At 66.1% G+C, this 57,671-nt stretch carries 53 protein-coding genes and 1 pseudogene (2 of these 54 only partly in view); 23 read left to right on the top strand and 31 right to left on the bottom strand.

Features of this window, described 5'->3' with window-relative positions:
- From OK015_RS03005 to OK015_RS02975, 7 genes are all read right to left on the bottom strand, one after another.
- Nucleotides 1–483: the 5' end (the start) of an aldehyde dehydrogenase family protein gene (locus OK015_RS03005; protein WP_268129140.1), read on the bottom strand. The gene continues 948 nt to the left of window position 1, outside the view; 483 of the gene's 1,431 nt are visible here — the first part of the coding sequence; the start codon lies at nt 481–483; the stop codon falls past the left edge of the window.
- 28 nt (nt 484–511) lie between these two features.
- Nucleotides 512–2,224: a thiamine pyrophosphate-binding protein gene (locus tag OK015_RS03000; RefSeq protein ID WP_268129138.1), complete on the bottom strand. Its 1,713-nt coding sequence runs from the start codon at nt 2,222–2,224 to the stop codon at nt 512–514.
- 65 nt (nt 2,225–2,289) lie between these two features.
- The gene (locus OK015_RS02995) at nt 2,290–3,423 is read right to left on the bottom strand and encodes a CaiB/BaiF CoA transferase family protein (protein ID WP_268132396.1); all 1,134 of its coding nucleotides are present in this window, start codon (nt 3,421–3,423) and stop codon (nt 2,290–2,292) included.
- Nucleotides 3,424–3,436: 13 nt separating this feature from the next.
- Complete coding sequence (locus tag OK015_RS02990) at nt 3,437–4,375, bottom strand: SDR family NAD(P)-dependent oxidoreductase (RefSeq protein ID WP_268129137.1); 939 nt, start codon at nt 4,373–4,375, stop codon at nt 3,437–3,439.
- Nucleotides 4,372–6,231 (bottom strand): flavin-containing monooxygenase, encoded by a 1,860-nt coding sequence (locus OK015_RS02985; protein WP_268129135.1) that lies wholly within the window; start codon nt 6,229–6,231, stop codon nt 4,372–4,374. Before OK015_RS02985 ends, OK015_RS02990 begins: the two co-directional genes overlap by 4 nt.
- Nucleotides 6,228–7,649 carry an aromatic ring-hydroxylating oxygenase subunit alpha gene (locus OK015_RS02980; protein WP_268129134.1) on the bottom strand — a complete coding sequence of 474 codons (1,422 nt, stop codon included), beginning with the start codon at nt 7,647–7,649 and terminating at the stop codon, nt 6,228–6,230. The genes OK015_RS02985 and OK015_RS02980 overlap by 4 nt, the downstream gene beginning before the upstream one ends.
- Nucleotides 7,649–8,494 carry an SDR family NAD(P)-dependent oxidoreductase gene (locus tag OK015_RS02975; RefSeq protein ID WP_268129133.1) on the bottom strand — a complete coding sequence of 282 codons (846 nt, stop codon included), beginning with the start codon at nt 8,492–8,494 and terminating at the stop codon, nt 7,649–7,651. Before OK015_RS02975 ends, OK015_RS02980 begins: the two co-directional genes overlap by 1 nt.
- Before the next feature lie 229 nt (nt 8,495–8,723).
- Here OK015_RS02975 and OK015_RS02970 point away from each other — a divergent pair, with 229 nt between their 5' ends.
- The 4 genes from OK015_RS02970 to OK015_RS02955 are packed head-to-tail and all read left to right on the top strand — an operon-like array spanning nt 8,724 to nt 13,476.
- Nucleotides 8,724–10,358, top strand: coding sequence for a Vgb family protein (locus OK015_RS02970; protein WP_268129132.1), 1,635 nt, complete (start codon nt 8,724–8,726; stop codon nt 10,356–10,358).
- The gene (locus tag OK015_RS02965) at nt 10,358–11,098 is read left to right on the top strand and encodes a GntR family transcriptional regulator (RefSeq protein ID WP_268132394.1); all 741 of its coding nucleotides are present in this window, start codon (nt 10,358–10,360) and stop codon (nt 11,096–11,098) included. The genes OK015_RS02970 and OK015_RS02965 overlap by 1 nt, the downstream gene beginning before the upstream one ends.
- Before the next feature lie 4 nt (nt 11,099–11,102).
- The gene (locus tag OK015_RS02960) at nt 11,103–12,701 is read left to right on the top strand and encodes an AMP-binding protein (protein WP_268129130.1); all 1,599 of its coding nucleotides are present in this window, start codon (nt 11,103–11,105) and stop codon (nt 12,699–12,701) included.
- The gene (locus OK015_RS02955) at nt 12,694–13,476 is read left to right on the top strand and encodes an SDR family NAD(P)-dependent oxidoreductase (protein ID WP_268129128.1); all 783 of its coding nucleotides are present in this window, start codon (nt 12,694–12,696) and stop codon (nt 13,474–13,476) included. The genes OK015_RS02960 and OK015_RS02955 overlap by 8 nt, the downstream gene beginning before the upstream one ends.
- 303 nt (nt 13,477–13,779) lie before the next feature.
- Here OK015_RS02955 and OK015_RS02950 read toward each other — a convergent pair whose 3' ends face one another.
- Nucleotides 13,780–14,250 (bottom strand): SRPBCC family protein, encoded by a 471-nt coding sequence (locus OK015_RS02950; protein WP_268129126.1) that lies wholly within the window; start codon nt 14,248–14,250, stop codon nt 13,780–13,782.
- 73 nt (nt 14,251–14,323) lie between these two features.
- On the opposite strand from OK015_RS02950, the gene OK015_RS02945 reads away from it, so the two are divergent.
- Together OK015_RS02945 and OK015_RS02940 are read left to right on the top strand one after the other, a co-directional pair.
- A complete protein-coding gene (locus OK015_RS02945) occupies nt 14,324–14,707 on the top strand; it encodes a nuclear transport factor 2 family protein (RefSeq protein ID WP_268129125.1) in 384 nt (127 codons plus the stop codon).
- Between the two features lie 53 nt (nt 14,708–14,760).
- Nucleotides 14,761–14,985 carry a hypothetical protein gene (locus OK015_RS02940; protein WP_268129124.1) on the top strand — a complete coding sequence of 75 codons (225 nt, stop codon included), beginning with the start codon at nt 14,761–14,763 and terminating at the stop codon, nt 14,983–14,985.
- A gap of 102 nt (nt 14,986–15,087) precedes the next feature.
- Here OK015_RS02940 and OK015_RS02935 read toward each other — a convergent pair.
- Nucleotides 15,088–15,290, bottom strand: a pseudogene (locus tag OK015_RS02935) (DUF899 domain-containing protein); the annotation flags it as partial.
- 93 nt (nt 15,291–15,383) lie between these two features.
- Nucleotides 15,384–15,737 (bottom strand): hypothetical protein, encoded by a 354-nt coding sequence (locus tag OK015_RS02930; RefSeq protein WP_442791192.1) that lies wholly within the window; start codon nt 15,735–15,737, stop codon nt 15,384–15,386.
- Between the two features lie 386 nt (nt 15,738–16,123).
- On the opposite strand from OK015_RS02930, the gene OK015_RS02925 reads away from it, so the two are divergent.
- On the top strand, nt 16,124–20,980 hold the full coding sequence (locus tag OK015_RS02925; protein WP_268129123.1) for a cation-translocating P-type ATPase: 4,857 nt from the start codon (nt 16,124–16,126) through the stop codon (nt 20,978–20,980).
- Here the strand turns inward: OK015_RS02925 and OK015_RS02920 are convergent.
- The 3 genes from OK015_RS02920 to mrf all read right to left on the bottom strand — a co-directional run bounded on the left by OK015_RS02920 (nt 20,977) and on the right by mrf (nt 24,771).
- Complete coding sequence (locus OK015_RS02920) at nt 20,977–22,536, bottom strand: AMP-binding protein (protein WP_268129122.1); 1,560 nt, start codon at nt 22,534–22,536, stop codon at nt 20,977–20,979. The genes OK015_RS02925 and OK015_RS02920 overlap by 4 nt on opposite strands.
- On the bottom strand, nt 22,533–23,417 hold the full coding sequence (locus tag OK015_RS02915) for an SDR family NAD(P)-dependent oxidoreductase (protein WP_268129121.1): 885 nt from the start codon (nt 23,415–23,417) through the stop codon (nt 22,533–22,535). Before OK015_RS02915 ends, OK015_RS02920 begins: the two co-directional genes overlap by 4 nt.
- Nucleotides 23,418–23,577: 160 nt before the next feature.
- Nucleotides 23,578–24,771: a ribosome hibernation factor-recruiting GTPase MRF gene (gene mrf, locus OK015_RS02910; RefSeq protein ID WP_268129120.1), complete on the bottom strand. Its 1,194-nt coding sequence runs from the start codon at nt 24,769–24,771 to the stop codon at nt 23,578–23,580.
- A gap of 112 nt (nt 24,772–24,883) precedes the next feature.
- Between mrf and rpmB the strand changes: the two genes are divergently transcribed.
- The 4 genes from rpmB to rpsR are packed head-to-tail and all read left to right on the top strand — an operon-like array spanning nt 24,884 to nt 25,842.
- Complete coding sequence (gene rpmB / locus OK015_RS02905) at nt 24,884–25,120, top strand: 50S ribosomal protein L28 (RefSeq protein ID WP_268129119.1); 237 nt, start codon at nt 24,884–24,886, stop codon at nt 25,118–25,120.
- Complete coding sequence (gene rpmG / locus OK015_RS02900) at nt 25,120–25,284, top strand: 50S ribosomal protein L33 (protein ID WP_036465848.1); 165 nt, start codon at nt 25,120–25,122, stop codon at nt 25,282–25,284. Before rpmB ends, rpmG begins: the two co-directional genes overlap by 1 nt.
- Complete coding sequence (gene rpsN / locus OK015_RS02895) at nt 25,285–25,590, top strand: 30S ribosomal protein S14 (protein WP_268129115.1); 306 nt, start codon at nt 25,285–25,287, stop codon at nt 25,588–25,590.
- Nucleotides 25,591–25,842, top strand: a complete 252-nt coding sequence (gene rpsR, locus OK015_RS02890; protein ID WP_268129113.1) for a 30S ribosomal protein S18 — start codon at nt 25,591–25,593, stop codon at nt 25,840–25,842. It abuts the gene before it with no gap.
- Here the strand turns inward: rpsR and OK015_RS02885 are convergent.
- The 4 genes from OK015_RS02885 to OK015_RS02870 form a co-directional block, all read right to left on the bottom strand.
- Nucleotides 25,839–27,203 carry an aldehyde dehydrogenase family protein gene (locus tag OK015_RS02885; protein WP_268129112.1) on the bottom strand — a complete coding sequence of 455 codons (1,365 nt, stop codon included), beginning with the start codon at nt 27,201–27,203 and terminating at the stop codon, nt 25,839–25,841. The genes rpsR and OK015_RS02885 overlap by 4 nt on opposite strands.
- 34 nt (nt 27,204–27,237) lie before the next feature.
- Complete coding sequence (locus OK015_RS02880; RefSeq protein ID WP_268129111.1) at nt 27,238–28,329, bottom strand: phenazine antibiotic biosynthesis protein; 1,092 nt, start codon at nt 28,327–28,329, stop codon at nt 27,238–27,240.
- A gap of 116 nt (nt 28,330–28,445) precedes the next feature.
- Nucleotides 28,446–29,222, bottom strand: a complete 777-nt coding sequence (locus tag OK015_RS02875) for an SDR family oxidoreductase (protein WP_268129109.1) — start codon at nt 29,220–29,222, stop codon at nt 28,446–28,448.
- Nucleotides 29,223–29,568: 346 nt separating this feature from the next.
- Complete coding sequence (locus OK015_RS02870) at nt 29,569–30,540, bottom strand: oxygenase MpaB family protein (protein ID WP_268129108.1); 972 nt, start codon at nt 30,538–30,540, stop codon at nt 29,569–29,571.
- Nucleotides 30,541–30,651: 111 nt separating this feature from the next.
- On the opposite strand from OK015_RS02870, the gene OK015_RS02865 reads away from it, so the two are divergent.
- From OK015_RS02865 to OK015_RS02855, 3 genes are all read left to right on the top strand, one after another.
- A complete protein-coding gene (locus OK015_RS02865; RefSeq protein ID WP_268129107.1) occupies nt 30,652–31,239 on the top strand; it encodes a TetR/AcrR family transcriptional regulator in 588 nt (195 codons plus the stop codon).
- 42 nt (nt 31,240–31,281) lie between these two features.
- Nucleotides 31,282–32,658, top strand: a complete 1,377-nt coding sequence (locus tag OK015_RS02860) for an adenylate/guanylate cyclase domain-containing protein (RefSeq protein WP_268129106.1) — start codon at nt 31,282–31,284, stop codon at nt 32,656–32,658.
- A 124-nt stretch (nt 32,659–32,782) separates the two neighbouring features.
- Nucleotides 32,783–33,520, top strand: a complete 738-nt coding sequence (locus OK015_RS02855; protein ID WP_268129104.1) for a class I SAM-dependent methyltransferase — start codon at nt 32,783–32,785, stop codon at nt 33,518–33,520.
- A 3-nt stretch (nt 33,521–33,523) separates the two neighbouring features.
- On the opposite strand, the gene OK015_RS02850 is transcribed toward OK015_RS02855, so the two are convergent.
- The 3 genes from OK015_RS02850 to OK015_RS02840 form a co-directional block, all read right to left on the bottom strand.
- Nucleotides 33,524–34,330: an SDR family NAD(P)-dependent oxidoreductase gene (locus OK015_RS02850; RefSeq protein ID WP_268129102.1), complete on the bottom strand. Its 807-nt coding sequence runs from the start codon at nt 34,328–34,330 to the stop codon at nt 33,524–33,526.
- A gap of 9 nt (nt 34,331–34,339) precedes the next feature.
- Complete coding sequence (locus OK015_RS02845) at nt 34,340–34,798, bottom strand: SRPBCC family protein (protein WP_268129100.1); 459 nt, start codon at nt 34,796–34,798, stop codon at nt 34,340–34,342.
- Nucleotides 34,799–34,865: 67 nt separating this feature from the next.
- Nucleotides 34,866–35,558 (bottom strand): SDR family oxidoreductase, encoded by a 693-nt coding sequence (locus tag OK015_RS02840; protein WP_268129098.1) that lies wholly within the window; start codon nt 35,556–35,558, stop codon nt 34,866–34,868.
- Nucleotides 35,559–35,644: 86 nt separating this feature from the next.
- On the opposite strand from OK015_RS02840, the gene OK015_RS02835 reads away from it, so the two are divergent.
- Nucleotides 35,645–36,286, top strand: coding sequence for a CGNR zinc finger domain-containing protein (locus OK015_RS02835; protein ID WP_268129097.1), 642 nt, complete (start codon nt 35,645–35,647; stop codon nt 36,284–36,286).
- On the opposite strand, the gene OK015_RS02830 is transcribed toward OK015_RS02835, so the two are convergent.
- The 4 genes from OK015_RS02830 to OK015_RS02815 all read right to left on the bottom strand — a co-directional run bounded on the left by OK015_RS02830 (nt 36,240) and on the right by OK015_RS02815 (nt 41,296).
- On the bottom strand, nt 36,240–37,001 hold the full coding sequence (locus tag OK015_RS02830) for a 5'-methylthioadenosine/adenosylhomocysteine nucleosidase (protein ID WP_268132392.1): 762 nt from the start codon (nt 36,999–37,001) through the stop codon (nt 36,240–36,242). The two genes, OK015_RS02835 and OK015_RS02830, sit on opposite strands and share 47 nt — an antisense overlap.
- A 1,141-nt stretch (nt 37,002–38,142) precedes the next feature.
- On the bottom strand, nt 38,143–38,907 hold the full coding sequence (locus OK015_RS02825) for a DUF2127 domain-containing protein (protein WP_268129095.1): 765 nt from the start codon (nt 38,905–38,907) through the stop codon (nt 38,143–38,145).
- A gap of 54 nt (nt 38,908–38,961) precedes the next feature.
- Nucleotides 38,962–40,350, bottom strand: a complete 1,389-nt coding sequence (locus OK015_RS02820; protein WP_268129093.1) for an MmgE/PrpD family protein — start codon at nt 40,348–40,350, stop codon at nt 38,962–38,964.
- A 52-nt stretch (nt 40,351–40,402) separates the two neighbouring features.
- A complete protein-coding gene (locus OK015_RS02815) occupies nt 40,403–41,296 on the bottom strand; it encodes an IclR family transcriptional regulator (RefSeq protein WP_268132390.1) in 894 nt (297 codons plus the stop codon).
- A 130-nt stretch (nt 41,297–41,426) separates the two neighbouring features.
- Between OK015_RS02815 and OK015_RS02810 the strand changes: the two genes are divergently transcribed.
- The 5 genes from OK015_RS02810 (at nt 41,427) to OK015_RS02790 (ending at nt 46,268) form a co-directional block, all read left to right on the top strand.
- Complete coding sequence (locus OK015_RS02810) at nt 41,427–42,470, top strand: zinc-binding dehydrogenase (RefSeq protein WP_268129091.1); 1,044 nt, start codon at nt 41,427–41,429, stop codon at nt 42,468–42,470.
- Entirely contained in the window at nt 42,467–42,877 is a 411-nt protein-coding gene (locus tag OK015_RS02805; protein WP_268129089.1) for a nuclear transport factor 2 family protein, read from the top strand. Before OK015_RS02810 ends, OK015_RS02805 begins: the two co-directional genes overlap by 4 nt.
- Nucleotides 42,878–42,895: 18 nt before the next feature.
- Nucleotides 42,896–43,714, top strand: a complete 819-nt coding sequence (locus OK015_RS02800) for an SDR family NAD(P)-dependent oxidoreductase (RefSeq protein WP_268129088.1) — start codon at nt 42,896–42,898, stop codon at nt 43,712–43,714.
- A gap of 374 nt (nt 43,715–44,088) precedes the next feature.
- Nucleotides 44,089–45,390 (top strand): sodium:proton exchanger, encoded by a 1,302-nt coding sequence (locus OK015_RS02795; RefSeq protein ID WP_268129087.1) that lies wholly within the window; start codon nt 44,089–44,091, stop codon nt 45,388–45,390.
- Nucleotides 45,391–45,431: 41 nt separating this feature from the next.
- Entirely contained in the window at nt 45,432–46,268 is an 837-nt protein-coding gene (locus OK015_RS02790; protein WP_268129086.1) for an SDR family oxidoreductase, read from the top strand.
- Here the strand turns inward: OK015_RS02790 and OK015_RS02785 are convergent.
- Nucleotides 46,265–48,049 (bottom strand): SulP family inorganic anion transporter, encoded by a 1,785-nt coding sequence (locus OK015_RS02785; RefSeq protein WP_268129085.1) that lies wholly within the window; start codon nt 48,047–48,049, stop codon nt 46,265–46,267. The genes OK015_RS02790 and OK015_RS02785 overlap by 4 nt on opposite strands.
- A 9-nt stretch (nt 48,050–48,058) precedes the next feature.
- The gene (locus tag OK015_RS02780) at nt 48,059–49,135 is read right to left on the bottom strand and encodes a sulfate ABC transporter substrate-binding protein (RefSeq protein WP_268129083.1); all 1,077 of its coding nucleotides are present in this window, start codon (nt 49,133–49,135) and stop codon (nt 48,059–48,061) included.
- 144 nt (nt 49,136–49,279) lie between these two features.
- Between OK015_RS02780 and OK015_RS02775 the strand changes: the two genes are divergently transcribed.
- The gene (locus OK015_RS02775) at nt 49,280–50,680 is read left to right on the top strand and encodes a DUF2252 domain-containing protein (protein ID WP_268129082.1); all 1,401 of its coding nucleotides are present in this window, start codon (nt 49,280–49,282) and stop codon (nt 50,678–50,680) included.
- 8 nt (nt 50,681–50,688) lie between these two features.
- Here the strand turns inward: OK015_RS02775 and OK015_RS02770 are convergent, their stop codons facing one another.
- From OK015_RS02770 to OK015_RS02755, 4 genes are all read right to left on the bottom strand, one after another.
- A complete protein-coding gene (locus OK015_RS02770; RefSeq protein WP_268129080.1) occupies nt 50,689–51,744 on the bottom strand; it encodes an FUSC family protein in 1,056 nt (351 codons plus the stop codon).
- A 70-nt stretch (nt 51,745–51,814) separates the two neighbouring features.
- Nucleotides 51,815–53,338 carry a flavin-containing monooxygenase gene (locus OK015_RS02765; RefSeq protein ID WP_268129079.1) on the bottom strand — a complete coding sequence of 508 codons (1,524 nt, stop codon included), beginning with the start codon at nt 53,336–53,338 and terminating at the stop codon, nt 51,815–51,817.
- Nucleotides 53,339–53,391: 53 nt separating this feature from the next.
- Nucleotides 53,392–55,185 (bottom strand): flavin-containing monooxygenase, encoded by a 1,794-nt coding sequence (locus tag OK015_RS02760; protein WP_268129078.1) that lies wholly within the window; start codon nt 55,183–55,185, stop codon nt 53,392–53,394.
- A 51-nt stretch (nt 55,186–55,236) separates the two neighbouring features.
- Complete coding sequence (locus tag OK015_RS02755) at nt 55,237–55,884, bottom strand: TetR/AcrR family transcriptional regulator (RefSeq protein WP_268129076.1); 648 nt, start codon at nt 55,882–55,884, stop codon at nt 55,237–55,239.
- Nucleotides 55,885–55,970: 86 nt separating this feature from the next.
- On the opposite strand from OK015_RS02755, the gene OK015_RS02750 reads away from it, so the two are divergent.
- A complete protein-coding gene (locus OK015_RS02750) occupies nt 55,971–56,675 on the top strand; it encodes a trimeric intracellular cation channel family protein (protein WP_268129075.1) in 705 nt (234 codons plus the stop codon).
- Nucleotides 56,672–57,301 (top strand): TetR/AcrR family transcriptional regulator, encoded by a 630-nt coding sequence (locus OK015_RS02745; RefSeq protein ID WP_268129073.1) that lies wholly within the window; start codon nt 56,672–56,674, stop codon nt 57,299–57,301. Before OK015_RS02750 ends, OK015_RS02745 begins: the two co-directional genes overlap by 4 nt.
- On the opposite strand, the gene OK015_RS02740 is transcribed toward OK015_RS02745, so the two are convergent.
- Nucleotides 57,242–57,671 carry the 3' portion of a DUF417 family protein gene (locus OK015_RS02740; RefSeq protein ID WP_268129071.1) on the bottom strand. It continues 47 nt past the right edge of the window, so the window shows 430 of its 477 coding nt (coding positions 48–477); its start codon lies off the right edge, out of view; the stop codon is at nt 57,242–57,244. The two genes, OK015_RS02745 and OK015_RS02740, sit on opposite strands and share 60 nt — an antisense overlap.

Genomic DNA, 57,671 nt, shown 5'->3' with positions numbered 1-57,671 from the left:
CAGCGCCGGGTAGACCTTGACCGCGACCTGGTTGATCGGCCAGTTCCAGGGCGTGATCAACCCGCAGACCCCAATGGGCTCCCTGGCGATCAAGCTCGCGCCCTTTTGCTCCTCGAACGGAAAATTCTTCAGCGCGTCGATAGCCGTGGTCAGGTGGCCGATCCCGAGGAACACCTGCGGCCCCGCGGCCAGCGAGGGCGGCGCCCCGATTTCCTCGGTGACCGCGTCGGCGAGGTCGCCAGCGCGCTTCTGGTATTCGGCGAGGATGGCCTGCAACAGGTCCAGGCGCTGTTCGCGGGTGCTTTGCGACCAGCCGGCGAAAGCTCGCCGGGCAGCCTTGACCGCCACGTCGACATCGGCCGCGGATCCCAGCGAGATCTTCCCGGAAACCTGCTCGGTTGCCGGGTTTTCCACCTCAAAGGCGTTCGGTCGCAACGGGTCGACCCACTGTCCGTCGATGTAGAACTTCAGGTATTCGCGCATCGGATCGATCCCTTCCTACGGGGTGGCCTTACTGGGTTCCTTCGGCGTACCAGGTACGGAATCGGTCGTACTTCGGCATCTCCTCGGAATTGGCCTTCGGGTCGATGCACACGTGCACTACGCCGACTTTGCCGCTGGCATAGGCACGAGCGATCGCCGGGCCGATCTCCTCTTCCTTCTCGACGTACTCGCCGTGGCAACCGAAACCCTCGCCGACCTTGTCCATCCGGACGTCTTTGCTCCAGTGCACGCCGGGCTGCGGCGACGGCTGGTCGAACGTGCGTTTGTACACGCCGACTTCCAGCCCCCACTGGTGGTCGACCCCCACAACGCACACCAGTGGCAGGTTCTGCCGCGCAGCGGTTTCCAACTCGGCTATGTGGAAGAGGAACGCCGAGTCACTGGTCAGGAGCATCACCGGGCGCCTACCGCCCTCGGCGACCGAGGCGCCAACGGCATACGGCAGACCCGTGCCGAGGTGACCGAAGTTCTGGTTCCAGATGACGTCGCGCGGCTTGGTCTGCGAGTAGGTCCAACCGAAGATCACGGTCGCGCCGCCGTCGCGCACCATGATGCCGTCCTCGAGTTCGTTGAATGCCTTGGTGGCCTCGACGACGTAGCGCGCCGGGTGGATCGGAGAGCGTCCGGACGGTGCCGATTCCGCCACGTCCGCAAGCTCTTTCGCATTCTTTTCGATCAGGACATCCAGTGCGGGTGCGGGTTTGCGCGGAGAGCCCTTGAGCGCCTCGACCAGCTGCGGCACGACGCCGCGCAGATCGCCCACCAGCGCCACGTCTACGGGGCGGTTGACGCCGATGGCGGTCGGGTCCTGCTCCACGTACACCCATTTGCGGTTGGCATCGTTGTCGGCCCAATGCTGGGTCCGGCCGTAGTGCATCGGTTCACCGAGTTCGGTACCCAGTGCGACGCACAAGTCGGAGTCTTCGACTGCCTCGTTGGCGGCCGGGGAGAACAAGTAAGGGAACGTCCGCTCCTGCAGCCCCGGGATGAACGAGGTGCCGCCCGAGGTCTGGATCACCGGGCAGGCCATCAGCTCGGCCAGCTCCTTGACCTCTTGCTGGGTACGGGAGGTGTGCACGCCGTGGCCGACCAACAGGATCGGGCTTCGCGCCGCCCGAATCAACTTCACCGCTTCTGTCACCTCACGCTCACCCGCGGTCTGGTTGACGAGCCGGTACCGGTTGGGCGGCAGCGGATCCGGCACATCGAGCGCCTCGAGGATGACGTGCGACGGGAACTCGACGTAGGACGGGCCGGGAGTGCCCGACATGGCACGGCGGATCGCCTCGCGAATGATCTCGTCGGTCTGGTCGGCGTATTCTATCGAGCTGCTGTACTTGACTGAAGGCGCGAAAAGCCCTTCCTGCTGTACGAATTGGATGCGGCCGCGACGCACCCGGCGCTCGGTGACGCGGGCTCGCTGACCGCCGAGGAAGATCACCGGCGAGTTCTCCACCAGGGCGCACATCATCGCCCCGGCGATGTTGGCCACACCCGGGCCGAGCGTGCCGATGCACAGGCCCGGTTTACCCGTCATCCGCGACGCCGCCTCGGCCATGAATCCCGCACTCAGCTCATGATGCGGCGCCACCACCGACCAGCCGCGCGCGTCGGCTTCGGTGAACATATGCACGAAGTTCGGATCCGGAATGCCGAACAGCGTGTTGACACCTTCGGCTTCGAACAGGTCGAGAATGCGCTTGTAGACGGGCACGCCCATGGTGGAGACTCCTTAGTGATCGCTACCTGTGAGCGGCACGTATGCCCCAATGTCATTGGCGTTATTCACGATTCGTCCTGCCTTCCCAGCTTGTCGAGTATCTCCGCGGTGTGGGCGCCGAGCTCTGGCGCCGGCCCCGCAACGCGACCCGGCGTCTGCGAGAACCAGGTCGGTACGCCGGGGAAGCGCACCGGTCCGTGTGGGGTGTCCACCGTCTCGAACATGCCGACGGCGTTGAGATGCGGATCGTCGAAGAGCGCGCCGGGGGTGTTCAGCGGCGCGGCCGGTATCTCGAGTCGACGCAGGAGTGTCAGCCACTCCGCGGTGGATCGTTCTTTCATCGTCTCGGCCACCAACCCGTAGACGGTGTCGATCTCGCGGGCGCGCTGTTCCAACGTCGAATACATTTCGTTGGCCCATGGTGGCTGGACGGCTTTCATGAAAGCGTTCCAGTGCTTGTCGTTGTAGATCAACGCGGCGATGTAGCCGTCGCTGGTGCGATACGGGCGGCGGTTGGGTGCCACGGTGCGGGGGTACACCGCGGGGCCCAGGGGCGGGTCGAACATCGCTCCATTGGCGTGCTCGACGAGCATGAACGAGGCCATGGTTTCGAACATGGCGACCTCGACTTCCTGGCCCTCTCCGGTGCGCTCGCGATGGAACAGCGCCATCGTCGTCGCGTACAGCGCGGTCAGGCCGGCAATCTTGTCGGCCATGATGGTGCCGACGTAATCGGCCTCGCCCGTCAACTGCTGCTGCACCGCCGGCAGGCCGCACTCGGCCTGGATCGTGTCGTCGTAGGCGGGGCGGTCGTGATCGGGCCCGCGGTGGCCGTATCCGTAGCAGTTGGTGTAGATCACCGCGGGATTGATCGCGGCGACGTCGTCGTAGCCGAAGCCGAGCTTGGCGATCGCTTTGGCCCGCATCGAGTGGATGAAGACGTCCGCGGTCTCCGCCAGCCCGCGCAGCGCGCGCGCACCGGCGTCGGTCTGCAGGTCCAGCACGATGCTGCGCTTGCCCCGGTTGACGTTGACGAAGACCCCGCTCATTCCCGGTGCCGGGCCGACCGAGATATACCGGGTGTTATCACCTTGGGGCGGTTCGACTTTGATGACGTCCGCGCCCATGTCGGCCATGATCTGCGTGCAATAGGGCCCCATCACCATCGCGGTGAGGTCGATCACCCGCACTCCGGCCATCGGGCCCGTGCCTCTAGCCATGGAGTGCGTCCCGATCGTTTGAGCGCTGGGCCAGCCCGAAGCTGTAACGGATGTGCTGGTCATGCCCGTCGGGCAGGACTGGAAAGATCAACGGTGCCTCGATGTTTCGGATTGCATCGAGATGAGTGCCGACGTCCTCGACCGTCCACGACGGCCGGCACACCCCCGGGCTTTCGGCGGTGACCGCCCGGGCCACCCGGCCCGCCAGCGCGATGAACAACTCCCCACTCACCGAACAGGATTCGTGTGCCAGCCAGCCCACGACGGGCGCAACGAGATCCGGGCCCATCGGCGGATAGGCCGCCGTGTCGATGCCGGAAGCCATCCTGGTCACCGCGGCCGGCACGATCACGTTGCAGGTCACGCCGTCCGCGGCGCCTTCGAGCGCCGCGACATGGGACAGCCCGATCACGCCGGCCTTGGCGGCCGCGTAATTGGCCACATTGTGGTTCCCATACAAGCCGCCGATCGACGACGTGAGCACGATACGCCCGTAGGCCGCCTCACACATCACCGGAAATGCTTGTCGCACAACGTTGAACGCGCCGCGCAAGTGCACGTCGAGCACGGCGTCGAAGTCTTCGTAGCTCATCTCCTTGAGGGAGCCGCGGCGCACGTTGCCGGCGTTGTGAATCAGAATGTCGATGCGGCCGTACCGGTCGAGTGCCGTCTGGATGATCGCGCCGGCACCGTCTCGGGTCGCGACCGACGCGGTAGCGGCGACGGCCTCCCCGCCGGCCGCCGTGATCGCGTCGACGACCTGCTCCGCCGGGCCCGCGTCGGCCCCGTCACCGGCCAAGGTGCCACCGTGGTCGTTGACGACGACCTTCGCGCCGCGCTCGGCGAGCAGTCGCGCGTACGCGCAACCCAACCCGCGGCCCGCGCCGGTCACGACGGCAACCCGGTCGTCAAACCTCTTTGCGACCGTCATGCGTCCAAAACCAGACCATCCAGGTCCCCTTTGTCGCGCCAGACGCGTAACAAGTCCTCGAAAGCGTAGAAGCCCGGTCCATATGGTTCACCCAGATGTGACCGGATGCCCTCCCCTTCCGCGGCTCCGCCACCGCCGCCTTCGTTGTTGTAATACCCTGGCGTGCACTGCGCGTCGAACGCCGAGTTGTCGATGGCGGTTTCCCGGATCGTGGCACACCACTCGTGCTGAGCGTTGTCGCTGGGCTCCACGGTGGTCGCGCCGCGGGCCAGCGCCTCGGCGATGATGTAGGCGATGTGCTCGCCCTGCAGCTCGTAGTTGGCGGCGATGTTGGCGGAGATGCCAACCTGGGTGAAGCCGGTGTAGAACTGGTTCGGGAACCCGCGGCTGCTCATGCCGTGCAACGTCTTGTAGCCGTCGCGCCAGTGGTCGAACAGCGACAGTCCGTCGCGTCCCTCGATCGTTTCGATCGAGTAGCGCCGGCTGATCTCGGTGGTGATCTCGAACCCGCTGGCATAGATGAGGCAGTCCAGCTGGTACTCGATGCCGTTGGCGACCAGGCCCTTCTCGGTGGCCCGTTCGACGCCCTTGCTCGACGACACGTCGACCAGCGTCACGTTCGGCCTATTGAAGCTGGCCAGATAATCGTCGTTGGAACACGGCCGCTTGCAAAGGAATCGGTAATAGGGCTTGAGCGTTTCGGCGGTCGCCCCGTCCTCGATCAGGGTGTCGATACGGCGCCGCAGCCGCTCCATGATCTTGTAATCCTCTTCTTCCCGGATCGCCGCGAACTGCTCGGGTGTGATGGATGCGGGATCGTCCAGGGCGAGCACCCGGGCCGCGGTGTTGCGCCCGAGCTCGGTCCAGAAGTCGCACACCAGATCCGGCTGGCCCAGGGCCATGCCTTCGAACGTCCACGCGTGAAAGTTGCGCTGCCGCTCACGCTGCCAGCCCGGCTGCAGCGTTTTGACCCACTCCGGATCGGTCGGGGTGTTGTTGCGCTCGTCCACGGTGGACGGGGTGCGCTGGAACACGTACAGATGCTTGGCGAAACGTGCCAGGAAGGGCACGATCTGGATGCCGGTGGCGCCGGTACCGACCACCCCGACGCGCTTGTCGGCGAGCTTGTCCAGTCCTCCGGCAGCGTCGCCGCCGGTGTAGTCGTAGTCCCATCGCGACGAATGAAAGCTGTGTCCACCGAACGCTTTGAGGTCGGGGATACCGGGCAGCTTCGGCCGGTGAAAGGGGCCCGACGCCAGCACCACGAACCGGGCGCGAATGTCGTCGTCGCGATTGGTGGTGATCCGCCAGCGTTTGATCTGCTCCTCCCAGCGCAAGTCGTGCACGTGTGTAGAGAAGACCGCCGAATCGTAGAGGCCGAAGTGTTTGCCGATGTTGCGGCAGTGCTGGTAAATCTCGGCGCCGTCGGCGAACTTCTTCGAAGGCATGAAATCGAGCTCTTCGAGAAGCGGTATGTAGCAGTAGGATTCGTTGTCGCATTGGATGCCGGGATAGCGATTCCAGTACCACACGCCGCCGAAGTCGCCGCCGAGCTCGATGATCCGCACATCCTCGACGCCCGCCTTCTTCAGGTAGGCCCCCGACAGCAGGCCCGCAAAACCACCACCGAGAACCGCGACGTCGAGGTCCTCCACGATCGGGGCGCGGGGTGTCACCGGCGTATAGGGATCGGTTTCGTAGTAGCCGGCGAAGTCGTCTTCTAGTTCGATGTACTGTCTGGAGCCTTCTTTTCGCAACCGCTTTTCGCGCTCCTGCCGATACTTCTCCCGCAGCGCGTCGATGTCGAAGTCGTCGGGCGTCTGCGTGGGTCCGCAGCTGTCTTGGTACCTCGTCATGCGGGCGGCCGCTCCCGATCTGAAAGCGCCCGGGGCTCACCGGTGCCCATGTACTTCGACAATTGGTAGTGCAGGTTGACGGTGCTGCGTTCGCGGTACGGGTTGGGCTTGGTGCCCGGAAAGCCGAGCGACTTCATGCCCTGCTGCACGGCGGCCATGTTGGAGAAGTCCTGCGGCAAAACCGATCGCCACCTGGGGTCGCCGACCGGCGTGTGCTCCCACTCCGTCTGTGGCTCTTCGCCTTTCGGGTACAGCTCGAACACCGACACCTCGAAAATGCATTTGTCGGGGTTGTAGCTGGGGTGCGGGCGGGCGCCGTAGCAGAGCGCGCTGGTCAGCCCCTGTCCGATCTGGAAGTTGGGAAAGATCTGCCACGCGGTGCCGGCCTGCCCCAGGATGTCGGCGGGAATCGTCGGCCAGATTACGCCGCGCGCTTCGTCATCGCGGCGCGCCGACGCGAGCCAATGCTCGAGGACCTTGTCGGCCGGTGTGCCCTCGGGCAATTCGTCGACCAGCCGCTTGGCGGCGTTCACCAGCGTTTGCGTGGTGGTGGCGTTGGTCTCCTCCATTGTGTACACCTGCATCTCGGCGGTCGACACCCGCGGATCGGCCCCGATGCCCAGGCGGATTTTCGACTTGGTGGCCTCCATGTCCTTTGGCGCGTCGTAGCCGATGTGGCTGTGCCTGCCTTGAGCTTTCGCCCAACCCTTGAATTCGCCGAATTGGTTGAACTCGGGATGCGTGGTGTAGACGTGATAGGTCTCGTTGAAGGCCTCGAGCGCCACCTTCCAGTTGCAATCGAAGGACAGCCACTTGCGCCATTTGAACCGCATGTTCTCCAGGCCGAACGGGTCGAGGATCTTGGCGGCGGGGAAGAGGAAATCGGCGAGCGGCTCGCAGTCGGGGTCCATGTTGATCCACAACCAGCCGCCCCACGTGTCGACCCGCACCGGGTGCAGGTGAGTGTTATCGGGTGTGAGCGTTTCCTGCCAGTCCGCTTGCTCGCGGATATGAGTGCAAGTCCCGTCCAAACCGTATGTCCAGCCGTGGAATCCGCAGACGAAGGATTTGCGCGCGCGGCCACGGGAATTCTTGGCGCCCTCGGGCGTGTCGATCAGCCGGCGGCCACGGTGCATGCAGACGTTGTGGTGGGCCCGAAATGCGTTCGATTCGCCTGCGCCGGTGCGCACCACGACGATCGAGTCGTCGAGGATGTCGTAGGTCAGGTAGCTGCCCACCTCGGGCAGTTCTTCGACGCGGCCGACCTGCTGCCAGACTTTTCGCCACAGCTTGTCGCGCTCGGCGCGGGCATAGTCCTCGGAGATGTAAGCCTCGACGCCGATCGTCATCGGTTTCGAGAGTTCCTCGGCCTCCGAGGCTGCCCCAGCGACGTTCACGTCCTTGGCCAGGTCGGTCATCACATCCTCCTAATCGCTGCGCGGAAGGATTCGTCCTTGAGAAACAACGAGGTGTTGTCCGCGTCGAGGTGGCTCCATTTCAGGTTGAGTCCACCATCGACGAGCAGCGTCTGACCGGTGATGTAGTTCGACAAGTCAGAGAGCAGGAACAGGATCGCGCCGGCCTGCTCCTCGGGCCGCCCGCGCCGGCCCATCGCGATGGCCCGCCGATCGCGGTCGGGATCCTCGTCGACATAGGTGCGCGAGGCCGCGGTCTCGGTGACACCCGGCGCTACGGCGTTCACCCGGACTCCGGCTTCCGCCAGCTCGAGCGCCATGGTGCGGGTCATCGCCGTGATCGCGGCCTTGGCGGTTCCGTAGGCGATGTGAAACGGCGCGGTGTTCATCCCGCTGATCGAGGAGATCGACACGATCGACCCGGCCTGCTGCCGCGCGATGAGCTCGGCCGCAACGGCCCGGCTCATGAAGAACGCCGTCTCCAAGTTGTCGGTGAAGATCTTGCGCCAGTCGTCACGGGTCACCCGGGTCGACGGCATCCACGTCGACGGTCCGGCGCCACCGGCGACATTGACCAGTCCGTACAGCTCGCCGTCGGCACGCCCCGCCTGCTCGATCACCGTGGCGATGCCCTCGTCGGTCGACGCGTCGGCGGCAACGGGGATCACCGCCAGCCCCTGTTGAGCGAGCGGGACGACATGCTCGTCGAGGTTTTCCTTCGAGCGGCTCACCGCGATCACGGTGGCTCCAGCCCGGGCGGTCATCGCCGTAACCGTGGTGCCGATGCCACCGCCGCCGGCGCCGGAAACCACCACGATGCGCCCGTCGAGTCTGAGCGAGTCCTCCATCGCCTGCTTCCGTCTGCCGCGGGCAACATCGGCCCGCACTGCGATGTATTACTTCCTTTGTCCGGACAAACAATCTGGTTCTGCCGGTTGGAGAACACTATTCCCATCGTGAGACACCCCTGTCAAGATCGTCAAAAATGCCCCGGAAGCTATTGTCTGGACTAGACGAGCTTTGATAACGTCCGGGCCAACCGGCACTCCCTCCGGCTGAGAAGGACCTCGGCGAGACATGTCCCTTTCAAGGACCATCGCGGCACGGCCATCCCGGTATGCGGTCGTGAACTCCGGAACTCACCCAGCCGAAGTAACGGAGGGCTGGCAACTCGCACGGGTTACCTCGCCGAGTCGGTTGTTCGGCGCCAACGGTCTGCGCACCGGCCCGGACGGGCGCATTTACATCGCGCAGGTGACCGGGAGCCAGATCAGTGCGCTGGATCCGCGGACCGGAGAGGTCGGGCCCATCAGCGCCAAGGGGGGCGAGATCATTGCGCCCGACGACGTCGCGTTCGACGCGAGTGGCAATCTTTTCGCGACCGAGGTCATGGACGGCCGGGTCAGCATGCTCGACACCGCCGGTCGAACCCGGGTGCTGCGCGACGATGTCCCGTCTGCCAACGGCATCACCTTTCATCGGGGCCGGTTATTCATCGGTGAATGCCGTGCGGGTGGGCGCTTACTGGAGTTCGACCTCGGCGGCGGTCCGCCGCGGGTGCTGCTGGAGAACGTGCCGTCCCCGAACGCCATGGAGGTCGGCCCGGACGGTCTGCTCTATTTCCCGGTGATGGGCGCCAACGAAATCTGGCGCATCGATCCCGATGGCGGCGAACCGGATTGTGTCGCACGCGATCTCGGCGTGCCCGACTCGGTCAAGTTCGACGCGCAGGGCTATATCGTGTCGACCCAGGTGGCCAGCGGGCAGGTGTTACGCATCGACCCGCGCACCGGCGAGCAGCAGCTGCTCGCCCAACTCGCTCCGGGCCTGGACAACTGTACCTTCGTCGGTGACCGGGTGTTGGTCTCCAACTTCACCGGTCAGGTCACCGAGATATCGCCGGACGGCTCAACACGAACCGTGCTACCCGGAGGGCTCAACTGGCCGCTGGATCTGGCGGTCGGTCACGACGGACAGCTGTACGTCGCCGACGGAACCTACTTCTATATCGCGCTGCCCGACGGCTCGTTGCAAACCGTGGGTATGTTGTTCAGCCCGGGCTATCCCGGCTTCCTGCGCGGCCTCGCCCCCAGCGGGCCCGGCGAGTTCGTCGTGACGACCTCGGGCGGCCAGGTCACTCGGTATCGGCCGGCCAGCAGCGAGAATGAGGTGCTGGCTGAGGGTTTCGACCAGCTCTACGGCGTGGACGTCAACGCCGGTGGCGTGGTCTTCGCCGAATTGGGCACCGGGCGGGTGCTGTCGTGGCGGGCCGGCCGCGTCGAGGTGCTGGCGACCGACCTGCGTGAACCGGTCGGTGTCGCGACCGACCCGGACGGGGCCTGCCTGGTCGCGGAGGCCGGCGCCGGCCGGGTGATCAGGGTGAATGGATCCGGGATCGACACCGTTGTCACCGACTTGCAACGGCCGCAAGGTATTTCGGTGCGCAACGGGGTGCTCTATATCGTCGACGCCGGCGCGAAGGAACTGATCGCGTACAACCTGAACACCGGAGTCCGGCAGCGCATCGCCTCCGGGCTGCCGGTGGGACCACCACCGGGTGTGGCGCCCAAGCCGTTGAAGGGGATGCCGCCGTTTTCCGGGCCGCAGGGACCCTTCGCCGGGGTCACCGCCGCCGCCGACGGGACGCTGTACGTTTCGGCCGATGGTGAGGGCAGCGTCCTGGCATTGCGTCCGCCGCGGGACACCGAATGATGCCCCAGGCTATCGCCGGCGACCACCGCTATCTGCAGATCGCCCGCACGCTACGTAAAGAGATCGTCGACGGGGTCTATCCGGTGGGCTCTCAGCTACCGACCGAACACCAACTGTGCGAGCGGTTCGCGGTCAGCCGTTACACCGTTCGCGAAGCGCTGCGCCGGCTGCGCGAGGACAACCTGGTCGCGTCACGACCCCGCGCGGGCACCCGGGTGGTTCCCCGACCGGCCTCGAGTTCCTATGCGCAGGATGCGATGTCGATAGATGGCCTGCTGGAGTTTGCGGCCGGTGCGCAGCTGACGATCGAGTCCAACTCGATGGTGACGATCGACGACGAGCTCGCCGCGCGGACCGGGCTGGAGGCAGGCACCCAATGGCTGTCCGTACGGGGTTACCGGCAGGCCGGTGGCGCGACGGTCCCGTTGTGCCGGACGGAGTACTACATAAGCCGCACTTTCGCCGCGGTCGGCAGGCTGCTGCAGCGGCACACCGGCCCGGTTTTTCCGTTGATCGAGGACCTGTTCGGCGTGAGCATCGCCGTACTACGCCAAGAGATCGCCGCGGTCCTGCTCTCCCCCGAAATCGCCGACGGCCTCGGCGTTGAGCCGGGGACGGCGGCGCTGCAGATGCAGCGAACCTACAAAACATCCGACGGCGAGGTCGCTCAGGTGACGATCAATACGCACCTGTCGTCGAGCTTCCGATACGCGATGACCATGCACCGCGTGAACGGTTAGGCCGGTGAACGGCAGGGCCCCTGACCACACCGCACGCGCGGCGGAGGCATACCGGCGCGGCCTGTGGGCGCCCACCACCCTGGCCGATTCGCTGCGCACGGCCGCGAAATCCACGCCCCAACGAACAATTTTGGTAGACAACGATATTCGGCTGGATTGCGCAACAATGTACTCCCAAGCCAGCGGACTGGCGGCCGCCCTGTGCTCGCGCATGCCGACCGGCAGTGTCGTGTCGTTCATGCTGCCCAACTGGCACGAGGCCGCCGTCATCTATCTGGCTGCGACGCTGGCCGGGATGGTGGTGAATCCGATCCTGCCATCCCTGCGTGACCACGATCTGCATTTCATCCTCGGCGACGTCGAAGCCAAGATGGTCTTCGTGCCGCAGCAATTCGGCGGTCATGACTACGCGGCAATGCTCGAAAGGGTGACCGCCGCGATGAGCCCCGCCCCCGAAGTCGTGGTGCTGCGTGGCGAAGCCGGCTCAACGAAGTCGTATTCGGCCCTGCTCGACGATCAGCCGGACGCCGCCGAGCTGCCCACCCTCGATCCGGACGCCGCTCGGATGGTCCTCTACACATCCGGCACCACAGGCCGTCCGAAAGGTGTTTTGCACAGCCATAATTCGATAAATGCGCTGATACTCCAGATTCGCGACCATTGGAACATCGATCCGGGTGACACGTTCCTGGTCCCTTCCCCCGTCGCCCACATCGGCGGCTCGATCTACGCATTCGAATGTCCGCTGCTGTTGGGCACCACCGCGGTCCTGATGGACCGATGGGATCCGGTGGGCGCCGTGGCGCTGATGAGCGGCGAGCGGTGTACCCACATGGCCGGTGCGACACCGTTTCTCCAGCAGCTACTGTCCGCCGCCGAGAGCGCCCACACCCGCCTGCCCGACTTGAAGGTGTTCATCTGCGGCGGCGCCTCCGTCTCACCTTCGCTGATCCGACGTGCCGCGGACTACTTCGACCGAGCGGTGGTCACCCGGGTGTACGGCTGCACGGAAGTGCCCGTGGCGACCGTCGGCGCGCCTTCGCATGAGGAGACCGATCGCGCCGCGGACACCGACGGCAGGCGTGGTATCGCCGAGATCAAACTCGTCGCGCACGAAACCGCCCCGGCCGGTGACGGCGAAATCTGCGTGCGCGGTCCGCAGATGTTGTTGGGTTATCGCCACCCCGAAGACAATGTCGACTCTTTCGACACCGCAGGGTTTTTCCGCACCGGTGATCTCGGTCGCTGGGTCGACGATCAGTATCTCGTGGTGACCGGGCGGGCGAAGGACGTCATCATCCGCAATGGCGAGAACATCTCAGCCAAGGAAGTCGAGGATCTGCTCGCCGAACATCCCGGCATCGCCGAAATCGCCGTCGTCGGACTGCCCGACGAGCGCACCGGAGAGCGAGCCTGTGCGGTGATCGTGCCCGCGGGAACGCCAACCCCGGACGTCGCCGGCCTGCTCGCGTTGCTGCAACGTAAGGGCATCGCGAAATTCAAGGCGCCAGAGGAGGTAGTCATCTGGGATGCACTGCCGAAGAACGACGCCGGAAAGATACTCAAACATCAAATCCGAGCGGCACTGATACAGGATGGGTGAGATGCAGGTCGCAATCGTCACGGGAGCAAGCAGCGGCATCGGCTTAGGTTGCGCGACAAGACTCGCCGAGATGGGCATGGCGGTCGTCGGTACCGGCCGCGACGCGGATCGGCTCACCGAGCTGGAAAAGGCCGTCAACGATCCCGATCGCGTCGCGACACTCGCCGTCGATCTGACCCACGACGACGCCCCGCGACGCATCGTGGACCTGGCCGTCGCGCGGTGGGGCCACATCGACTTCCTGGTCAACAACGCCGGCGTGGGCAGCCCCAAGCCATTACACGAAACCGACGACGAGACCCTGGACTACTTCTTGGATTTGATGCTGCGCGCCCCGTTTCGGCTGGCCCGTGACGTGCTGCCGCAGATGGGTCCCGGCTCGGCGATCATCAACATCACGTCGACCTTCGCGGTCGTCGGCGGGCTGCGTGGCGGCGCCTACTCCGCGGCCAAGGGCGGGCTGACGGCGTTGACCACCCACATCGCCTGCCAATACGGCGCATCCGGCATCCGCTGCAATGCCGTCGCGCCCGGGGTGACGGTTACGCCGATGGTCGAGAAACGCTTGGAGGATGCGCGATTTCGGAAAATGAACGCCGAGATGACGCCGCATCAGCGGTTGGGCAGCATTGACGACATCGCCGGCACCGTGGCGTTCCTGTGCTCGCCGAGTGGAAGTTTCATCAACGGCCAAACGATCGTCGTCGACGGCGGGTGGAGCTCGACGAAGTATCTCTCGGAGTTCGCGTTGGAGTCGGAATGGATTGCGCGGTAACGGGCCGCAGACCACCATCAATCATCAATGAGGATGCGATGGAGTGTCGTGCCGCGGTGATTCGCGGGGTGAGCAGGGCCTGGGAGATCGACGAGATCGTTCTTGATCAGCCCCGCGCCAGTGAAGTCTTGGTGCGTACGGCCGTTGCCGGAGACTGCCGCTCCGATGACCGTCTGAGCTGGTCAGCCGCCACTACCGGCTTGACGGGATCAACGAAGCCTTCGTCGGCTTGCGGCAAGGCCGCGACATCCGCGGAATCATCGATTTCGCGGCCTTCTCACCAATCCCGGTATCGCGTGACTGTCAAGCGGATTCGAAGTGGCTTCGGATCCCTGCCAACATGGCGATGTGGGCCTTGACCCCCTCGCGCCTGGTGATCGGGGCCAGGAGCCGGGGCGCCGAGATCCGGATCCGCTCGGTGACCCGGGTGCCGACCACCGGCTCCCCGATCGGCTCGAAGCTCACCGTCCCGCGCAGGCGCACTCCGGGGGACTGATCTGCCTCGGTCAGCACGTAGCCGGCCCGTCGGACATGCAGGCAAGCCTGGTAAGTGATCTTCATAGTGAAGGGCCCCAACGGAATTCGATCCACCACCCGGTATTTGTGCCGGTAGCCGTCGGCGGTTTCGTTGCGGGACAACGATTCCACCGACACGATCAGCGGGTGTACGAGTTTGATGTTGTCCAGATCGACGTAGAAGTCGCGCACCGCTTCCGGCGGCGCGGGCACGTCTTCGGACAGCGCGTGTTCGGAGTGGGCGGTCCACAAGCTCATAACAAGACAACCTAGCCGGGCGCCAACGCCGGGCCTACCGTGGATTGGTCAGCGTCGAGCGAGCGGAGACGACATGGGCGGCGCGACTGGAGTCGGCACCGGCATCGTTGAGCAGTACCTGAAATGCCTGACCGACCACGATTGGGATGGCCTGGCCGCCACCGTCGCCGACGAAGGCCTGACGCGGGAGGGCCCGTTCTGCGACGTGATCGAGGGCAAAGCGCACTACCTCGCCTACCTGCGCAAGATCCTCACGACCCTGGCGGGGCACCGGCTCGAGGTCCGGCGGGTCTCGCACGTGACCGATCGGGTGTCCTACGTCGAGCTGATTGAGTCGTTTGAGATCGACGGCATGGCGGTGTCCTGGCCGGAATGTATCCTCTTCGAGCAGGGCGACGGCGGGCTGATCTCTCACGTCAGCGTGTTTTTCAAACAGCGCCGGGCCGACCAGGCTTAACGGCGGCCAAGGGACTATTCCCTCACCCGCAAAATTGACCTAACGTGTCATGGGTGGAGTCACACGGAACGCCGGAATTAGTGCCCGTCGAAACATTGCACTCGGGCGACCCGATCACCGATTGCGGCCAGCGGTACATAGTTCTCGAATCGAAATCCCTAAGCGATAGCTGCGTGGTGCTCGAGCTCGAGTCCAGAGTGGACCACCAGCTGCAGGTGATCGAGAAATCGTTCCCGGCTGGATATCACGTCGGCAGGGCCGATCACCGAATTTTATAGTCGAATTCAGGCGTCGGAAAATAATGCGCGAGTAGCCGCTGGACGGCTACCGCGCATTTGCGTTATTCGGGTGCTGAATTTTCGATTCGGGTCGACTTGGTCTGCGCGCGGTGGCCGCTGGTCGTTGGGATCGTTCGGATCGGGTTCGCCAAACCATCGCGACGGCTCATTCCGGCCGTAGGCGTCATGCCGGTCCCATCGCTCATGCGGTGGGTCTGCGGGTATCCCGGCGGCGAATGCTCCCCGTTCTCCTGGCGGCCCAGCGCCGTCATGTCCAGGAAGCTCCAGGTGGTGCCCGTCGCCTTCACCAGCTCGTACTCGGCTTGCCACTGCTGGGCCGACACGATCGGGGGTGTGTTGATTGTGTTGTCCGCCTTTCGATTTCGTGTGAGTCGAGGTCAGCTTCGGTTCAGCCGGGACAAGCCCGACGTGGTAAGCCGGCACGCGCCGTGCCGCCCGGGCTCGGCGCCGGCGATCGCCACTACCGACGTGCGCAGCTGCTGGGGTGGTCGGCGCGGGTCCGGTCGATTCGACAAAGGTGCCGACGTCGACACCCTGGCGCTCGGCGTACGCGGCCTCGGCGTCCAGGTCGGTGACCGCGTCATCCGCGGCAGCACCGAGGCGAAGGTGATCCCCCGGCCGGCCCGGTCCGACTCCCCCGCCGCGTAGCTGCCGATGAACCTCACGGTCGCCTTGGCGTCGGCGTAGCCACCGGACAGTGGCGACCCGTTGACCGCGGCGCCGCTGGACATCAGGATTACCGAGCTGCCGGCCGGCAAGGGCGCTGCAGCGCGCGGCGCGTCCGGTGAAACGCTTGCGCGACATCCACATTCCAGTTGTGGCACCGCCGCGCCGATGACGGCGTCCTATGGGCCCATTCGATACACGTCATCACTGTCGGTGCCGGCGGCGTCGCCGCCATTACCGTTTTCCTCGACCCGGCTTCGTTCGCGACGTTTGATCCGGCGTCCAGCCGGTAAACTGCCAGAGGGACGCGATTGCTCCCGCTGGTAACCCAGCGATTCTTCACCCACCAAAGCCGTTGGTGTCATCGCTTGGCCGGCCATCGGCGCACATGTGGACAGGCCCCAGCACCCCAGGATTATTAGCGCGATAGACGTATTTGAAGGATGACTGAATGAAGATTCCGGGTGTATCCAGCGTGGTCGCTGGTGTCACCGGCGGAGCGGCACAGCTAGTGAAGGCAGGCGTGTCCACTGCGGCCGGCGCTGCGGGCACGGTGCAGCTCCTGGCGAGCCCGGTCGTCGAACTGGCCGGCCCTGTGGTGCAGTCGATGGCCGACTCCACCAGCCGCGCACTCGGGGTCAACACCTCCTCCAACGGTCCCCCCGACCTCATCACCCCTCCGGTGCGCTGGCAGAGCGGTCGGCGGGTGCATCTGGACCTGGATCCGTTGCTGCCATTCTCACGTTGGTACGAGTACTCGGCGGTCGTCGAGGAGCCGGTGCGCCGGATTTCCGGAGTGGCCGAGGCCCATGTCGAGGGCTCCTTGGGCCGGTTGGTCGTCGAGCTCTCCGATGACGCCGCAGACTACGACGCGGTCGTGAACGAGGTGCGGTCCACGGTCGCGTCCATCGCCGCCGACCTGGCTTCCACGAAGTCGGATGTGCCGATTTCCGCCCCGTTCGCCGACCCGGGCAACCCGCTGGCGATTCTGGTGCCGCTCACCGCGGCGGCCATGGATATCGTCGCGATGACCGCCGCGGTCACCGGCTGGGTGGCCCGCCTGCCCGCCGCACCGCAAACCACCCGAGCGGCCGCGGCTCTGATCAACCATCAGCCCCGCATGGTGGCGATCCTGGAGTCACGACTGGGCCGGGTGGGCACCGACGTCGTGCTCGCTGCCACGACGGCCGCGGCCCACGGCCTGACCCAATCGTTCGGCACACCGCTGCTCGATATGACGCAGCGGACCCTGCAGATCACCGAGGCAACCGCGCACCGCCGGGTGTGGCGAGAGCGCGAGCCGCATCTGGCCTCACCCGACCGACCGCAGGCACCGGTGGTCCCCGTCATCTCCTCGGCCGGCGCCAACGCGCAGGTACCACGGCACAGCTGGGCCGCCGCGGCGGCGGGCGAAGCCTCGCACGTCGTGGTCGGCGGGGCCATCGACGCGGCGATGGACACCGAGAAGGGCTCCATGGCCGGCCCGGTGGAGGCCTATGTCGAATCGGCGGCCAATGGCTCGTTGATCGCCGCGGCGAGTGCGCTGGTGGCCGGCGGCGGTACCGAAGACGCGGCGGCCGCGATCGAGGCCGGGGTACCCCGCGCCGCGCACATGGGCCGCCAGGCATTCGCCTCGACGCTGGGTCGCGGGCTCGCCAACGGTGGCCAACTGGTCCTCGACCCGGGCGCGTTGCGCCGGCTGGACCGGGTGAAAGTGGTCGTCATCGACGGCGCGGCGCTGCGCGGTGATCACCGCGCCGTCCTGCAATCGATCGGGGATGCACCCGGCTGGGACGACGACCGGGTTTACGAGGTCGCCGATGCGCTGCTGCATGGTGAGGAGGCGCCGGAACCCGATCCCGACGAGTTGCCCGCCACCGGTGCGCATCTGAGATGGGTTCCGGTACAAGGCCCGTCGGCCACCCCCGCGCAGGGACTGGAAAGTGCCGACCTGGTGGTCGACGGCGAATGTGTCGGCAGGGTCGAAGTCGGTTGGGAAGTCGACCCGTACGCGATCCCGTTGCTGCAGACCGCGAACCGGACCGGAGCCCGGGTGGTCTTGCGGCACGTGGCCGGCACCGAGGATCTGACCGCCAGCGTCGCCGCGACACATCCGCCCGGCACACCGCTGCTGAGTGTGGTGCGCGAGCTGAGAGTCGATCGCGGACCGGTGTTACTGATCACCGCCGTGCACCGTGACTTCGCGTCGACGGATACCCTGGCCGCGTTGGCGATCGCCGATGTTGGTGTGGCACTTGATGATCCACGTGCAGCTACACCGTGGACCGCGGACATCATCACCGGCACCGACCTCGCCGACGCGGTTCGCATCCTGTCCGCGATTCCGGTGGCCCGCTCGGCCAGTGAATCGGCGATACACCTTGCCCAGGGCGGTACCACGCTGGCCGGGCTGCTGCTGGTCACCGGCCGCGACCAAGAGCGACCCAGCAACCCGGTGAGCTTCCGCCGCTGGCTCAACCCGGTCAATGCCGCGGCGCTGACCGCGCTGGTGGCCGGAACATTCTCGGCCAGCAGGGTGCTGCGCCTGCCCGACCCCACCCCGCAGCCGCTGACCGCCTGGCACGCGCTGGACCCGGCAATCGTGTACTCGCGGCTGGCCGGCGGTTCGCGACCGTTGGCCGTGGAAACCCTGACCCCGTCCTGGCGCCGCCGCCTCGACGACCTGTCCTACAGCCCGCCGTTCGCGGGGCTGCGCGCACCGCTGCATAACCTGGCGCGGCTCGCTGCGGCGACCCGGGTCGAGCTCTCCGACCCGTTGACCCCGATTCTGGCCGTCGGGGCGGCCGCGTCGGCCATCGTCGGCAGCAACATCGACGCGCTGCTGGTCGGCGGCGTCATGACGGCCAACGCGATAACCGGTGGGGCACAACGGTTGCGGGCAGAGGCGGCGGCTGCCGAGTTATTCGCCGAACAGGATCAGCTGGTGCGCCGCGTCGTGGTGCCGGCGGTGGCCACCACCCGGCGCCGCCTCGAGGCGGCGCAGAACGCCACCCGCACGGCGACGGTGTCCGCCAAGTCACTGCGCCCCGGCGATGTGATCGACTTGGCCGCACCGGAAGTGGTTCCGGCCGACGCGCGCCTGTTGGTGGCCGAAGACCTCGAGGTCGACGAATCGCTACTCACCGGCGAGTCGCTGCCGGTGGACAAGCAGGTCGAGCCGGTCGCCGTCAACGATGCCGAGCGGGCGAGCATGCTGTTCGAAGGCAGCACGATCGTTGCGGGTCACGCGCGCGCGATCGTCGTCGCCACCGGCGTCAATACCGCTGCGCACCGCGCGATTTCGGCGGTCGCCAACGTCGAGACGGCAGCAGGTGTCCAGGCCCGGCTGCGCGAACTCACCAGCAAGGTGTTGCCGCTGACCTTGACCGGCGGTGCCGCGGTGACCGCGCTGGCGTTGCTGCGGCGCGCGCCGCTGCGTCAGGCCGTCGCCGACGGCGTCGCGATCGCGGTGGCCGCCGTGCCGGAGGGTCTCCCGCTGGTGGCCACGCTGTCTCAGCTGGCCGCCGCCCAGCGCCTGACGTCGCACGGGGTGCTGGTCCGCTCGCCGCGCACCATCGAAGCCCTGGGCCGGGTCGACACCGTGTGTTTCGACAAGACCGGCACTCTCACCGAGAACCGGCTGCGCGTGCTGTGCGCGATGCCACACGATGCCCGGCCCAGCGATCCATTCCCGGAAGCCGAGGATCCGCGCTCGGCCGCGGTACTGCGGGCCGCCGCCTGGGCCTCCCCGCAGCCCCAGGACGGACAGGGCCACGCGCATGCCACCGACGAAGCGATCATCACCGCGGCGGGTTTCCTTCTCACCAAAAACAATTCGGGGTGGCGGCTGCTTGCCGAGGTGCCGTTCGAGTCCAGCCGTGGCTATGCCGCCGCGATCGGCACCCTGAGCGCGGACGCGGACAAGCCGATGCTGATGCTCAAGGGCGCGCCCGAGGTGGTACTGCCCCGTTGCCGGTTCGCCGACCCGGAAGCCGACCGTGCGCACGCGGAATCGGTGGTTCGCAGCCTCGCCGAGCGAGGCTTGCGGGTGTTGGCGGTGGCTCGGCGCCCATGGCCCAACGGGACCACTCACGACGAGGACACCGATGTCGACGCCGTCGACACTCACGCGCAGGACCTCGAGTTGCTGGGCTACGTCGGTCTGGCCGACACCGCACGGGCATCGTCGCGCCCGCTGATCGAGGCGCTGGAGGCCGCGGGCCGCGAGGTGGTGCTGATCACCGGCGACCACCCGATCACCGCCCGGGCGATCGCCCGGCAACTGGGACTGCCGGCGGATGCGCGGGTCATCACCGGCGCCGACCTTGCCGGCCTCGACGAGGACGCCGCGGCCAAGATCGTTTCCAACGTCCAGGTGTTCGCCCGCGTCAGCCCGGAGCAGAAGGTGCAGATCGTGGCCGCGCTGCAACGCTGCGGCCGGGTGACGGCGATGGTCGGCGACGGCGCCAACGACGCCGCCGCCATCCGGATGGCAGACGTGGGCATCGGCGTGAGCGGCCGTGGTTCGTCGGCCGCCCGAAGCGCCGCCGACATCGTCCTGACCGACCGCGACCTCAGCGTGCTGCTCGACGCGCTGGTCGAGGGCCGCAGCATGTGGGCCGGCGTCCGTGACGCCGTGACGATCCTGGTCGGCGGCAATGTGGGTGAGGTGTTGTTCACCATCATCGGGACCGCGTTCGGCCAAGGACGCGCCCCGGTGGGAACCCGTCAACTGTTACTGGTCAACCTGCTCACCGACATGTTCCCCGCGCTCGCGGTTGCGGTCACGTCGCAGTACGTCGAACTCGACGAAGCCGAGTACGCAACCGAGGAACAGGCCGAAAAGGCCCGCGCCGCACACCGTCTCGCGGTGCTGACCGGGCCCACGCCGTCCCTCGACGCCCCGCTGATGCGCCAGATCGTCACCCGTGGTGTCGTCACCGCCGCGGGTGCGACGGCGGCCTGGGGCATCGGGCGATACACGCCGGGCAGCGAACGCCGCACGTCGACAATGGGCTTGACGGCGTTGGTGACGACGCAGCTCGCCCAGACATTGCTGACGCGCCAACACAGTCCGCTCGTCGTGGCGACCGCGCTGGGCAGCGCGGGCGTGTTGGTCGGCATCGTTCAAACCCCGGTCATCAGCCAGTTCTTCGGCTGCACACCGCTGGGGCCGGTCGCCTGGTCGGGCGTGATGGGTGCCACGGCCGGTGCCACCGCGATCTCGTGGTTGGCACCCAATTGGCTGAACAAGACCATCGGTGTCATCCAGCCCGACGGCGAGTCCGAGGACGAGCCGGGCGCCTAAGTCGCGAGTTCCTTGCGGATGACCTTGCCGGCGGGATTACGTGGAATGCTGTCGACGACGTGGATGTCCCGGGGCTGCTCGAAACGAGAAACCTTGTCCTTCAAGTACTCCCGTAGCCCTTCCACGTCGATCTCGCGCCGCGTACGGGCAACGACGAACGCAGCCAGTCGGCGTCCGAACCGTTCGTCGGCAACCCCGACGACCGCGTTCTCGGCGACGTCGGGATGCTCGGCGAGTGCGTTTTCCAGCGCCCTGGGGTATACGTTCTCGCCGCCCGACACGATCATGTCGTCCTCGCGGCCGACAATGTAGAGCCGACCCGAGTTGTCCAGATAGCCCATATCGCCGGTACTGGTCATCTGGTCGATGACGGTCTTGGCGCCACCGCCGATGTAGCCTTTGGTCGTCAGTTCACCGCCCACGAAGATGCGGCCGGTAACCCGCGGCCCCACGGCCCTGCCGGTTTTGTCGAAGATGCGAACCGGGCAGCCCGCGACGGGCCGGCCTACCGTGTCCGGGGCGTGTCGCAGCTCGAGAGGCGTTGCCAGGGAACCGATTCCGACCTCGGTGGACCCGTATCCGTTGTAGAGAATGTCACCGTAGGAGTCCATGAACCGACGCGCGAGGCTCGGGTCCAGCCGATCGCCACTGGATATCACGACGTTCAGCGCCAAAGGATTTCGCGCCCGTACCCGTTGTGGCAAGTCCATGATGCGCGCCAGCATGATCGGAACCACGCTGAGCGCGTCGGCGCACTGCAGCGATGCCTGGGCAAGGGTTGCCTCGGCATCGAAGCGCCGATGCGTCAGGACCGTGCCGCCCAAGCTGACGGCGAGCATCAGCATTCCCAGGCCTAGGCCGTGAAACATCGGTACCGCCACCGCGATTCGCGACCCGACCCGCAGCCCGGTGCGCTCGAGAATCGTCATGCCGACGCCCACTCCCGAACTCAGTCGGGGCATCCGCGGGACCCCCTTGGGCACACCGGTGGTACCCGAGGTCAGCAGTATGAGCCGGCCGGACTCGACGACGCGGGGTCGCGGCGCGCCCGGCTGGATCTGCACGATTGCCGGATCGATCGCGCGGACCGACGGCCCGGCATCGCGGAGCTGCTGGGTGAATTCGCTGTCGCAGAAGGTGGTTCTGACTTGGTGCGAACTCAACGCGTCCGCGAGAGCCGTGGTGCGAAACTCCGTGCTCACCAGCACCACGTCCGCTCCCACCAGGGCGGCGGCGAACACCGCGGCCGCGAAGTCACGGCCGTTGCGGCACATGATCCCCACCGCCTCGCCCGGGCCGGCGCCCTCGTGGATGAGCTCGCGGGCGAGCGCCTCGGTCTTGGCTTGCAGCTCGCGGTAGCTCAGCGCGCCGTCGTCATCGATGATCGCCGTGCGCTCCGGCCAGCGAGCCGCGGCGACGGCCAGCAGCGTGGAAAGGTTCGTGCCGCCGCGATATACCTCGCGGATCAACCGCAGCACCGCGATCGGGGTGGGCACAGTCAGCAGCCGGGACGACACCAACGCCCGGGCCGTGGTGGCCACCACACCGTCGGTCATCGCCGGCCCGTTCCGGAATCGGCGAAGAACCGGCGATGCCACAACCGGGCCGCCCACTCCGCCGGACCGGCCAGCAGCACCGAGGCCAGCTCGGCCGGAAACACCCAGGGCGGCTCGTTGCTGCGCGGGCGTTCGATGATCGCCTTGGCGATGGCGTCGGCAGCCTCGCCAGGCGACAGACCGGGAAGGCGGCCCAGAATCGGTGTCGGCGCGATCATCCGGGTTCGGACCAGCGCGAAGTAAACCGACGTCACGTCCACGCCGTCGGCGTGCAGTTCCGGCGCCACGCTGCGCAGCCACCTGTCGAAGGCGCCCTTGGACGCCTGGTAGGCACCCCATTGCGGACCGGGCACCACACGCACCCCGACACTCGACACGTTCACGATGTGGCCGCCGCCGATTTCCCGCATGGCGGGCAGCAGGCCCAGCAGCAACCAGATGGGCCCCAGGTAATTGATGTCGATGGTGCGCTGGAAATCGTGCGGTCGGTCGTACTGGTGATGCAACGACCGGCGCAGCGATTTGCCGGCGTTGCTGACCACGATGTCGAGCGGCCCGTGGTTCTCGGTGATCTGCTTGGTCAGCACGTGGACGGCAGCTTCGTCGCTCAGATCCGTGGGGTAGGCGACCGCGTGCCCGCCGCCGGCGTTGATGGCCGCGGCAAGGTCGTCGAGCCGTTCCGCGGATCGGGCGACCACCAGCACCGTTGCCCCGGCGGCGGCCAGCCTGCGGGCAGTCGCTTCACCGATGCCGTACGACGCGCCGGTGACCAGCACCGTCTTGCCCGAGACGGCGCCGCGCAGCTTGTCGGGGTCCGCTACCCGCGCCGGGTTGGCCAATCGGTCTGTCGCCGTCTTCAAGGCCTGGGCTATCAAGTTCACCTTCACACCGCATTCGCCGAGGTGGCGTGCCGAGTCTTGGTGCAGCGCTGCTCTCCCAACGCTATGCGACTCGTAACCTACAGCTACCAGACCGCACGTACAGCCCGAACCCCCGGCTCCGGTTAAACGGCAATTTGCCCGAATCAGACGCGGTGTGAGTTCACGATTCCCGGCGGTCGGAGTCGGATGCGACTTCTTCTGCCGCCCCCGAGGTTTCGTCGCAGGGGTCCTGGTGCCAGGCACCGAACGGGTCCGGGTAGCCGCTCCACTCCCGCGGTTCCGCCAGCTCCGCGTCGGTGAGTAGCGCACCGTGCAGGGCGTCGAGGATGTCGGGCGGCTCCGCGCCGCAGGTCAGCACCGTCATCGCGGTGTGCCGGTCACCGAACCGGTATTCCCATTGCAGCTCGGCGAACAGTCGCCGTTCCGCGTCGACGTTCGCCGCCTCCCGCGCGGTCATCGCGGCGAGCCACTTCCCCGCACCGGCGACCCGCAAACCACCGCCGGCCGACTCCAGCCACATGACCTGGTCGGGCCGGCTGGCCAGCCATAGCCGCCCCCGGGTGCGCACCACACCGGTCAGCAGCAGATCCACCGCGGTGTGCAAGCGCTCGGGATGGAAGGGGCGGCGGGCATTGAACTCGACGATGCGCACCATCCCCTCGGCGCCCAGCGGCGGGCGGCCGGCCAGTAGCCAACCGTGCGGATGATCGCTGCGGCCGCGTCGGGAGTCGTCGTCCAGGTTCGCCAGCGCCATGTCGACTCGGTCAAGTCCCACGGTGATCCTCGCCCGCGGAGCAAGCCGGCGCAGCACCGCCAGGGTCACGGGTTCCGGGCGGGTCAGCACCAGGAGGTCGGCGAACTCGGCCTGGCCGACAACGACCTGGGCCATGGTGCGCCCATCCGGCAGCACGGCGTCGCCGAGCGCCCGGGTGAGCCAGCTCTGGGAGTCGATGCACGTCACCACCCCGTCGATCGCCACGTCCAGGGCGGCCGGGCCGTCGAGGTAGCCGGGACCGACGCGGACCCGGACGTGGTCGATCGCGACGCAGATGGGTTCGGGTTCCAGCCACTGGGCCAGATGCACGACGATGCGCTCGACCCCGTCGCGGCGCGCCAGTTTGCGCAGCAGCACCAGCAAGTCGTTGCGAACGGTGCAGGACACGCACCCGTGTGCCAGCTCCAAAGCGTCCTCGACAGTGGTCAATTCGCCACGGTGCAACATGCTCGTTGTCCGCCGCACCACGTGACCGTCGAACCGATGCTCCACGACCACGGTGCCGGGCCGGCGCAGGAAAGCACCCGTTACCGCGTCGGTGTCACCCTGACCCGCTACCAGCATCACCGGGGTCCGCATCCCAACTCCTTATTGCAAACGATTTTCAATAACGCCTCCGCCACGGTACAGTGCCGGGCAGACCCTGTCGAAAATGATTTTCAACAACCGAGTGCCGTAGAGAGGAGGGGTCATGCCCATGCACTGTCAGGTGACCGGCCGCACAGTGGGTTTCGGCAATTCGGTATCGCACTCACATCGCCGAACCCGACGCCGGTGGTCGCCCAATATTCAGACCAAGACGTATTACCTGCCATCGGAGGGCCGTCGTATCACGTTGCGGGTGAGCGCCAAGGGGATCAAGGTCGTGGATCGCGACGGCATCGAGGCCGTCGTTGCGCGGCTGCGCCGGGAAGGTCAGCACATCTGATGGCGCGCAACGAGATTCGACCCATCGTGAAGCTGCGCTCCACCGCCGGCACCGGCTACACCTACATCACCCGCAAGAACCGGCGCAACGACCCCGACCGGCTCACGCTGAGGAAGTACGACCCGGTGGTCCGCCGCCACGTCGAATTCCGGGAAGAACGCTGAATGGCCAAAAAATCCAAGATCGTCAAGAACGAGAAGCGCCGCGCGATCGTCGCACGCTACGCGGAACGCCGCGCCCAGCTCAAGGAGATCATCCGATCGCCGGCAAGCACTGCCGAACAGCGGCTCGCCGCCCAGCAGGTGCTTGCCCGCCAGCCTCGCGACGCCAGTGCGGTGCGCATACGCAACCGCGACTCGGTCGACGGTCGTCCACGTGGGCACCTGCGGAAATTCGGGTTGTCGAGGGTTCGGGTGCGCGAGCTGGCGCATCAGGGGCAGCTGCCCGGCATACGCAAGGCGAGTTGGTAGATGGCCGGCAAATCGAAACAGAAGAGCCGGCCCGCGCCGCCGTCGGAGAAAAAGAAGAATCTGCTGGCCAGTCTTGGCGTCAAATACGTCGACTACAAAGACATCCCGACGCTGCGGATGTTCCTCTCCGAGCGCGGCAGGATCCGATCCCGCCGCGTCACGGGCCTGACGGTGCAGCAGCAACGGCAGGTGGCGATCGCGATCAGGAATGCTCGCGAGATGGCGCTGTTGCCCTACATCAGCGCCCGCTAGTCCCGGATGAATCCCTTGTTGCGCATCAGCACGTCCGCAAGGAAGCCGTCGTGCGGGATCTCGGGTGCCCCGTAAAACGTCGGGTGGTTGCCGCGGTAGACATTGTTGACCGTCGGTTCGACGATCAAGCCGTCGACCAGATCGTCGTCGCCGGTAATCACGTTGATCACCAACGAATTTCGCAGCGGCGCCAGGCCGGCGGCCCGCGACCACGGCGACACCCACACGCAAGGGAACGGTAGTTCGATGTTGAGCTTGTCGACATCGGGCTCTGCCAGCAGATGCACGGCCGGCCGCAGGGCGGCATAACCGTCACCCAACGCGGCGACGACCCGATCGGCGCCGAGTACCGGGATAGTGCCCGCGGCCTTGGTCGCCAGATAGTCGGCCAGCGCCTGCGCCTTGGCGACGGGCTGGGTGGGCAGAATCGCCCGCTCGTCCTCGGTGGGCAACGGATCGATCGTCGCCAACCGCCCGGCGATCGCCGCGGCCAACGGGGCCGGGTCGCCCTCATAGAGCACCGCGGTGGTGTTGACGCATGCCATGCCACCCAGGTTGGCGATCGAGTCGACGATCAGGTCGAGGTAGTCGTGCCAATCGCGGTCGGCGGTGATCAGGATCTTGGCCCGGCCCGGGCCGTTCACCATCACCGTCGGATCGGCGGCGTATTTGTCCACCACGTCCTGGCCGCCGTACACCATGGCGAGATCGGCCGAGCGGATGATCTCGTCGGCGCCCCCATGATCGGTGGGCAGAAATACCACGTCCTCGGACCGAAATCCGGCCTGGCGCAATGCGCTGACCAGTCGATGGCCGGTAAAGGGTTCGCGTCGTGATGGGCGCACCGCGACGCGATAGCCCAGGGCCAGGGCTTGGGGCCACAGGCCGTGCACGCCCGGGCCGTTGCCCGCCGCGTGGACGGCGAACACCTCGCCGCGCCGGGTCCAGACCGCACTGCCGGTACGGGTTCGCTCCTCGCGCCAGTCGCGGGCCGCGCCGATCGGCTGGGCCGGGCGCACCGCATCGGACGCGTGGGCGACGGCCTCGGCCACATTGCGGGCCCCGGTGCGGGTGACCACGATCGGCACTCCCGAAATCCGGCTGGCCAGTTCGACATACGCGTCGAAGTCCAGGCCGCCGATGACGGCGCCGGCAAAGATTTCGGCGGCGGCGGCCAACGCCTGTTCTCGCTCCGCGACCGGTAACGGTGCGACCTTGCGCTGCGCGCTGATGGTGCGCGACACATACAGCGGCGGCACCAAACTCAACTCGGCGACCGGCACTCCGGCCGTGCTGGTGATTACCTCGCGGTTGCGGGTCCGGTACTCGCCGCTGGGGCCGAGCGCATCGAGCAGTACCAAATTAGCTGTGGTACTTGATGTTTCGCTGGACACCTCAGTACACGCCCTCGATGACGGCCTCGCCCTCGAAGGTGGCGACCGGCCGTACCGCGCTGACTGAATCGCTGAGTTGCGCGGTGGGCCCGGGCATCCGGATTGCCATGTCGCGCTCCAGGTTGTTCGGCAGAAACATGCCCTTGCTGATGTGGTTCATCACCACCTGGCCGAGCTGCCCGTAGGGCACCTGTTCTCCGGTCTCGGGATCGATCACCCGGAACACCACGTAAGGCGTCCGCGGGTCGAAAATGAATGCGTCGCCGTCGATTCGGGTGACCGCCTGCGAGAGAATCATGGTGCTGCCGAAGGCCATCGTGATCGTCGTATCGGGGAAGATGTCGCGCAACAGGTCCAGCGTGTCGGCATCCACGTGCGCACCGCTGAGCAAGAGGTAGCGAATCTTGGCGTTCACCAAGTCCACCAGATCGTCATTACGGGCAATCGCCTCGAGTAACGGCGGGGTGGCGTGCAGGTTCGCGACGTTCTGCGTCCGTAGAACGTGTACCGCCTGTTCGAGGACGTGGTCGACATAGGCCGCCACTTCCCCGATCGCATTGCGCGCGGCGATCTTCTTCACCCACCGCGGGTCAAGGTCGATCGCATGGAACGCCGCACCCAGCCGCTCGGAGACCAGCCGCGAGAAATAGCTCACCCCGTGCGGCCCGCTCGGCATCAGACACAGAAAGCCCTGGCCTCGCACGAAGCCGCCGGTGGCGAAATCCTCGGTCTGCCACTCGATGACCTGCGCAACCCAATCCGGCAGTTGCGCAGTACGTTTCGGGGCCCCGGTGGTGCCACCGGATTCGAAAATCTGCGGCACCGGTGCCGGTGAGCCGTATCCCCGTGGGATCAGGTCTTCGACCGGGACATTGCGCAGCTCGCTCAGCAAATTCGGAAACAACCGCAGATCGGTGAAGGTCTTGACATCGGTCAACGGGTCGAAGTCCAGCGTCTTGGCGGCCCGTAGCCAAAAAGCCGAGCCGGTGTCCTCGCCGAAGTGCCAGGCGATCGCCGCCCGAAGGAACGCCTCGGGGTCTTCGACCGGTGCCGATCTCGGGACGTCCAACAACGAAAAGTCGATATCGGCCATGCCATCGATCCTGTCGCATGCCGCTCTGGCCCGCCACGCAGGCTCCGGTTTCACCGGGCATACAGCGATTGAACGTTAGCCCATGCCGTGACGAATTCTCGGTTATCGCAAGGGTTTCACTTGCCCGCGCCCCGCAGCCAGGCCGTGATCGCCTCGTTGAAGGCGGGATAGATGTCGTGATAGGTGCCGTCGCGTTCGGCGAACCGGAAATTCTTGACGCGCTCCACCACGATCTCCTCGGCCTGGGGCTGCGACTCCAACAGCGCCATCGTCTCGGCGACATACTCGTCCAGTGGCATCGCCCTCGGGTCGAATCCACGCTCGCCCCCCTGCAGCGCGGTTTGCACGTGGGGCGGGATGACTTCGATCACCTGGATCGCGGTGTCACGGAGTTGGAAGCGCAGCGACTGGGTGTAAGAGTGCAGGGCGGCCTTGGAAGCGCAATAGGTCGGGGTGAGCGCGCTGGGCATGAATGCCAGGCCGGACGTCACGTTGAGGATCGCCGCGCGGGGCTTGCGCAACAACGCCGGCAGCAATGCCGAGATGAGCCGGATCGGGCCCAGCAGGTTGATGGCGATGCTCTGCTCCGCCAGGCCGACGTTGCTGGCGACGAGGTCTTCGACGCGCTGGGTACCGGCGTTGTTGACCACGACGTTGAGCTCCGGATAGCGGTCCGTCAGCTCGACGGCGAACCGTCTGACGTCGGCCGCGTCGGATTGATCCAGCGGCAGACAGGCGATGCCGGGGTTGGCCTCGACGACGGCCTGCAACAGCTCACGGCGACGGCCGGCAATCACCACCTGGTTGCCGAGCCGGTGCAACGACTCCGCCAAACCGCGGCCGATTCCGGTGCCGCCACCGGTGACCAGCACGGTATTGCCCGTCATTTGCATCGCTACGCTCCTCCCGCTCGGACCGACGTAGCGTAATGCCCCGATACGCCTCGACGTAACCACCCGTTTCCACCCGAGCCGCCGACACGCACTCAGGAATCGGCGACGGGCTTCGCTGCCCGCCGTCGACGCGCGGATGCCAGATCAGGTAAAACTGCACGTCACCCGGCTCGCGGGGAGCGTCGAGAGCCCGGAGACGACTCGAGTCGACAAATTGCGCACCAGCCGAGCCGGAACGGTCAGGACCCTCCTACGAAGCCGTCCGGCGATTCGACCAGACGACGCCGCCCCCCGCCGACCGCGAGAAAATCGCCCACGGCAATGCCGAACGGCTAATGCGGATCAGCTAGGCCGCGCGGTTGTGGAGCCGGCGCGGGTCAACACCGGCCCGGCGCCATGCCGACGCCGCCCACGGCGTGTAGAGGAACCAGAGCGGCAACCGATTGAACACCGGGTTCAACGCCCGCACGATGGCCGCGAAGCGCTGAAATCGCTTCTCCTTCTTGGCATCCCACTCCATCTGGCATACGTCGCGCATCTGCGGCGGCATGGTTCCGACCAGCACTAGACGGGTGTAGGCGTTCAACGGCGCGGACAAGATCTTCCAGATTCCCTTGGGGATCCAGCGCGGCCCCGGGATCCCCTTTCGGATGTAGCCGGTGCCATACAGGACGGTCTTGTGCGGCACGAACCGCTCGAGCATGTCGTCCCAATAGGTGACGAAGTCGGCATAGGTGTCGGGCTGGCCGCGTCCGCTGACCCCGTAGAGGCTGTACCAGACCTTGCCTTCGTCGAAGATCTGTTCCTTCTCCGCATCCGACAGCCGCCGGATGAACATGTCGGTGTTGTAGATGACCTGGTCGACGAAAGTGGCGTGCGCCCAATAGAACAACTCCGGATTCAGCGCGTGATACCGCGAGCCGTCGCTGATGGTGCCCTTGATCGGCTTGTGGAAGTCGCGCACCTTGCGACCCCACTCGTGCGGGTCGTCGGAGTAGACGGTCTTCATCAACGGCGGGGCGGTTCGCTTGGCCCGGCCCAACGTGTCGCTGAAGATCACCGAGTGATCGAGTACTCCCTGGGCGAGCTGCTCGATGCAGTTCTCGACTCCGGCGACGCGCTGGAATCCGAAGAATTGTGTGCGGTGATCGCCGTAGAACTTCCAGATCAGCGAATCGGGTCCCAGCCGCAGCGCGGCCTCGTCGTCAACCGGCTCGTCAAGCGGTCCCTCAACCAAGACAGGGACCGCCTCCCGAACGCCGGCATCGAAACGGGCGCCGGCCGTCGGGCCGGCCAACTGGTCATTCTGGGCGGTCATGCCCACCTCCCCCGCGGCACCACATACTCGTCGTGAAGCACTGACACAAAAGTGTATCTTTGTTCCAAGTTAACATTCGTGCGCCGAGATTGCCGTTGGGGGTCGTGATCCGTGCAGAGCCTTGACGCCGATCTTGACGAGGTCGCCGATATCGACCGCACCATCCTGGACACTGCACGAGCGGTCTTCGAGACCTACGGCGTGCGTCGAGCAAACGTCGAAGACGTCGCCGCCCGGGCCGGGGTCAGCCGCAGCACCATCTACCGGCGCTTCCCCACGAAGGATGACCTGGTGGAACGGGTGGTGCGCCGCGAGGCCGAGCTCTTCTTCTCGACGTTGGATCGGGCCACCGCCGGCTGTAATCCGCAGGAAGCGGTGATCGAGGCGTTCACGCTCGGAGTGCGCCTGGTTCAGGACTCGCCGCTGTACTCCCGCATCGTCGAGAGCGAACCCGAGCTGTTCGGGCTGTTCTCCCGGTCCCATGTCTTCCCGATCGGCCAATTCGCCGATGGGATCGCCCACACCCTGCGCCGGTGCGGGGCCGACATTGCCGAGGCCGACCTGGCCAACATCGCCGACGTGTTGCTGCGGGTAGCGCTGGGCATCATCGTTTTCCCCACCGACCGGCTCGACGTCTCGGACCACGCCGCCGTCCGCGAGTACGCCGCCCGCTACCTGGTCCCGATCATCGGCCGCTAGCGGGGCGTGTGGCCTGCCGGTGACCTGGATTAGCCTGGAGCCGTGGCGCCGGTTCCGCGGACCCGGTACGCCAGCTGCGGCGAAATCGACATCGCCTATCAGGTCTTCGGCGATGGCCCGATCGACTTGCTGGTGCTGCCCGGTCCACTCATTCCGATCGACTGTGTCGACAGCGAGCCGTCGATGTACCGCTTTCACCGTCGGCTGGCGTCCTTCTGCCGGGTGATCCGGTTCGACCAACGCGGGATCGGCCTGTCGTCGCGGCTACCTTCGCTGGACATGATCGGGCCGAGGTCCTGGGCCCAGGACGCGATCGCTGTAATGGACGCGGTCGGGTGCGAGCGCGCGACGGTATTCGCGCCCGGTTTCACGTCTTTGGCCGGCCTGGTGCTCGCCGCCGATTTCCCCGAGCGAGTGAACAATCTGGTGATCTTCAACGGTGCGGCAAGGACGCTTCGGGGTCCCGACTACCCGATCGGCAGCGACGAGACCGCCGCGGAACCGTACACGACGGTCGGCGTCGAACCGGATGCCGTCGAGCAGGGCTTCGACATGCTCGGGATCATCGCTCCGTCCGTCGCCGGCGACGACGCGTTCCGCGCGTGGTGGGACCACGCGGGCAACCGAGCCGCGTCACCCAGCATGGCTCGCCTGTTCATCACGACCATCCGGCACTCCGACGTGCGCGACGCACTGCCCCGCGTCAGCGCACCGACGTTGATCCTGCACCGAGACAATCCGGAGTTCAGCCCGATCGGGCACGCCCATTACCTTGCCGAGCACATCGCCGGCTCGCGCCTCGTCGAACTTCCGGGCGAAGACGCACTGTACTGGGTGGGTGACACCGCGCCGATGGTCGACGAGATCGAAGAATTCATCACCGGAGTGCGCGGCGGGTCGGATGCGGAGCGGTTGCTGACCACGATCCTGTTCACCGACATTGTCAGCTCGACCGAGCGGGCCGCCCTGCTCGGCGACGACCGCTGGCGCGATCTGCTCGACAATCACGACACCATCGTGCGTCACGAGCTGCTGCGGTTCTCGGGCCGCGAAGTCAACACGGCCGGAGACGGATTCGTCGCGACGTTCAGCAGCCCGAGCGCGGCGATCGCGTGCGCGGACGCCATCGTCGACGCGGTCCGCGTGCTGGGAATCGAGGTACGGGCCGGAATCCACGCGGGTGAAGTGGAGGTGCGCGGCGGCGCCGTGAAAGACATCGCCGGGATGGCCGTGCACATCGGCGCCCGGGTCGCCGCGCTGGCCGGCCCCAGCGAGGTTTTGGTGTCGTCCACGCTGCGCGACATCGTCACCGGCTCGCGGCACAGGTTCGCGGACCGCGGTGAGAGCGCACTCAAAGGCGTGCCGGGCCAGTGGCGGTTGTACGCCCTGGTGAGCGAGCACGCGGTCGTCAAGCGTTGACGAAAGGCCACCTGCTCGGCGGGTCGAGACGCCCGACGGCCACGCGTAGGCTGCATTGGGGACCGTCAACGCCGCGGCTCCCGGATTTCGGTGTACGGCTTGGTATTTGATCGAAGGAGTACGGATGACCGACGTGCACGTCTCGCTTCCTCCCGCGTTGCGGCGAGCACTGGACCTGCTTACCGATCCGCCGGCGAATCCGGACGCGAGCAACGGCTATCTCGATCTGCTCGGAGTCGAACCAGCGGACGTCCCGAAGAACACCGGCCCGATCCAGGCCGCGTGGGCATCGCCGATCGGCTCGATGCTTTACGACCACGCCCAGGCTTTCTCGCGCCGGCTGATCGCGGCGTTACAACATCCCGCCGACTGGCTGGACATACCGCCGGGCGGGACGGTGCTGGACGTGGGTTCGGGTCCGGGCACCGTCACCGCGTCGCTGGCGCGCGCAGCGGGCAAGGACGGACTGGCCTTGGGCGTGGACATTTCCGAGGCGATGCTGACCCGCGCCGTGCGCAACGAGGCGGGCCCGCATGTCGGCTTCATAAGGGCTGACGCACAACGACTTCCGCTGCGCGACAACACCGTCGACGCGGCGGTTTCGATGGCGGTGCTGCAATTGGTTCCGAATCCGGCGGCCGCGCTCGCCGAAATAGCACGGGTGCTGCGGCCCGGCGGCCGGCTGGCCGTCATGGTTCCGACCGCGGGGCGTGCCGCGCGGCTTTGGCAGCTGGTGCCGAACATCGGGGCGCATCTGTTCGGCGAAGACGAAATCGGCGACATCCTGGAAGACCACGGCTTCGTCAGCGTGCGCGTCAAGAGCATCGGCACGTTCCAGTGGGTTCGTGCCAAAAACGGTTGACGCTCAGTCGTGTTTGAAAGCCGGGTGACCGCGGGTGAGCAGCGGCAACAATGACTCGGGTGGCGCGATTCGGAAAAACGCCGAAGCGATCCGGTTGACGCGACCGGGGACGACGACGGCCTTGCCGGCGGCGAGCCCGTCGATCCCGGCCAGCGCGACCTTGTCGGCGGGAATCCACATGATCCGCGGCAGGGCCGCTTCGGCTTCTTCCTTGTCGAAGCCCGCGGCTTCACCGAAGCCGGTGTCCACCGGCCCCGGGCACAGCGCGGTCGCCGTCACGCCGGTGCCACGCAGTTCACCGCGCAGGCTGTGGGTGTAGGACAACACGAACGCCTTGGCGGCGCCATACGCCGCCTGGCCCGGCAGCGGCCCGAATCCGGCCACCGACGAAACATTCAGCACGGCGCCTCGACCGCGCTCGACCATGCCGGGCAGAAATCTGCTGCATAGATCGACAACGGCGGCCACATCAACCTCGACGAGGTTAACCTCTTGCTCGGGAACCGATTTCGCGACGAGTCCTAGTGTCGACAATCCCGCGTTATTGATCAGGATGTCCGGCGTCAGGCCCAGGCCGGCGATCCGGTCCGGCAGACCCGCCCGCGCGGATCGATCGGACAGATCGGCGGGCACCGGGTGCGCGTTCGGCCCCAGGCGTTCGGCGAGGTCGTCAAGGCGGTCGGCGCTGCGGGCCACCAACACGACCTGATAACCGCGCCGCGCCAGTATGCCGGCGAACTGTTCGCCGATGCCCGAGGATGCGCCCGTGACGAGGGCGGCGCGATCGCTTCCTTGTGGTGGGAGGGGCATAGCGAGCTATTACTCGTAGCGCTGGGCGAGCGTCGCGAGCTTGTCCATCGACTCGCGCAGCATCTCGGCCGTCGTCGAACGCGCCTTGACCAGCCGGGTCGCGTCGGTCAGCATCGTGAAGTCGTAGGTGTGGGTAACCGTCGTCAGCGTCGAGTTGATCTCGTTGAGCTCCCAGCGCCACAGGTGGCCGGGCGGCCGCTTTCCGGGCTCCGCTGGCTGCCAGGCGATCTTGGTGCCTTCGATGAATTCCACGACGTGGTTCTCCCGCACGGCACCGTTGGTCAGCGTCATCTTGAACACATCGCCGACCCCGTGGATGCGCTGCCCGGGAGCCGACGAGGCGAGGTTGTTGTTGCCGTCCCAGCTGGGCTGGCTGGACGGCTCGGCGATCAGTTCGAAGATGCGCTCGGCGCTGGCCGAGATGACGCGCGTGGCGCTGACAATGCCTTCGGGATCCGTGTCGGACATATGCCAATCCAAACACGTCGCGCACGCCGATGGGGGCCGGCATCGCACCGGCCCCCAAAGCGGTACCTCAGTGCGCGCCGACCAACTGGGCCGGGCCCGACAGCGCAGCCTTGGCCTGACGGGTGTAGTCGTCCGCGAGGACCTCGGTCTCTCCGTCCCGGATGCCGTCGACGATTTGGCGCGCGACGTCGCGCGGGTCGTTCTTCGGTACCTCGAGTTCCGAAATCATGTCGGTGTCGGTGTAGCCCAGGTGCACCGACGTGACCAGGGTGCCCTGCTTCTCCAGCTCGGCTCGCAGCGAGTTGGTCAGCGACCAGATGGCGGCCTTGGAGTCTCCGTAGCCTCCGAAGCCACTCACCCACGCCACTGCCGAGCTGATGTCGACCAGCGCCCCGCCCCCATTTTCGGCCAGCACCGGCGCGAACGCCTGAGCCACCCGAAGCGCACCGAAGTAGTTGGTCTCGAACACCTCTCGAACCTCATCGATGTCACTGGTGAGCAGCTGTGTCGCGCCGATGACACCGGCGTTATTGACCACGATGTCGGCATCCGCAGCCGTAATAGCCAGTGCCGCAAGTGAATCTGCGTTCGTAACGTCGAGCGCGACACTCACGACGCGTGGGTCGTCGCTGGGCTTGGGCGTCCGCGCCGTGGCGTAAACCTTGGCCGCGCCCCTGCTCAGAAACTCGTCCACGGTGGCCTTGCCCAGTCCGCGCTGCCCGCCGGTGACTACGACCGTCGATCCCTTGATATTGACCATTGATCCGTACTCCTTGACTGAGGTTAACTGTCTTTGTCTCTGTCAAGTTAGATGCACCCATTGACATAGTCAAGTATAATTTGGATATGTCTGAATGGTCTGCGTCACAGCGGCACGAACTCGCCCCGGCACCCGGTGGTCTGGGACTGGTCCATGATTTCCTCAACACGGTCGCCGTCCACGACGACCGGCCCGATCTGCTGTCCGACGCCACGCTCGCGCGGCACTGGTTGGCGGCCGCCGTGCGAGCCTGGTCGGAGCTGCGCGGCGCGCCCACCGATCCGCCGACCATGACCGAGGCGGACCTGCCGAAGCTTCGCGCCCTGCGCGACACGATCTCGCAGCTGGTGCGCGGCGAGGCGGCGACTGGTCCAGGCGCGTCCATGGTCTCCGCGTCGTTCGCGTTGTCCGCGTCCGGCGAGGTCCGGCTGGAACCGGCCGGCAGCGGCTGGCGCTGGCTGGCCGCGGCGCTCTGGGGCGAGATCATGCTGAGCCAGCAGGCCGGCACCTGGCGACGACTGAAGCAATGCCACAACCACCCGTGCGAATCGACCTTTTACGACCGTTCGAAGAACAACAGCGGCGTGTGGTGCAACGTGAAGACGTGCGGCAACGTCGCCAACCTGCGGGCCTCGCGGGCGCGGCGGCGCGAACGTGAGCGCGCCGCGGGCGACGCCCGACTCAGCCCAGCGCCGGGAGCAGGTGCAGCAGGACGCGCGCCGAGCTGACCGCAACCTCTTCGGCGAAGAGGTTGAAGTCGACACCGGAATCGACGCCGGCCAGATCGGACAGCGCGCGGATCACCAACCAGGGGATGGCGAAGGCTTCGCACACCTGCGCCAGCGCGCCGCCCTCCATTTCGATCGCCAGGGCAGCGAAATCGTCGTGCAACCGGTTGCGGGTGGACTCGCAGTGCAGGTACTGATCGCCGGTCAAGACGGTGCCGTAGGCGATCCGCGGCGCCGGGCCGGTACCACCGGCCGCCGGCGGCAGCGGCGCAACGGCGAATCCCTCGAGACGACGCTTGACGCGAATGATGAGTTCGGGTTCCGCCGGGTAACCGAAACGTTCGGTCGGGTTGATGAACGGGACGTGCCCCGGCTGGTAGGGCGCCAGCCGCTCGTCTTCGATGACCCCGAAATCGTGCTGCACCACCCGCTCGGCGATGACGATGTCACCGATGTGCAGCCGCGGATCCAGCCCGCCCGCCACCCCGGTGAAAACAATTGTGTGGCAATGGAATCGCTCTGCCAGCAGGGTTGCTACCAGTCCGGTGTTGACCTTGCCCATGCCGGCCGCCGCCAGCACCACCCGGTGCGCGTCGAGTTCACCGGTATCGAAGGTGATCTGCGCGATCTGTTCGCGCTGAGCTCCCGATAGAGCGCTGCGCAGGTAGGCCCACTCTGGCGGGATCGCACAGATGACGCCGATAGTCACCGCAATCCGCTTACGCGCAACTCGAACTCCAATCGCCGGCGACCGGCTCCGGCACCGCCGGCGATTGTATCGACCCGGTCAGGAGATCAGCAGCGCTCCGCACCCCTGGGCATGACGCGCGAGTCAACTCCCTGCTCGCGTGACCTGCTCCTACGCACGAGATTCAGCGCATCACAAGCGCGCGCTTTGATCGGGGCCACTACGTCGAGGTTGGTAGAACTCTGGTTGATCAAGGTCTGCAGTGTATGCACAGTCTCGACCCCTCCTCCGCCGGCCTAGTCAGCCGACATGTCAAATTTCACCCCAGCTGTTTTACAAGTGTGGAGCAACTGGGTAAACGCCGCGATAATGCGGTTTGTGGCTTAGCGCACACTTGCGGCCTGTCGTGACCTGTTCGCGACGCATCTGTGAGCCGCGTGTACCGCCCGGACCAGCACTGATCCGGTCAAACTACCGAGATGTCGCAATCCGGAAGCCGCGGTGGCCCGGGGACACAAGGTTAGCTTCATGCTGACGAAAATGCTGCTGCCACAAGGGAAATCCGCCAGGCCCGACGTTGGGCAAGTCCAGTGTGCCACATGCGGGGCGGGCGCGTTGCCCCGGACCGTTAGGTTGCCTATATGTCTGACGGGCTGCTCCGCGTTGACTACCCACGGCTCGAATCGGTCTACGGGCCGCTGGACGAATCAATCCGCCGACTCGTCGATCTCAGCATGAGGACCGAAGCCGACGCCGCGACATCTGCAGCGGCAAAGGACAAATCAACAGTGCCGCAAACGAATTCAACAACGCTGCGCGGCCGGGAACCTCGCCCTACCGCTGGTGCTGCATCACGAATCGGACGGACTGGTGTGGTCAGAGTTCACGCTCGGCGGGGCATACGAAGGCCCGCCGGAGCACGTTCACGGCGGGGTATCTGCCCTGATCCTGGACCACGTGCTGGGTGCAACGGCCCGCAAAGTGGATCGGTCCACCTACGGCGGCACCCTTGCGTTACCGGCGTCGCACCGGGCTCAACCGCCCTTGCACGTGGAGCGCGCGTGGAGCGCACCGAAGGCGTCAAGACCTCCTCCGGCGGCCATATCGCCGACGGGGACGGCGTCACCGTGGAAGCCGAGGGATTTTTATCAGCCCAAAGCCGTGACCGTCATGTCGTCATCGCGGCCCGCTCGACATCGAGTAGCTGCTCACCGCGCCGTTCCTCGTCGTAGGCCTTGCGGCCGCCCCGCAGACCGAACAGGCGTTTGGAGAGCAGCAGGTAGATCACCGCGAGGATGTTGATGCTGAACGTGACCACGCGTGTCATCGTGATGCCTTTGGTCAGGTCGTGGATCTCCAATGGCAAGAAGACCGAGGTGGCTATCACCGCGAAGTATTCGCCCCATCGTTTCAGCAACCACAGTCCGACCGCCTCGAGCGTCTCGACCAGCGCGTAACCGGTCAGCATCAGGGTCAGCAGCGCCAACGTGGAAGGTCGGGCGGCAAGCGCCTTTTCCAGCTCGTGCACGACGGTCATCTGGTCGACCTTGAACCCGGCCGCCCGGAAGATCGGCAGGTCACGATCGAGGGTGGCCTGGATGGCTCCCCGCGCGCCGCGGAACTCCCATACCGCGTACGCCGCGAGTACGATCACCACCGCCCGGAACAGGCGTTCGACCGCGAGCGCACGAATGATGATGGCTTGCCGTAAAGCCTTGCCGCGCATAATCATCGGAGCTTCGTCGGCGTGGCCTCGACCATGCGGTTCACCGACGATGTATTCCCCGCAGCGCAGACACCGCCACACTTCGCCCAGTCCGGTTGTGCCGCTGAGCCGGTCAGCAAGGACCTGTTCATCGGGCGCGTAGGTGACATGGCCTGTCAGCGCGCAGGTGACCAACTCCCACCGATTGACGCCGCGATCTTTGCGCATGGCCGATCATTCAACGCGGGCAGCAAACGACGCAAGAGGGCGCGCGCACCCAACTCAGAACCTCGGCCCGCTGCGCGGCCGCCGCGGTACCGGACTGGCCGTCCCCAGCAGGGCGGCGAACTCGCCGACAGGGATCTCGTCGATGTGTTCGACGGCAGCGATCAGGTCGGCACGCAGGGCCTCGTCGCAGAAGGGTTCGGCGAGCCAGTGAAATTTGTCCACCACCCGGTCCCACGGCATCGGACGGGTCGGTGACCCCTCGTAATCGCTTTCCTCACGGTCGAATTCGCTCCCGTCGCGGGTAACGACATGCACCCGCGTCGCGGTGCGCTGCGGATAGTCGGCCGTCAGGTCGGCCGCGACGACGACATCGACCCGCGCCAGCAGCTCCTGGACATCGCTGCGCAGCACACGTTCGGTCTCCAGCTGTTCGGGACCCACTCCGCCGTCGAGCAGTGCGACTGCGCTGAGGTATTTGAGGTTGTAGTCGGCCTGCTCCTTGGTCTGCGGATGATCTTTGCTGCCATACGCTCCCCCGCCTGCGATGTCGTACGCGGTCTGAAAGACCTCGATGGTCACCCGCGCGATGTCGTCGCCGCGCAGATTGCACTCGGCCCGAATCGCCAGGAGCGCGTCGATGATGGCTTGCCCGTGGATCAGCGCGCAGTACTGCTTGAGGTAGGTCTGCTCGACCGACGTGAGTCTGCGCTCAGCGGTGTTGAAATCGATTGGCTGATCGAAGAGTTGCACCAGCCCGTTCGGGCCCTCGAACAACGACTTGGGCCCGGTGATCCCGCGGCCGGCCAATATCGTGGTGTACACCGCGCGCATGCCGGTAATGGCCGGTGAGATGCCTTTCCAGTTCGACACCGGTTCGGCGTGCACCGCGGCAAGCGACACGTTGTCGGCCGCGGCCGCGGCAATGGCGTGCGCGGTGCGTTCCGCGTCCAGCCCGAGCAACTTCGCCGATCCGGCCGCGACCGACATCGCCAACTGCAGTGCATGGTTGAGGCCACGTGCCATGACGGGAACTTGTGCGCTGAAACGACATTGGACCTCGTAGGCTACCGCGAGAGCGAGCAGGAAATCGGCGCCACTGGCGTGGACGTGCTCGGCGACGGCCAGGATCGCGCCGAAGTTGTCGGCCGGGTGACAGAGGCCGCCCACGGTCAGATAGGTGTCGAGCAGATCGGGATAACGCACCAGCACCGCATTGAAGAAGGCGGCCTGATCCACCGAGGCCCGGCCCCCGCCGACGAGGGTCGCCGAGGCGACGCCGCTGAACTGGCCGGTGTGCTCCCGGATCGTCGCAATGAGTTCGCCGTCGAGTGAACCGACCGCGCAGGCGATGCTGTCGAGCACGTTGCGTTTGAGCAATGCCCGGGGGTGCGCGCTCAGATCTGACGGCGTGGCATCGACCACGAATCCGGCTATATCGTCCACAACATAGTGATGTGCCACCGCTTTTCGCCCTTCCGTCGCCTACGCAGCCAGCCTAGGCCCGACGGCGACGCGGGCCGCTGTGCTCCTCGAGGTCCACCACCGGTGGATGCTGCTGGGCTGCGCTGATTGCCGTGGTTTCCGCGGTGAGCTTGGTCCCGATGACCTGGATCTGGCGCGCGCTGAGCGGAGACAGCGGATGCACTGCGAGCATCAGGGCAACTTGGCCGCGATGGTCGAAAACCGGTGCGGCGATGGTCACGACGGGCTGTTTGCGGCGACCGGGGTTGTCGTCGGACAGAAAGCCGATCGTGGTGAACTCGACGAGTAGCTGGTCCAGAATGTGGCGTACCGGAGTCGGCATCTCGCTGCTGTCCAACGTGCCTACCGCCTGGACGGCCTGGGCCAGTGCGGGCGTGGTCCAGTCGACGTCGAAACCACGCTCGCGGGTGTGCGCCAAGACGTGTTCCAGGCGCTGCATGCGATCGGGGTTGTCGCGCGCGCCGCGACGGATCCACGCGCGTTGCTCCACCTCGGTATCCCAGGCGGCCAGCGCGACGCCGAAGGGCGGCGCGTAGGGGATGCGATCGCCCGGTATTCCCGCGGGCTGGGTGGCGGGATCGCCCTCAAAGGCCGTGACTACCAACGAATCACCGAACCGCTCGACCACCGAGCCGGCGTAGCCGACCTCACGGGAAAGTCGCAGGGCCGCGGAGCGAGCGGCGTGTGTCAGCGGCCGGGCGTTGTCCATCCGCGCCGCCACCACCGCCAGCGCGGGCCCCAGGGAGAACGTCTTGGCGATGGGGTCCCGGGTCGCCCAGCCCCGATCACACAGCGTCTTCAGGATGGCGTGCACTGTCGCTTGGGTGAGTCCGAGCTCACGCACGATGTCGGAGAACCGCAGTCGCGTCTTCCCGGACCGGGCCAACAGCTCGATGACATCGAGCACCCGGGCCGTCGGCGCCGACACAGACCCGCGAATGGCTTGACTCCTTTACGACGAGATTCCTACAGTTGTACCGAACATTCGACATTTTAACTCGATTATTCGAGAAAATGAGGCAGATGCTTTGCGCGCGGTGGTATTGAGAGACGGTCAGCTAACGGTCCGCGAGACAGCAGACCCCGCGCCCGGACCGGGTGAGCTGTTGCTGCGCACGCTGAGCACCGCGATCTGCGCCTCGGACGTGCATTTCATGGATCACCCGGAACTCGCGATCGACGATCCGACCGGACGCTCGCTGTACGACACCGACCGCGACATCGTGCTCGGTCACGAATTCGTCGGCGAGGTGATCGACCACGGACCCGGCTGCACCGATCGGTTCACGATCGGAACCCGTGTCACGGCGATGCCGATACGCCTTTTAGCCGGCGGCGCCGGCGGCACGCGGATCATCGGCCAGCACCCCGACGCGCCGGGGAGTTTCGGTGAACTGCTCGTGGTTTCGGAACTCGCGGCCAAGCCGGTCGCCGCCGGCGTCTCGTGCGACGCCGCGGCGCTCACCGACGCGTTCGCGGTTGGCGAATTCTACGTTCGTTCGGCGCGCGTCCAACCGGGTGAGGTCGCCATCGTCATCGGCGCGGGGGCGGTTGGCCTGTCTGCGGTCGCCGCCCTGGCCGGTCGGGGCATCGAGCCAATAGTTGTGGCGGACTACAAGATCGAACGACGTGAGCTGGCCCGCGACCGCTTCGGCGCGCACGTCCTGGTCGATCCCGCCGAGAAGTCACCGTTCGACACGTTCCGACAGGTGCGCGCCGAACGTGGACTGCCTGGGCCCGCCGTCGTCTTCGAATGTGTGGGCGCCGCCGGGCTGATCCAGAACATCGTCGAGTCCGCCGAAATGGCCACCCGGATCTACTGCGCGGGCGGCTGGTACACCGGCGATACGCTGGACATCACCACCGCGACTCGGCAAGGCGTCACAATCCAATTCGGCGGTGGCCCACACCCCCAGGACTGGTACGGAACGCTGGACGCCATCGCGGCAGGACGGCTGGACCCACTACCCAGCGTCGGCAGTGTCATCGGCCTCGACGACGTCCCCGCAGCGCTTGAACTCGCGCGCAAATCAGCTGGACCGCCCCGAATCATTGTGCACCCCAACGGAGATATCGGATGAGTGAGCGAGAAGACCGCCAGGACATCGCGGACGTGCTGGTGCGCTACGCCACCGGAATCGACCGCCGCGACTGGCCGTTGTTTCGCACCGTGTTCACCGACGACTGCGAACTCGACTACGGCGAGATCGGGACTTGGCATGGCGTGGACGAGGTCACCGACTTTATGGACAAGACGCACGCCATGGCGGGACACACCCTGCACCGCTTGACCAACCAGGCCATCACCGTCGACGGCGACAAGGCATCGGCCCGTACCTACATCGATGCGGTAATCATGTTCGGCGACAATCAATCCGGCGTCAACGCGTGGGGCTTCTACGACGACGACGTGGTGCGGACCGCCGATGGCTGGCGCATTGCGCGACGCCGCTTCACCCAGGTGCGCATCACGGCGTTCGGCCCGTAACTACAGCAGGGGTAGTCAATGACTTTCGCAACCAAGTACGGACCGTGGGCTCTAGTCGCCGGCGCCTCCGACGGCGTGGGTGCCGCGTTCGCCGCGGGCCTCGCCGAACGCGGCGTCAACGTTGTGCTGCTGTCCCGCCGGCAGGCCGTCCTCGATCAGGTTGCCGCTGATATCGAATCGCGAACTTCTGCTCAAACACGAACTATCGCTATTGATCTCGCCCAACCAGATGCGGCAAGCGCAATCGCCGATGCCACCAGCGACTTAGAGATCGGGTTCCTCGTGTACTGCGCCGGCGCTGACCCGAATTACCGTCATTTCCTTGATAATTCGATTGAAGCCGCCGAGGCGATGGTGCAACGCAACTGCATGGTGCCGATGCAGCTATGCCACCACTTCGCCCCTGGGATGGTCGAGCGAGGCAGCGGCGGGATCGTCATCTTCTCCTCAGGCGCCGCATTGGCCGGCAGTCCCAACATGGTCGCCTACAGCGCATCCAAGGCATTCGACATGGTCTTCGCCGAAGCACTCTGGGCCGAACTGCACGGCAAGGGCGTCGATGTGCTCGGTCTCATGCTCGGCAAGACCAACACGCCCGCATTGCGGAAACTCGAATACAGCCGTGGCCAGATAAGTTCGCCCGACGAAGTTCCCGCGGGCGCAAGCTCGGTGGACGAGGTCATCGCCGAGGCGTTCGAGAACCTGACCAATGGGCCGACCTGGATGGCGGGCGACATGATGCGTGCCGGCGCGCAAATGATCGCGTCGCTCACGCGCAAGCAGGCAGTCGAACTGTTCACCCAAGCCGCGGTCGCGGCAATGGGCCCGGACCGCTAGCGGCTCGGCGGTTGATCGGCACGGCGACGTCGACGACTCGCCGGGCGTCGGGTGCCCGCCGCGGACTCCAGCAATGCGCCGTAGTGGACGTCGACGTTCCAGGGCTGCGTCACCCACGTGCCACCGACTCCTCCAGACGCTATCCCCAACCCGACCGCGTCACAGCAAGAGCGCTAGATCGGTTTGCCATAATCTGAAGTTAGCTGAACCTAACTTTCGATATTGGGTGCTATAGCCAGCAAATATGGGCCTGCAGCCGGCGCCGCTTGGGGTGCTCGCAACGTTGCTGACCAAGGGCCCAGCGGGTATGTTTGGCGGGCAGGTCAAACCACGGCCGCGAGCCATTTAGCCATTCATGATCGACAGAGTGAAGGATGACGATGCTCGCCACTGACAGGGCCATCGCGGCGGTTCCGACGGTGTCACGGTCGCCGCGGCGAACGCTCAGCCGTTCGGCGTTGATCACCGCAACATTCATTGCTCCCGCCGTCGTGATCCGGGTCATGGGCCTGCATCCCGACCCCGTTGCCGCCCTGCTGATCTTCGGTGCCGCGGTCGTGTCGGCCAGCTTCCTGCTGGCGTGGGCCGCCGAAGCCGCGCAGATCGACGTCTCCGGCGGACTGGCGATCGCGGTGCTCGCCCTGGTTGCGGTGCTGCCCGAATACGCCGTTGACCTCTACTACGCATACGTCTCGGGCCATAACCTCGACTACACGCAATACGCGGCGGCCAACATGACCGGATCCAACCGGCTGTTGATGGGCCTGGGCTGGCCGGTCGTGGTGCTGGTCAGCATCATGGCGGCACGCAAGGTCGGCGCCAGGAAAACCACCGGTTTGACGCTGGAGCCCGCCAATCGCGTCGAACTCGGCTTCCTGCTGATCGCCGGAGTGGTCGCGTTCGCGATACCGGCCAGCGGCCAAATCCACTTCGCGCTTGGGTTGGCGTTGCTGGCCTGGTTCGGTTTCTACCTGTACAAAGTCAGCCACGGCGACGTCGAAGAGCCCGACCTGGTCGGTACCGCCGCGGCCCTCGGCGAGCTGCCCGACCGGAGCCGCCGGGTCGTCGTCGTCAGCCTGTTTCTGGTGTCCGGGGCAGTGATCCTGCTGTGCGCCAAGCCCTTTGCCGACAACCTGGTTTCGGCCGGCACCGAGCTCGGCATCGACCGGTTCCTGCTGGTGCAGTGGCTCGCGCCGTTGGCCTCCGAGGCACCCGAGTTCATCATCGCGACCATCTTCGCCACTCGCGGCAAGGGCACCGCGGCCATCGCCACGCTGATCTCGTCCAAGGTCAACCAGTGGACGCTGCTGATCGGATCGCTGCCGGTGGCCCATCTGCTGGGTGGGGGCGGCTTTTCCCTGGAACTCGACGCCCGCCAGATCGAGGAGGTCTTGCTCACGGCCACCCAAACATTGATGGGTGTCGCGGTGATCCTGGCGCTGCGCTTCAACCGTGCTGCCGCCTGGACGCTGCTGGGATTGTTCGTCGTTCAGTTCCCGCTCACCTCGACCCAGGGACGGCTCGTCCTGTGCGGTATCTACGCCGTGATCGCCGTCGGTGGGCTGATCGTGAACCGCCGTCACCTGGTTAGCACGCTCCGGGCGCCGTTCGTCGGGACAGCCGTCCGGCACACCGGTCATCCGCACCAGTCTGGGGAGCACACGCTCACGGCGTAGTGCGCGGCAACTGCTCAAGAGTCTGCGTATACGGTCCAGGTATGAATCGAGTCTCGGTGATCACCGGCGGCGCCGGTGGCATGGGTCTGGCCACGGCGAGGATCGTCGGGCGCGACCATGCCGTGGTGCTCTGCGATGTCAGACAGGACCGGCTGGACAACGCAGCCGCAACGCTGAAAGACCTCGGGATTTTGGCGACGGTCGTCAATTGCGACGTCACCGACCGGGGTGCGGTGGCCGACCTGTTCGCCACCGCAACCAACCTCGGGACCCTCGCCTCGGTCATCCACACCGCGGGGGTGAGTCCGAGCATGGGCGGCGCCGACTACGTCATGCGGACCAATGCCGTCGGCACGGTCAACGTCAACGAGGTGTTCTACGCGACAGCCGGCGAGGGCTCCGTGATCGTCAACGTGGCGTCGATGGCGGCCCACCTGGTGCCCGCGGAATTTGTTCCGACAGCGCAATTTCCACTCGCGCTCAGCGACGGCGACGCCTTCTGGGACGCGATGATGGCGGCGTGCAACCCCATTCCCGAGGATGCGCGATCCGGTTTCGCCTACGCCGTGAGTAAGAGCTTCGTGAAGTGGTACAGCGAGTCGCAAGCCGAGCGATTCAACGCGCGCGGGTTGCGGATCGTCTCGCTGTCTCCTGGGTCCGTCGACACGGAGATGGGCCGGCTCGAGGAGCAGGCCGGCGCCGGGGCGATGGTTGCCGACTTCGCCGTCCCACGCTGGGGCAAGGCGGAGGAGATGGCCGAGCTACTCGCCTTCTGCGCCAGCGCCAAAGCCGGCTACCTCACCGGCACTGACATCCTCAACGACGGCGGAGTAGTCGCCTCGATGAGGGAGCGAGCAAGGGTGGCCGCAGCCCACTAAACCAGGTAGTACAGGTCTGTGTGCGGCGCAATTTCGGGTGCCGAGGTGAACGGTTCCTTGAGGTTCAAGTCGGCTAGCTTGTTGTGGGCATAGCGCACCGCCTTGAGGGTCGCCGAGAAATCCTCGTCCTCTTCGGGGAAGACATGCTCTGCGGTGAACCAACTTTGGAATCCGACGTTGTTGAGTACCGTGAGCGTGTCGGAACGCACTCCGGCGAGCAGGATGGTCACGCCGCGCGCGGTCTCTTCGCGCAGGAAGTGCTCGATGCGCTCGATGCACACGACGTCCGGGTGCCGCACCCGTTTGAGCCGCAACACCACGAACTTGATGTCGTCATCGGCGATCCGCTTGCCGATCTCGGCCAGGTAGCGATCCAATTCTGGCGCGGCGCCGAAGAACAGCTCGCCTTCCAAGTCGTAGATGACCACCAACGGATCAGCGGCATCTCCCAGAATACGTTCGCGCACAACGCGTTCAGGCGTGACAACGAGCTCTCGGGCCTTCAGCTTCGCGGCACGGGGCACGAATAGCAGGATCGACAGGATCACGCCCAGCAGCACCGATTTGTCGAGATCGATCGCCACGCCGGTGAATGCGGTAACGATCACCAATCCCGCGTCGTAGCGGGATGCTTTGACGGTGTAGATCATTCGCTTGAAGTCGACCAGCCGCACGGCGGTGACCAGCAGCAGACCCGCCAATGCCGGTTGCGGAACGTACCGCAGCAGCGGTGCGAACAAGAGCAACGCCGCGGCAACCGTTGCGGCCGAAACGATCCCGGAAAATCGGGTTTTGGCCCCGGCCTGGAAGTTGATCGCTGACCGCGACAGCGAGCCAGAGCCCGGCAGGCTTTGAAAGAAGCCGCCGGCGAGGTTGGCCAGTCCTTCGGCCATGATCTGCCGGTTGTAGTCGATCTTCTGCTGCGTCTGGTAGGCAATGGCTTTGGCGATCGACAACGCCTCGATGATGCCCACGAAGGCAATCGCCAGCGCGCCGGTGGACAGGTGCGGCAGGAATTCGGTGTGGACTTCGGGGACATGCGCGCTGGGCAGGCTGCGCGGGATCTTGGCGGCCACGGAGACCGCGGTATGGCCGCCGGCCCCCGGGATCGACCACCCCGCGACGTAAGCGATCACGGAGGTGATGATCAGCACCGCAAGCATGTCGATCTGCGGCCAACCGTACCGCTGCACCAGCCTGCGCAAGACGACCGCGAGAACCACTGCCGCCGTGCTCAATATCACCGCACGGTAATTGACGTGATCGCCGTGCGACAGGGTGAGCCATACCCGGTGCAGGACCTGCATGTGCCCATTGCCCTTGTCGCGCACGCCCAGGGCGTTGCCCAGCTGTCCGACGGCCAGCAGAAATGCGGCGGCCGCCATGAAACCGATGATGACCGACTCGGAAATGTAGCGGGTCAGATTGCCGAGCTTGAACAGGCTGATGATGATCTGAAACACGCCCACCAGGACGGCCAGCAGGAACAGGCCTTCGAACAGTTGGGTGCTGTTTTCCGCATCGATGAAGGCCAGGGCCGTGAAAACCAGCAGCGATATGGCGCTGGTCGGTCCGTTGATCAAATGCGAGGACGACCCGAAAATTGAGGCGACGATCGTGACGACGATCGCCGAGTACACGCCGAACCGGGGGTCGACCCCGGCGATCAGCGCGTACGCCATCGCCTGAGGAAACGAGATGGCGGCGACGGTCAGGCCGGCAATGACATCATGCCGACCTTTCACCGAGTCGTAGTTCAGCGCGAAGGCCACCTTGTTCACGTCTTTCCGCTAGGTCCCCGACGCCGCACCGGGCGGCGCGGAGATCGTGTCGAGGATTCCGTTGGTGCCGAAGAACTGCTCGCGCGCGTCGCTCCAGTCCTTGGCGATCTCGCCGATCGGGAAGAGCGCGAGCGGCGGCAGCCGGTCGGCGTGTTTGGCGAGAATGTCCGACTTGAACGGCCGGTAACCGAATTGTGCGGCTTGCTCTTGTCCCGCGTCGGTGAACAAGTACTCGAGATACGCCTTGGCGTAGGTCGCGGTCTTGGGCTCGGTGACGTTGGCGTCGACCCAGGCCACCGCCGGCTCGGCCAGGATGCTGACCGCCGGGTAGACGAGCTGGAGTTCGTCCTTGTTGGCGGCGACCTCGCGCAGCGCCTCGTTCTCCCAGCTCAGCTGCACGTCGCCGACCTTGGCCAGGGTGAAGCTGTCGCCCGCACTGCGGGCGCCGGCGTCGGACACCGCCACGTGTTGCAACAGCGACTTCACGTAGGCGCTCGCCTGAGCCGGGCTGCCGCCGCGAGTGGTGACCGAACCCCAGGCCGCCAAAACGCTCAGTTGGCCGTTGCCGGAGCTGCGCGGGTTCGGGGTTACCACCGACACTCCTGGATTGACCAAATCGGGCCAGTCGTGGATGCCTTTGGGATTGCCCTTCCGGACGACGAAGACGATGGTCGACGTGTAGGGCACCGAATTGTTCGGCAGCCGCTGGCGCCATTCCGGCGCGATCAGCCCCCGCTTGCTGAGCGTCTGGACGTCGCTGATCAACGCCAACGACACCACATTGGCCTTCTGACTGCCGTCGAGCACGCTCCTGAGCTGGCGACCCGAACCGCCGTGCGACTCTTTGATATCCAGGGTGACGCCGGTCTGCGCCCGGTATTTCGCGATGAACGCCTTGTCGACTGCCGCATACAGCTCGCGGGTGGGGTCGTAGGAGACGTTCAGGATCTGATTGGACCCGGCATGCGGGACGTTCTTGACCACCAGGGCGGTCGCCGCGAACACGATCGCTACCACGCCGAGGACGTTGAGCCAGGGAATACGCCAGCGAGTACGGGCGTGCTCGGGCGGAGGCGTTTCCACCATCGGCAGACGTCCTCTCAAAAAACAATCTCCAGACGATGCGCCTGGCACCCGGCATTTTCAGCGATGTTAACCAAAAGGCCACGTCATGACAGCGTTGAGAATCAGTCTGACGCTAAATGAACGCCTCGCTCGTATGCTGAGCAGATGCCGCAGCGGGCGTTGCGTGACCGCCTGATCGACCTCGAAGTGCCGGGCGAGGATGTGGCGCGCGGCCAGGCACTGCGCAAGACCGTCCCGCGTCGCTCGCTCGCGCAGCTGACTCCCTCATCGCGATCCGCGACGGAGATTCTCGTCGCCCAAAATGCCGGGCGGCTAACCGAACTCGTTCCGTTGCGGTTCGCCCGAATGCTCGTCGACCCGTTCGCCTTCTACCGCGGTTCCGCCGCGGTGATGGCCGCCGACCTTGCCGCGAGCCCGACGAGCGGAATCGAAATCATGTGCTGCGGCGACGCACACATCTCGAATTTCGGCCTGTACGCCGCCCCGCACCGCTCGATCGTGTTCGACCTGAACGATTTCGACGAGGCCGCGGTGGCGCCGGCCGAGTGGGACGTCAAGCGCCTGATCACCAGCGCGATCATCGGGGGCCGCCATGCCGGATACCCGGCCAAGGCGATCGCCCGCTGTGTCGAGCAGGCGGTCGTGGGATATGAAACCAGTCTGACGGCGATGCTCGAGGAAATGGACGTGCTGGAGCGTTACTACCTGCGGGTGGAACCCGAGCACTACACCGGGACGGTCTCCAAGGGCCTGCAAGCGGTGATCCAGAAGACGATATCCCGGGCGCGTAGCCGAACCTCGGCGCGAGTCTTCAAGCAGATCACCGAGACTGGGCCCGACGGCACACCGCGCCTGCGGGAAGCACCCCCGGTTCTGCAGCACGTCGACAAGGACGTCGAAGCCCTCTTGGTGGAGTCGATCCAGGAGTATCTGACCGCGGTCCCGGCCGACATCGCGCTGCTGCTGTCCCACTTCCGGGTCACCGATGTCGCGCTGCGGGTGGTCGGCGTCGGCAGCGTCGGTACCCGTTGTTACCTGGTCATCCTGGTGGGACCCAACGACACACCGTTGATCCTGCAGATCAAAGAGGCCACCCGGTCGGTGCTCGACGAATTTGGCGGGTGGCGCCAGCCCGACAGCCTGACCGCGGCAATCGAGGCCAACGGCCACGGAGTACGCGTCACCGACGGCCAGCAGATCCTGCAGGCCATGTCGGATGTGTTCCTCGGATCGACGCGCAAGGACGGCCGCGACTACTACGTCCGTCAGTTCCACGACATGAAGGGCACCATCGAAACCGAAGGCATGAAGCCTTCCACCTTCTCCGACTACGTCAGTGCCTGCGCGGTGCTGTTGGCACGGGCGCACGCCCAGAGTGCCAATGCCTCGATACTGCGCGGGTACGTCGGTACCAGCAACGCGGTGCACGACGCGGTCGCCGAGTGGTCGTACGCGTACGCCGACAAGTCCCTCGACGACTTTCATCAGCTCCGCGCGGCGGCCGCGGCCGGCGAGATCGAAATCGCCCAGGACCCCGCGCGATAGCGTCTCACTTATTGCCGAAAGTCGACCACGAGTTGTAGGTCGTCGACGCAGGTTTCGACGACAGCGGTAAGCGCCAAGTCCGTTCGGGCGGCGCCGCCGGAATCCAGCGCGGCAACGCAATCGCGGGCCGCGGCGAGGCGGGCGTCCGCTGCGGCGGGATCCCTCTCGCTGAGGGCAACTGCGGCCGCGAGTTCGCCGATCGCGTCGCGCACCGGTTGGGGAAGCGAGCCGCTGACGCCGTAGGCCGTCGTCACGGCACGGGCCAGGTACAGCAGCGAGCCGGCGAGCAGGGCCAGCTGCGCGGCCTGCTGATCCGCGCCGTGGACGGTGCCGCGTGCGGCCCACCGGCGCGGCGCGATCGACGCGAGATGACGAGCGTGGATGCGGGCCTTGTCGAGTACCTCCAGCCGCTCATGCAGCCGATCGACGGCGACGTACTGCCAGCGCGACGGGATCATCACATCACCGCCGACCCGGCCTGCGGTCTCGGCGAGCAGGTCGTGCAGGGCGCCGACGACGCCGACCCGGGCGCTGTGCAGCGCCGTGTGCGGGTTGGGCGGCAACAACAGGATGCTCAACACCAGCGCCACGCCGCCACCAATCAGAGCTTCCTGGAGGCGTTGAAAAACGCTGTCGGCCCCGACCGAGAGCGCCATGACCAGGATTGCCGAACCGGCGGTCTGATTGGCGAAGGTCAAGTCCCGTGCGACGATCCCCTGCCCGAACAGCACCGCGACGCACAACGCGGCAAACACCGCGGCGGCCATGGCAATCCACTCGGTGCCGAACAGTTGCTGCACGGTGGAACCCAGGCAGATCCCCAGTGCCACACCGGCAATGTTCTGGACCGCCCGCTGCGCTTGAAACACGTTGCTCGCCGACACGCACACCGCCGCGGCGATCGGTGCGAAGAACGGATCCGGGTGGCCCAGCACGTCATGGGCGATGTACCACGCCACGCCTGCGGCCACCGACGCCTCGGCGATCGCCCACAACACATCACGCAGACGTTGCACAGCGGCCCGGCCGCTGTCCATTGTCCTGGCAAACAAAGCAGTCGTCACGACTGCCAACCCCACCACAAGCCGCGAGTTCTCGAAAGACGCATGTCACGGCGAAGCCGCGTGGCGATCCCTACGGGGCTGACCCGCCGGTGAATTGGTCCGCGGGGTAATCGATCTCGGCGTCGGCCAGCCTGCGCCCCGCGGCGGGCGCCACTCCGGTGTGGTGCAGCCAGTCTCGGGGCCGCAGCCGCCAGGTCCGGCGCGCGTATTCCAGTTCGGTGTAGGGCCACTGGGTGACGATCCGGCCCGTGGGTGACCGGAAGTAGCTGTCGCACTGGGTCCAGATGGTGCGCTCCAAGTCGGCGGAAAGCCCTTCGTTGTACCGTTTTTCCGCCTCGGGTCGCACATCGAGATAGCCGCCTCGACGCGCCAGCCTGGTGACCGCGCTGGTCACCAGCCGCGCGCCGGCTTCCAGGATGTAGACGATCGAGTTGCCGCCCTGGTTGGTGTTGGGGCCGTACAGCATGAAAAAGTTCGGGAATCCGCCGACGGCCACACCCAGATACGCGCTGGGATCGTCGCCCCAGCGCTCGTGCAGGTGCTGCCCGCCACACCCGATGACGTCGATACCCGACAGGTAGCGCGACGTCTCGAATCCGGTGGCCAGCACGATCGCGTCGACGGTGACGGCCTCGCCCGTGGCGGTCACGACCGACGTCTCGGTGATCCGGTTGATCGGGTCGGTGACGAGTGAGACGTTGTCTTGCTGCAACGCCCGGTAGTAGTCGTCGCCGAGCAGCACCCGCTTACAGCGAAACGGATAGTCCGGCGTCAGGGCGCGGCGAAGTCCCGCGTCGGCCACGGTGCGCTCCAAAAACGACATCGCGACCTGAGTGCGCGCGGTGACCACCGGGTCGTCGGCGAAGGTCGCGGTGTTGTCGTGCTGGAACTTCCAGATCTGCCAGCGGGTCCGGGGCACAGCCAGAGGGTTGCGTCGGAATCGAGCCAATTCGGTTGCGCTGTAAGGGCGGTCCTCTTTGGGAACCATCCACGGGGGGGTGCGCTGAAAAACCGTCACCTGCGCGCCGGCTTTCGCCAATTCGGGAACAAGCTGAATCCCACTGGCGCCCGTGCCGATCACCGCGACCTTCTTGCCCGCCAGTCCGATGTCGTGATTCCACTGTGCGGTGTGCATGACGGAGCCGCCGAAATCGCTCAAGCCCGCAATATCGGGTAGTTTCAGCGATCCGAACAGGCCGACCGCGCAGACCACCACGTCGACGCTCAGCGTGCTGGTACCCCCGGGGCGTTCTGTCGCACAGTCCCAGCTCCAGGTATCGGCGTTCCACGTAACGGAGCGCACCCTGGTCCGCAGCTGCAGATGCCGGCGCAGGTCGAAGTCGTCGGCCACGGACTCCAGGTAGGCAAGAATCTCGGGCTGCCGAGCGTAGGTCCGGCTCCAGGATTTGTTGGGCGCGAACGAAAACGAGTACAGGTGACTTTGGATATCGCAGGCGGCCCCGGGATAGGTGTTGCGCCGCCAGGTGCCTCCGACGCCGTCGTCGGCCTCGAGGATCACCAGGTCGTCGATGCCGGCCCGGCGCAGGGCCACCGCCGCGCCCAGTCCGCCGAATCCAGCGCCGATGATCGCCACCCTGGGTGAGCGTCGGCGCCGCGTCGCCGCCCGGGCTCGCCCGAGCAGGTACTTCACGGCCCGGCGCCGCGAATGTCGAGGCCCGCCAAATCTCCCTGCGCCCGCCACGCCTCCAAGATGTCGGCGTATTCGGTGGGAGCACCGAAGAAGAAACTGCCCTGTCGCGTCTTGGCGTCCGCCTTACCCTCGCGGTTGTAGTAACCGGGGGTGCACGTCTTGGCGCGCTCTGCGGTCGCGGTCGAGCGCGCGACCACCGTTTCGACCCAGGCGGCTTCGGCGGCCGGTGACGCCTCGATCTCGGTCGCGCCGTGTTCTAGTGCCCACGCGATGATCCAGGCCGCGTGGCTGGCTTGCACGTCAAGCAGATACGGGAAGTTCACCGTCAATCCCGCCTGGGAGATGCTCTCGATGAAGCAGTTCGGAAAACCGTTGGCGCACAAGCCCTGGAATGTGCGAACGCCGTCACGCCAGCGCTCGGTCAGACTCACGCCGTCGCGACCGATCAGTTCGAACCCGGTGCGACGGCTGTAGTCGGTGCCCACCTCGAAACCCGTTGCGAAGATGAGGCAGTCGAGCTCGTAGACCACACCGTCGACGACGACACCGGACTCGGTGATCCGCTCCACCCCGCGACCGCGGGTGTCGACCAGCGTCACGTTGTCGCGGTTGAAGGTTTGCAGGTATTCGTCGTGAAAGCAGGGGCGCTTGCAGAAGTAGCCGTACCAGGGCTTGAGCGCCTCGGCGGTGGCGCGGTCGGCGACGACCTCGTCGACTCGGGCCCGGATCTCCTCCATCTTGGCGAAGTCCGCGATCTCGATGTCGCGGCCGCGCTGCTCCGGATCCACCGCGGTGTCGCCGTCATGACGCATCACCGGGAGCTTGCGGGTGATGCTCGTCCAGGCATCGGCGACGAGGTCCTCGGGCGCCTGCCCGCCGGCGGTCAAGATCTGAAAGTTCTGGATGCGCCGGCGTTGCCAGCCCGGCTGTAATGCGTTGACCCACTGTGGATCCGTGGCGGCATTGGCACGGACGTCGACGGACGATGGCGTGCGTTGGAAGACGTAGAGCTGGCCCGCGGCGGCGCCCAGATGCGGCACGCATTGGACCGCGGTCGCGCCGGTGCCGATGATGCCGACACGGATGCCGGCTAGGTTCTCCAGCTTCTGGCCGGTGTAGCCGTAGTCCCAACGGCCGGTGTGGAACGTGTGACCTCGAAAGGACCCGAGGCCTGCGATGCCGGGCAGTTTGGGCTTGGCTTGGTACCCGTTTGCCATCGAGACGAATTTGGCCCGCATCTCGTCACCCCGGTCGGTGCGGATGATCCAACGGGAATCCGTTGGATCCCAACGGATCTCCTGGACGTCGGTGCGCAGGCACGCGTCACGGTACAGGTCGTACCGCTCCGCGATGCGCTGGCAGTGCGCAAAGATCTCTGCGCCCTTGGAGTATTTCTCCACGGGGATGTAGCCGAGTTCCTCCAGCAGCGGGATGTACACATAGGACTCGACATCGCAGGCGATCCCCGGGTATCGGTTCCAATACCAGGTGCCACCCACGTCGGCCGCCCGGTCGATCAGCCGCACGCTTTGCACACCGAGCTGGCGTAGCCGCACACCGGTCAGTAGCCCGCCGAAGCCGGCGCCCACGATCGCCACGTCGACCTCGTCGGTGCGCGGCTCGCGGACGAATTCCTGGTCGACCCAGGGATCTTCGGCGAAGCGGGCGAAATCACCGGCGACTTCCACATACTGGTCGATCCCGTCGGGCCGTAGTCGCCGCGCGCGCTCTTCGGCGTACTTCTGCCGCAGCGCATCGACATCGAACGCGCACCCAACAGTCTCGGTCAAGTCCCGACTCCGCTCTCGTGAGCCGACTCTATAATCAATCGCTTGATCGTATCAAGGAGTCGCCGGCTGCTCGTCGAACAAGGCGCCTCTGACCAGCACCTTCGCCGAACTCAGCGCGGCGTGATAGTCCTGCGGCGGCAGCGTGGCCGCCAACTCCGTCAGGCCGTAAACCAGCGCATAGACGGCCGCGACAACGGCCTGCGGATCCGGATGAGCACCGAGCTCGCCGCGCTGGCGTGCATTCTCGATGACACCCTCGATGATCTCGCGGAACGCGTCGAAACCGGGGTTCCTCGGTCGCGTGCGATCCTTCCGTCGACCCGGCGCCGCAACGGTCTCCGCCCGGATCGCGAATTCGAACGCGGCCAAGTCCGGGTATTCCCGCATCAATTGGCCGCATTCGTCGAGTACCGCTTCGATCCGGTCCACGACGTCGCCGGGGCGTTGCGCCGCCAGTCGCAGCCGGGGCATTGCCGTGTCGGTTCTGGCCGCGATGGTCGCGTTGATCAGTGCGGACTTGTTCGGAAAATAGTTGTACAGGCTGGCGCTGGTCACGTTGGCCATGCGGGCGATTTCACGGATCGTCGCCTTCGCATAGCCGACCTCGGCCACACACTTCATCGTGGCGACGATGATGCGCCTTCGGGTCTCTTCGCCGCTGGCGCCAACGGGGCGACCCAGCTGTGTCCCCGCTCGCATAGTTGCCCACCCTTCGGCCGCGGGCGCAGTTCATCGTCGAATATATTCGACCAAACCTAGTTATCCCGGAGGTGCGCGGTGAGAGAGTGGCCGTGAACCTCGCGCTGGGGGAATTCTCGCGCGTCATCGACCTGGCCGGCGTGTTCGTCAATGCTGTCCTGGGTGGCGTGGTGGCTCGCGAATTCCGAATGGACCCTGTGGGATTCGTTGCGCTCGCGATTTTATCGGGCCTTGGCGGCGGCGTGATCCGCGATACCCTGTTGCAGCACGGGCCGCCGTTGGCGTTGACGGACACGCTTTACGTGGTGGTTGCCCTGGTGGGAGCGACGGTGGCGTTCTTGATTCCGCTGCGCGCCCGGCTGTGGTCGCTGACCTATCCGGTGGTCGATGCGCTGGCGTTGGGCACCTGGGCGGTGGCTGGCACGGAGAAGACGTTGGGAGTCGGATTGAGTTGGCTCCCAGCGATTTTGCTCGGTACGGTCAGCGCCGTCGGTGGCGGGGCACTGCGTGACCTGGCGGTACACCGCACTCCGGCGATCTTCGGCGGCAACACTCTCTACGCGACGTGCGCGGTGGCGGCCAGCGGCACCGTGGTTCTGCTCTCCCGTTACGGTCTGGCACCGCGGGGCGAGCTGGCGGGAATCGTGGTCGGTTCGGGTCTGTGTCTGCTGGCCAGGTGGCGCGGCTGGCGGCTCGGTGAGAGCTCGCCCGCGGACTACTACCTGACGCGGCGAAAGCGGACGTGGCGCATTCGGACCAGGACGCGAGCACGCCGCCCCGAAGACCCGTGACTCAGCTGGGGCGCCCGGCGGGGGCAGACAGCGAAGAGACCCGCCGACGGATCATCACCGCCGCGATGCGCTGCGTGGCCGAAGTCGGCTACTCGCAAGCGACCATCCGCGAGATCGCCCGGGCCGCCGACATGACCAGTGGCAGCCTGTACCACTACTTTCCGAACAAGTCAGCACTGCTCGCAGCGACCGGTGAGGAGATCGAGGCGATCCTCCTACCGCGGCTGCGTGCGGCCGCCGCACAGCACGACGACGTCGTCGGCCGACTCGACGCGGTGCTGGACGAGTCGACGCGGCTGGTCCGTGACTACCCGTACCTGACCGGGTTCTTGCGGGCACTGCGTGCCGCGAGCACTGCCCGACTGCGCCCACCCGTCCCGAAATCCCCTGGGTCCAAGGCCTTGCACGACGTCGTCTTCGCGATCGTCGACGATGCCCGGCAGCGTGGTGCGCTATCCGCCGAGACCGACACCCGCTCGACGGTCGAAGCGATCTGTGCGCTCACCCGGGGGCTCTCCGAGCAGGCGGACAGCCTGGCGCCGGCGACCTACGACGCCGCGCTGAGCTCAGCCAAGGACCTCATTCGGGGGACTCTTTTCACGCAGCGCGTCACCGAGCGTCCATAGCGCCACCCCGATCAGCACGAGGTCCTTCAGCAGGAATTGACCGGGCAGCGCCGACAGCACGGGCAGGCCGGCGGCGCGGGTGGAGACCACACCGGGAGTCGTGAACAGAAAACTCAGCGTCCCCAGGAACAACACCACCGCCAGGGCGCTTCCGGCGGCCGACACCCGTGGCCAGACCGGGCGCACCGCAATGAGAACGGCGGCAACGATTTCCATCGTCCCCAGCGCGCGGGCAACGGTCGTGACGCTGAATACGTCGTGCACCCAACTCATCAGCGGGTTGTGTTCGATCAGCACGCGCGATTCCATCTTCACGTACTTGCCGAACCCGATCCAGGCCAAAACGACGACCAGACCGTAACGACTGACC

The organism is Mycobacterium sp. Aquia_216 (assembly GCF_026723865.1).
In the GTDB taxonomy this organism is placed as follows: domain Bacteria; phylum Actinomycetota; class Actinomycetes; order Mycobacteriales; family Mycobacteriaceae; genus Mycobacterium.
Note: the sequence above shows the minus strand (reverse complement) of the source record. Positions and strands in the feature narration are given on the sequence as shown.

Coding starts and splice junctions, on each gene's coding strand:
- rpsR (WP_268129113.1), top strand. CDS start 25,591: ATGGCCGGCAAATCGAAACAGAAGAGCCGGCCCGCGCCGCCGTCGGAG.
- OK015_RS02855 (WP_268129104.1), top strand. CDS start 32,783: ATGACCGACGTGCACGTCTCGCTTCCTCCCGCGTTGCGGCGAGCACTG.
- OK015_RS02950 (WP_268129126.1), bottom strand. CDS start 14,250: ATGAGCTTGTGGACCGCCCACTCCGAACACGCGCTGTCCGAAGACGTG.
- OK015_RS02840 (WP_268129098.1), bottom strand. CDS start 35,558: ATGGTCAATATCAAGGGATCGACGGTCGTAGTCACCGGCGGGCAGCGC.
- OK015_RS02990 (WP_268129137.1), bottom strand. CDS start 4,375: ATGACGGTCGCAAAGAGGTTTGACGACCGGGTTGCCGTCGTGACCGGC.
- OK015_RS02850 (WP_268129102.1), bottom strand. CDS start 34,330: ATGCCCCTCCCACCACAAGGAAGCGATCGCGCCGCCCTCGTCACGGGC.
- rpsN (WP_268129115.1), top strand. CDS start 25,285: ATGGCCAAAAAATCCAAGATCGTCAAGAACGAGAAGCGCCGCGCGATC.
- OK015_RS02955 (WP_268129128.1), top strand. CDS start 12,694: ATGGGTGAGATGCAGGTCGCAATCGTCACGGGAGCAAGCAGCGGCATC.
- OK015_RS02755 (WP_268129076.1), bottom strand. CDS start 55,884: ATGCGAGCGGGGACACAGCTGGGTCGCCCCGTTGGCGCCAGCGGCGAA.
- OK015_RS02980 (WP_268129134.1), bottom strand. CDS start 7,649: ATGACCGACCTGGCCAAGGACGTGAACGTCGCTGGGGCAGCCTCGGAG.
- OK015_RS02925 (WP_268129123.1), top strand. CDS start 16,124: ATGAAGATTCCGGGTGTATCCAGCGTGGTCGCTGGTGTCACCGGCGGA.
- OK015_RS02870 (WP_268129108.1), bottom strand. CDS start 30,540: ATGACCGCCCAGAATGACCAGTTGGCCGGCCCGACGGCCGGCGCCCGT.
- OK015_RS02945 (WP_268129125.1), top strand. CDS start 14,324: ATGGGCGGCGCGACTGGAGTCGGCACCGGCATCGTTGAGCAGTACCTG.
- OK015_RS02975 (WP_268129133.1), bottom strand. CDS start 8,494: ATGGAGGACTCGCTCAGACTCGACGGGCGCATCGTGGTGGTTTCCGGC.
- OK015_RS02965 (WP_268132394.1), top strand. CDS start 10,358: ATGCCCCAGGCTATCGCCGGCGACCACCGCTATCTGCAGATCGCCCGC.
- OK015_RS02795 (WP_268129087.1), top strand. CDS start 44,089: ATGACGATGCTCGCCACTGACAGGGCCATCGCGGCGGTTCCGACGGTG.
- OK015_RS02970 (WP_268129132.1), top strand. CDS start 8,724: ATGTCCCTTTCAAGGACCATCGCGGCACGGCCATCCCGGTATGCGGTC.
- OK015_RS02805 (WP_268129089.1), top strand. CDS start 42,467: ATGAGTGAGCGAGAAGACCGCCAGGACATCGCGGACGTGCTGGTGCGC.
- OK015_RS02790 (WP_268129086.1), top strand. CDS start 45,432: ATGAATCGAGTCTCGGTGATCACCGGCGGCGCCGGTGGCATGGGTCTG.
- OK015_RS02995 (WP_268132396.1), bottom strand. CDS start 3,423: ATGGCCGGAGTGCGGGTGATCGACCTCACCGCGATGGTGATGGGGCCC.
- OK015_RS03000 (WP_268129138.1), bottom strand. CDS start 2,224: ATGGGCGTGCCCGTCTACAAGCGCATTCTCGACCTGTTCGAAGCCGAA.
- OK015_RS02875 (WP_268129109.1), bottom strand. CDS start 29,222: ATGCAAATGACGGGCAATACCGTGCTGGTCACCGGTGGCGGCACCGGA.
- OK015_RS02835 (WP_268129097.1), top strand. CDS start 35,645: ATGTCTGAATGGTCTGCGTCACAGCGGCACGAACTCGCCCCGGCACCC.
- OK015_RS02845 (WP_268129100.1), bottom strand. CDS start 34,798: ATGTCCGACACGGATCCCGAAGGCATTGTCAGCGCCACGCGCGTCATC.
- mrf (WP_268129120.1), bottom strand. CDS start 24,771: ATGCGGACCCCGGTGATGCTGGTAGCGGGTCAGGGTGACACCGACGCG.
- OK015_RS02920 (WP_268129122.1), bottom strand. CDS start 22,536: ATGACCGACGGTGTGGTGGCCACCACGGCCCGGGCGTTGGTGTCGTCC.
- OK015_RS02800 (WP_268129088.1), top strand. CDS start 42,896: ATGACTTTCGCAACCAAGTACGGACCGTGGGCTCTAGTCGCCGGCGCC.
- OK015_RS02930 (WP_442791192.1), bottom strand. CDS start 15,737: ATGTCCAGCGGCGCCGCGGTCAACGGGTCGCCACTGTCCGGTGGCTAC.
- OK015_RS02775 (WP_268129082.1), top strand. CDS start 49,280: ATGCCGCAGCGGGCGTTGCGTGACCGCCTGATCGACCTCGAAGTGCCG.
- rpmG (WP_036465848.1), top strand. CDS start 25,120: ATGGCGCGCAACGAGATTCGACCCATCGTGAAGCTGCGCTCCACCGCC.
- OK015_RS02780 (WP_268129083.1), bottom strand. CDS start 49,135: ATGGTGGAAACGCCTCCGCCCGAGCACGCCCGTACTCGCTGGCGTATT.
- OK015_RS02880 (WP_268129111.1), bottom strand. CDS start 28,329: ATGGCCGATATCGACTTTTCGTTGTTGGACGTCCCGAGATCGGCACCG.
- OK015_RS02825 (WP_268129095.1), bottom strand. CDS start 38,907: ATGCGCAAAGATCGCGGCGTCAATCGGTGGGAGTTGGTCACCTGCGCG.
- rpmB (WP_268129119.1), top strand. CDS start 24,884: ATGCCCATGCACTGTCAGGTGACCGGCCGCACAGTGGGTTTCGGCAAT.
- OK015_RS02985 (WP_268129135.1), bottom strand. CDS start 6,231: ATGACGAGGTACCAAGACAGCTGCGGACCCACGCAGACGCCCGACGAC.